The 55,491-nt window shown below is 72.6% G+C and carries 51 protein-coding genes, 1 pseudogene and 1 CRISPR repeat array (1 of these 53 only partly in view); of the genes and pseudogenes, 26 read left to right on the top strand and 26 right to left on the bottom strand.

What is annotated here, in order from left to right:
* Positions 1-859 carry the 5' portion of an EamA family transporter gene (locus ACIP82_RS06135; protein WP_400651385.1) on the bottom strand. The gene continues 11 nt to the left of window position 1, outside the view, so the window shows 859 of its 870 coding nt (coding positions 1-859); it begins with the start codon at positions 857-859; the stop codon falls past the left edge of the window.
* Positions 860-1,110: 251 nt separating this feature from the next.
* Between ACIP82_RS06135 and ACIP82_RS06130 the strand changes: the two genes are divergently transcribed.
* Together ACIP82_RS06130 and ACIP82_RS06125 are read left to right on the top strand one after the other, a co-directional pair.
* Positions 1,111-2,091 (top strand): serine/threonine dehydratase, encoded by a 981-nt coding sequence (locus tag ACIP82_RS06130; protein ID WP_400651863.1) that lies wholly within the window; start codon positions 1,111-1,113, stop codon positions 2,089-2,091.
* Between the two features lie 315 nt (positions 2,092-2,406).
* Positions 2,407-4,083, top strand: coding sequence for an APC family permease (locus ACIP82_RS06125; RefSeq protein ID WP_400651382.1), 1,677 nt, complete (start codon positions 2,407-2,409; stop codon positions 4,081-4,083).
* 79 nt (positions 4,084-4,162) lie between these two features.
* On the opposite strand, the gene ACIP82_RS06120 is transcribed toward ACIP82_RS06125, so the two are convergent.
* Positions 4,163-5,788: an FAD-dependent monooxygenase gene (locus tag ACIP82_RS06120; protein WP_363614534.1), complete on the bottom strand. Its 1,626-nt coding sequence runs from the start codon at positions 5,786-5,788 to the stop codon at positions 4,163-4,165.
* A 309-nt stretch (positions 5,789-6,097) separates the two neighbouring features.
* Here ACIP82_RS06120 and ACIP82_RS06115 point away from each other — a divergent pair, with 309 nt between their 5' ends.
* The 8 genes from ACIP82_RS06115 (at position 6,098) to ACIP82_RS06080 (ending at position 12,276) form a co-directional block, all read left to right on the top strand.
* On the top strand, positions 6,098-7,264 hold the full coding sequence (locus tag ACIP82_RS06115; RefSeq protein ID WP_400651378.1) for a SchA/CurD-like domain-containing protein: 1,167 nt from the start codon (positions 6,098-6,100) through the stop codon (positions 7,262-7,264).
* A 40-nt stretch (positions 7,265-7,304) separates the two neighbouring features.
* Positions 7,305-7,730 (top strand): cupin domain-containing protein, encoded by a 426-nt coding sequence (locus tag ACIP82_RS06110; RefSeq protein ID WP_363614530.1) that lies wholly within the window; start codon positions 7,305-7,307, stop codon positions 7,728-7,730.
* Positions 7,727-8,983: a beta-ketoacyl-[acyl-carrier-protein] synthase family protein gene (locus tag ACIP82_RS06105; protein ID WP_363614528.1), complete on the top strand. Its 1,257-nt coding sequence runs from the start codon at positions 7,727-7,729 to the stop codon at positions 8,981-8,983. The genes ACIP82_RS06110 and ACIP82_RS06105 overlap by 4 nt, the downstream gene beginning before the upstream one ends.
* 5 nt (positions 8,984-8,988) lie before the next feature.
* A complete protein-coding gene (locus tag ACIP82_RS06100; protein WP_363614526.1) occupies positions 8,989-10,230 on the top strand; it encodes a beta-ketoacyl synthase N-terminal-like domain-containing protein in 1,242 nt (413 codons plus the stop codon).
* A gap of 106 nt (positions 10,231-10,336) precedes the next feature.
* The gene (locus tag ACIP82_RS06095) at positions 10,337-10,597 is read left to right on the top strand and encodes an acyl carrier protein (RefSeq protein WP_363614524.1); all 261 of its coding nucleotides are present in this window, start codon (positions 10,337-10,339) and stop codon (positions 10,595-10,597) included.
* A gap of 1 nt (position 10,598) precedes the next feature.
* Positions 10,599-11,054, top strand: a complete 456-nt coding sequence (locus tag ACIP82_RS06090) for an SRPBCC family protein (protein ID WP_363614522.1) — start codon at positions 10,599-10,601, stop codon at positions 11,052-11,054.
* A gap of 5 nt (positions 11,055-11,059) precedes the next feature.
* Entirely contained in the window at positions 11,060-11,392 is a 333-nt protein-coding gene (locus ACIP82_RS06085; protein ID WP_400651375.1) for a TcmI family type II polyketide cyclase, read from the top strand.
* 218 nt (positions 11,393-11,610) lie between these two features.
* The gene (locus ACIP82_RS06080; RefSeq protein WP_400651373.1) at positions 11,611-12,276 is read left to right on the top strand and encodes a class F sortase; all 666 of its coding nucleotides are present in this window, start codon (positions 11,611-11,613) and stop codon (positions 12,274-12,276) included.
* Between the two features lie 265 nt (positions 12,277-12,541).
* Here the strand turns inward: ACIP82_RS06080 and ACIP82_RS06075 are convergent, their stop codons facing one another.
* The gene (locus ACIP82_RS06075; RefSeq protein WP_363613859.1) at positions 12,542-13,573 is read right to left on the bottom strand and encodes a methyltransferase; all 1,032 of its coding nucleotides are present in this window, start codon (positions 13,571-13,573) and stop codon (positions 12,542-12,544) included.
* A 128-nt stretch (positions 13,574-13,701) separates the two neighbouring features.
* The gene (locus ACIP82_RS06070) at positions 13,702-14,841 is read right to left on the bottom strand and encodes a nitrous oxide reductase family maturation protein NosD (protein WP_400651370.1); all 1,140 of its coding nucleotides are present in this window, start codon (positions 14,839-14,841) and stop codon (positions 13,702-13,704) included.
* 708 nt (positions 14,842-15,549) lie between these two features.
* Here ACIP82_RS06070 and ACIP82_RS06065 point away from each other — a divergent pair.
* Both ACIP82_RS06065 and sph read left to right on the top strand, forming a co-directional pair.
* Positions 15,550-16,491 carry a deoxyribonuclease IV gene (locus tag ACIP82_RS06065; protein WP_400651367.1) on the top strand — a complete coding sequence of 314 codons (942 nt, stop codon included), beginning with the start codon at positions 15,550-15,552 and terminating at the stop codon, positions 16,489-16,491.
* Between the two features lie 165 nt (positions 16,492-16,656).
* Complete coding sequence (gene sph / locus ACIP82_RS06060) at positions 16,657-17,670, top strand: sphingomyelin phosphodiesterase (protein ID WP_400651364.1); 1,014 nt, start codon at positions 16,657-16,659, stop codon at positions 17,668-17,670.
* 111 nt (positions 17,671-17,781) lie between these two features.
* On the opposite strand, the gene ACIP82_RS06055 is transcribed toward sph, so the two are convergent.
* From ACIP82_RS06055 to ACIP82_RS06040, 4 genes are all read right to left on the bottom strand, one after another.
* Positions 17,782-18,537, bottom strand: coding sequence for a transporter substrate-binding domain-containing protein (locus tag ACIP82_RS06055; RefSeq protein WP_400651361.1), 756 nt, complete (start codon positions 18,535-18,537; stop codon positions 17,782-17,784).
* Positions 18,538-18,638: 101 nt separating this feature from the next.
* Entirely contained in the window at positions 18,639-19,385 is a 747-nt protein-coding gene (locus ACIP82_RS06050) for a hypothetical protein (protein WP_400651358.1), read from the bottom strand.
* Complete coding sequence (locus ACIP82_RS06045; protein ID WP_400651355.1) at positions 19,385-19,786, bottom strand: hypothetical protein; 402 nt, start codon at positions 19,784-19,786, stop codon at positions 19,385-19,387. The genes ACIP82_RS06050 and ACIP82_RS06045 overlap by 1 nt, the downstream gene beginning before the upstream one ends.
* Positions 19,787-20,066: 280 nt before the next feature.
* The gene (locus ACIP82_RS06040; RefSeq protein WP_400651352.1) at positions 20,067-20,264 is read right to left on the bottom strand and encodes a hypothetical protein; all 198 of its coding nucleotides are present in this window, start codon (positions 20,262-20,264) and stop codon (positions 20,067-20,069) included.
* A 422-nt stretch (positions 20,265-20,686) separates the two neighbouring features.
* Between ACIP82_RS06040 and ACIP82_RS06035 the strand changes: the two are divergent.
* Positions 20,687-20,770: pseudogene (locus ACIP82_RS06035) on the top strand (hypothetical protein); the annotation flags it as partial.
* Between the two features lie 413 nt (positions 20,771-21,183).
* Positions 21,184-21,455: direct repeats of the CRISPR family, unit length 28 nt; unit sequence GAGCAACCCCCGCGAGCGCGGGGCCGAT.
* 18 nt (positions 21,456-21,473) lie between these two features.
* Here ACIP82_RS06035 and cas2e read toward each other — a convergent pair.
* The 8 genes from cas2e to cas3 all read right to left on the bottom strand — a co-directional run bounded on the left by cas2e (position 21,474) and on the right by cas3 (position 31,023).
* Positions 21,474-21,752, bottom strand: a complete 279-nt coding sequence (cas2e, locus tag ACIP82_RS06030; protein WP_400651350.1) for a type I-E CRISPR-associated endoribonuclease Cas2e — start codon at positions 21,750-21,752, stop codon at positions 21,474-21,476.
* Positions 21,749-22,777 (bottom strand): type I-E CRISPR-associated endonuclease Cas1e, encoded by a 1,029-nt coding sequence (cas1e, locus tag ACIP82_RS06025; protein WP_363613845.1) that lies wholly within the window; start codon positions 22,775-22,777, stop codon positions 21,749-21,751. The genes cas2e and cas1e overlap by 4 nt, the downstream gene beginning before the upstream one ends.
* A gap of 3 nt (positions 22,778-22,780) precedes the next feature.
* Positions 22,781-23,542 carry a type I-E CRISPR-associated protein Cas6/Cse3/CasE gene (cas6e, locus tag ACIP82_RS06020; protein WP_400651347.1) on the bottom strand — a complete coding sequence of 254 codons (762 nt, stop codon included), beginning with the start codon at positions 23,540-23,542 and terminating at the stop codon, positions 22,781-22,783.
* 5 nt (positions 23,543-23,547) lie between these two features.
* Positions 23,548-24,408: a type I-E CRISPR-associated protein Cas5/CasD gene (gene cas5e, locus ACIP82_RS06015; protein ID WP_400651344.1), complete on the bottom strand. Its 861-nt coding sequence runs from the start codon at positions 24,406-24,408 to the stop codon at positions 23,548-23,550.
* Entirely contained in the window at positions 24,408-25,544 is a 1,137-nt protein-coding gene (gene cas7e, locus ACIP82_RS06010) for a type I-E CRISPR-associated protein Cas7/Cse4/CasC (protein ID WP_363613839.1), read from the bottom strand. Before cas7e ends, cas5e begins: the two co-directional genes overlap by 1 nt.
* A 64-nt stretch (positions 25,545-25,608) precedes the next feature.
* Positions 25,609-26,214: a type I-E CRISPR-associated protein Cse2/CasB gene (gene casB, locus ACIP82_RS06005; protein ID WP_363613837.1), complete on the bottom strand. Its 606-nt coding sequence runs from the start codon at positions 26,212-26,214 to the stop codon at positions 25,609-25,611.
* Positions 26,204-27,844 carry a type I-E CRISPR-associated protein Cse1/CasA gene (gene casA, locus ACIP82_RS06000; protein WP_400651341.1) on the bottom strand — a complete coding sequence of 547 codons (1,641 nt, stop codon included), beginning with the start codon at positions 27,842-27,844 and terminating at the stop codon, positions 26,204-26,206. Before casA ends, casB begins: the two co-directional genes overlap by 11 nt.
* 287 nt (positions 27,845-28,131) lie before the next feature.
* Positions 28,132-31,023: a CRISPR-associated helicase Cas3' gene (gene cas3, locus ACIP82_RS05995; RefSeq protein ID WP_400651339.1), complete on the bottom strand. Its 2,892-nt coding sequence runs from the start codon at positions 31,021-31,023 to the stop codon at positions 28,132-28,134.
* An 827-nt stretch (positions 31,024-31,850) separates the two neighbouring features.
* Between cas3 and ACIP82_RS05990 the strand changes: the two genes are divergently transcribed.
* The 6 genes from ACIP82_RS05990 to ACIP82_RS05965 all read left to right on the top strand — a co-directional run bounded on the left by ACIP82_RS05990 (position 31,851) and on the right by ACIP82_RS05965 (position 37,333).
* The gene (locus ACIP82_RS05990) at positions 31,851-32,042 is read left to right on the top strand and encodes a YegP family protein (RefSeq protein ID WP_400651337.1); all 192 of its coding nucleotides are present in this window, start codon (positions 31,851-31,853) and stop codon (positions 32,040-32,042) included.
* Positions 32,043-32,164: 122 nt separating this feature from the next.
* Positions 32,165-33,409, top strand: a complete 1,245-nt coding sequence (locus tag ACIP82_RS05985) for a glycosyltransferase family 4 protein (protein ID WP_400651334.1) — start codon at positions 32,165-32,167, stop codon at positions 33,407-33,409.
* Complete coding sequence (locus tag ACIP82_RS05980) at positions 33,406-34,689, top strand: glycosyltransferase (RefSeq protein ID WP_400651332.1); 1,284 nt, start codon at positions 33,406-33,408, stop codon at positions 34,687-34,689. Before ACIP82_RS05985 ends, ACIP82_RS05980 begins: the two co-directional genes overlap by 4 nt.
* Positions 34,686-35,585 carry an SGNH/GDSL hydrolase family protein gene (locus tag ACIP82_RS05975; RefSeq protein ID WP_400651329.1) on the top strand — a complete coding sequence of 300 codons (900 nt, stop codon included), beginning with the start codon at positions 34,686-34,688 and terminating at the stop codon, positions 35,583-35,585. Before ACIP82_RS05980 ends, ACIP82_RS05975 begins: the two co-directional genes overlap by 4 nt.
* Before the next feature lie 148 nt (positions 35,586-35,733).
* A complete protein-coding gene (locus tag ACIP82_RS05970; protein WP_400651327.1) occupies positions 35,734-36,882 on the top strand; it encodes an NUDIX hydrolase in 1,149 nt (382 codons plus the stop codon).
* Positions 36,883-36,919: 37 nt separating this feature from the next.
* A complete protein-coding gene (locus tag ACIP82_RS05965) occupies positions 36,920-37,333 on the top strand; it encodes a DUF6188 family protein (protein ID WP_400651325.1) in 414 nt (137 codons plus the stop codon).
* Between the two features lie 85 nt (positions 37,334-37,418).
* Here ACIP82_RS05965 and ACIP82_RS05960 read toward each other — a convergent pair whose 3' ends face one another.
* From ACIP82_RS05960 to ACIP82_RS05940, 5 genes are all read right to left on the bottom strand, one after another.
* The gene (locus ACIP82_RS05960) at positions 37,419-37,793 is read right to left on the bottom strand and encodes a hypothetical protein (protein ID WP_363613823.1); all 375 of its coding nucleotides are present in this window, start codon (positions 37,791-37,793) and stop codon (positions 37,419-37,421) included.
* 74 nt (positions 37,794-37,867) lie between these two features.
* Positions 37,868-38,263: a roadblock/LC7 domain-containing protein gene (locus tag ACIP82_RS05955; RefSeq protein WP_400651322.1), complete on the bottom strand. Its 396-nt coding sequence runs from the start codon at positions 38,261-38,263 to the stop codon at positions 37,868-37,870.
* An 82-nt stretch (positions 38,264-38,345) separates the two neighbouring features.
* Complete coding sequence (locus ACIP82_RS05950) at positions 38,346-39,434, bottom strand: DUF4388 domain-containing protein (protein WP_400651319.1); 1,089 nt, start codon at positions 39,432-39,434, stop codon at positions 38,346-38,348.
* Positions 39,435-39,528: 94 nt separating this feature from the next.
* Entirely contained in the window at positions 39,529-39,912 is a 384-nt protein-coding gene (locus tag ACIP82_RS05945; RefSeq protein ID WP_363613817.1) for a hypothetical protein, read from the bottom strand.
* 691 nt (positions 39,913-40,603) lie between these two features.
* Positions 40,604-41,221: a TetR/AcrR family transcriptional regulator C-terminal domain-containing protein gene (locus ACIP82_RS05940; RefSeq protein ID WP_363613815.1), complete on the bottom strand. Its 618-nt coding sequence runs from the start codon at positions 41,219-41,221 to the stop codon at positions 40,604-40,606.
* A 239-nt stretch (positions 41,222-41,460) separates the two neighbouring features.
* Between ACIP82_RS05940 and ACIP82_RS05935 the strand changes: the two genes are divergently transcribed.
* From ACIP82_RS05935 to ACIP82_RS05915, 5 genes are all read left to right on the top strand, one after another.
* A complete protein-coding gene (locus tag ACIP82_RS05935; RefSeq protein WP_400651316.1) occupies positions 41,461-43,074 on the top strand; it encodes an amidohydrolase in 1,614 nt (537 codons plus the stop codon).
* Positions 43,075-43,397: 323 nt separating this feature from the next.
* A complete protein-coding gene (locus ACIP82_RS05930; RefSeq protein WP_363613811.1) occupies positions 43,398-44,918 on the top strand; it encodes an APC family permease in 1,521 nt (506 codons plus the stop codon).
* Between the two features lie 256 nt (positions 44,919-45,174).
* Positions 45,175-46,188 (top strand): alcohol dehydrogenase AdhP, encoded by a 1,014-nt coding sequence (gene adhP, locus ACIP82_RS05925; RefSeq protein ID WP_400651312.1) that lies wholly within the window; start codon positions 45,175-45,177, stop codon positions 46,186-46,188.
* 109 nt (positions 46,189-46,297) lie between these two features.
* Positions 46,298-47,716, top strand: a complete 1,419-nt coding sequence (locus tag ACIP82_RS05920; RefSeq protein ID WP_400651309.1) for a hypothetical protein — start codon at positions 46,298-46,300, stop codon at positions 47,714-47,716.
* 132 nt (positions 47,717-47,848) lie between these two features.
* The gene (locus tag ACIP82_RS05915; protein WP_363609012.1) at positions 47,849-48,859 is read left to right on the top strand and encodes a hypothetical protein; all 1,011 of its coding nucleotides are present in this window, start codon (positions 47,849-47,851) and stop codon (positions 48,857-48,859) included.
* A 154-nt stretch (positions 48,860-49,013) separates the two neighbouring features.
* Here ACIP82_RS05915 and ACIP82_RS05910 read toward each other — a convergent pair whose 3' ends face one another.
* Positions 49,014-49,535, bottom strand: a complete 522-nt coding sequence (locus ACIP82_RS05910; RefSeq protein WP_363609014.1) for a putative immunity protein — start codon at positions 49,533-49,535, stop codon at positions 49,014-49,016.
* 173 nt (positions 49,536-49,708) lie between these two features.
* Here ACIP82_RS05910 and ACIP82_RS05905 point away from each other — a divergent pair, with 173 nt between their 5' ends.
* Positions 49,709-50,371, top strand: a complete 663-nt coding sequence (locus tag ACIP82_RS05905; protein WP_400651304.1) for an alpha-ketoglutarate-dependent dioxygenase AlkB — start codon at positions 49,709-49,711, stop codon at positions 50,369-50,371.
* 50 nt (positions 50,372-50,421) lie between these two features.
* On the opposite strand, the gene ACIP82_RS05900 is transcribed toward ACIP82_RS05905, so the two are convergent.
* From ACIP82_RS05900 to ACIP82_RS05885, 4 genes are all read right to left on the bottom strand, one after another.
* A complete protein-coding gene (locus ACIP82_RS05900; RefSeq protein WP_400651301.1) occupies positions 50,422-50,607 on the bottom strand; it encodes a nucleotidyltransferase domain-containing protein in 186 nt (61 codons plus the stop codon).
* Positions 50,608-50,655: 48 nt separating this feature from the next.
* A complete protein-coding gene (locus tag ACIP82_RS05895) occupies positions 50,656-51,504 on the bottom strand; it encodes a carbohydrate ABC transporter permease (RefSeq protein WP_363609020.1) in 849 nt (282 codons plus the stop codon).
* On the bottom strand, positions 51,501-52,478 hold the full coding sequence (locus ACIP82_RS05890; protein WP_400651298.1) for a carbohydrate ABC transporter permease: 978 nt from the start codon (positions 52,476-52,478) through the stop codon (positions 51,501-51,503). The genes ACIP82_RS05895 and ACIP82_RS05890 overlap by 4 nt, the downstream gene beginning before the upstream one ends.
* Positions 52,479-52,763: 285 nt before the next feature.
* Positions 52,764-54,074, bottom strand: coding sequence for an extracellular solute-binding protein (locus ACIP82_RS05885; protein ID WP_363609024.1), 1,311 nt, complete (start codon positions 54,072-54,074; stop codon positions 52,764-52,766).
* Between the two features lie 321 nt (positions 54,075-54,395).
* Here ACIP82_RS05885 and ACIP82_RS05880 point away from each other — a divergent pair, with 321 nt between their 5' ends.
* Positions 54,396-55,310, top strand: coding sequence for an IclR family transcriptional regulator (locus tag ACIP82_RS05880; RefSeq protein ID WP_363609026.1), 915 nt, complete (start codon positions 54,396-54,398; stop codon positions 55,308-55,310).
* Positions 55,311-55,491: the final 181 nt, after the last annotated feature.

Genomic DNA, 55,491 nt, shown 5'->3' with positions numbered 1-55,491 from the left:
CGCGGGCGAGGGCGGCGACGGCGGTGAGCAGCAGGGCGGAGCCGGCCAGGAGCGCGGGGGTCACCTCCTCGTCGAAGAGGGCGGTCGCGATCAGCGCCGCCGTGGCGGGTTCGAGCAGGACGAGGACCGAGGCGGTGGCGCCGGGGACGACGGTGAGACCGGCGAAGTACCAGCGGTAGGCGAGCAGGGTCGGCACCGTGCCGAGGAAGAGCAGGGCGCCGGCCGTCAGGGCGAGGTCGCCCGCGGTGGGCAGGACACCGGCGGCCGCGGCCGCCGGCAGCAGGCAGAGCGTGCCGGTCGCGAACGCGCCCGCCGTGGCCCCCGTCGAGCCGCCGCCGCGCGCCCAGAGGGTCAGTCCGCTCTGCACCGCGCCCGCCAGCACGGCGAGCGCGACACCGAGCGCCGGGCGCGGGCCGGCCGCCGGGGCGGCGACCAGCAGCGCCAGCCCGGCCAGTGCCAGGGCGATCGCGGACACCGCCCGTACGGTGAGGCGCTCGCCGAGCAGCAGATGGGCGCCCAGGCTGGTCAGGACGGGCCCCGCGCCGATGGTGATCAGGGTGCCCAGCCCGAGGCCCGCGTACTGCACCGAGCCGAAGTAGGCGGCCTGGCTGACGGCCAGCCCGAGCCCGGTGAGGACGGCGGCCCCGCGCCGGCCGGGCGTGGCGCGGCGCCGGCCGGACGGCAGGAGGGTCAGACAGGCGGCGGCAACGGCCAGGCGCCAGAAGCAGACGGACACCGGGCCCAGTCCGCTGGTGCGCAGCAGCAGCGCCGCCGCCGCTCCGCCCACGCCCCAGGCGACCGCGGCGGCCGAGATGGACAACAGGCCGCGCCGGAACGGCACGGCGGTGTGCGAGGTCATGCGTCGGTTCTCCACGATGAGATGCCGGATGAGGTCCGCGGGTGGTGCGGGCGGCAGCTATCGACCCGGTGGCGGCAGGGCCGCCGGGCAGGGAGTCGTGGAGTGTGCCGCCCGCTATCGGACGGGCGGCGGCAGGATCACAGGACGCATACGGGTCAGGGTACGCGGCCGGGCCGTCGACGACGGCCCGGGCCCGGGCCGCCCGCGGCCTTCTCATCGTTCGCTTGCGCAACGTACGGTCGGGCCGGGACATGGTGGAGGTCGGCCTCCGCCCCCGGGCGGAGGAGAGCAGCGGCGTGGACCACCTGACATACGACGAGGTCAAGGCGGCCGGGGAGCGGATCGCGGGCCGGGTACGGCCGGTGGCGGTGGCGCCGGGGGACGACGGCGGACGGGTCTGGCTGGCGCTGGAGTTCCTGCAGCACACCGGGAGCTTCAAGGCGCGCGGGGCGCAGAACTTCCTGCTGGCGCACGCCGAGGCGGGCGGCCTGCCGGCGGCCGGGGTGACCATCGCGTCGGGCGGGAACGCGGGGCTGGCCTGCGCCTGGGCGGCGCGTGAACTCGGCGTGCGGGCCACGGTGTTCCTGCCGGAGACGGCACCGGCGGTGAAGCTGGCCCGGCTGCGCTCGTACGGTGCCGAGGTGCGGCTCGCGGGCTCCGAGTACGCGGAGGCGCTGGCCGCCTGCGCGGAGTTCGCGGCGGAGAGCGGCGCGCTGACCTCGCACGCGTACGACCACCCGCTGATCGCGGCCGGGGCGGGCACCGTCCTGGAGGAGATCCGGGCCCAACTGCCGGGCCTGGACACGGTGGTGGTGTCGGTGGGTGGCGGCGGGCTGTTCGCGGGCGTGGCGGCCGCCGCCCGGGAGCACGGCGTCCGGGTGGTGGCGGTGGAGCCGGAGCGCAGCCGGGCGCTGAACGCGGCGCTGGCGGCGGGTCACCCGGTGGACGTCACGGTGGATTCGGTCGCCGCCGACGCGCTGGGGGCCCGCCGGGCCACCGCGCTCGCCGTGCACGCCGCCCAGCACGACGGTGTGCGTTCGGTGCTGGTCCCGGACACCGCCATCGTCCGGGCCCGGCAGGAGCTGTGGGACGAGCGCCGGATCGCGGTGGAGTACGCGGCCGCCACCGCCCTCGCCGCCGTGGAGGCGGGGGAGGCCGCGGAGGGCGAGCGGGTCGCCGTGCTGCTCTGCGGCGCCAACACCGACCCGTCGGACCTGGCGGCAACCCGCTAGCGGGCGGAGGAAGTTCGTACCCGCCCGCCCCTGGAAGGCGCCGCATCACCATGCGGCGCCTTCCATTTCCATAAGCGCGTCGGCCGTTCACAATGCCACCCTCGGGGGCATTCTCAATTCCCGCTCAAATCCCCGGACCTACTGATCGGTCACGTAACGAGTCCGCGACCGCACCACCCCCTACCAGCGCGTATATCCAGAAAAGTACGTAAACATTCAGTAACGGAATCTGTGCAGGCGCCTCTGCATGCGCCTACTGTGTGGCAACTCTCCTTGCTCCGACCACCGGGGCCCCCACACACAGAGAGACGACGAATGGTTTCCCTCAACCAGCTGTCCTCGCCGGGCACGGGCACCGGCTCCGATTCCCCCACCGGAGCCCCCAGTCCCTCCCACCGCTCGTTGCGCCGCGAGGTCGGCCTGATCGGCCTGCTATGGGCTTCGGTCGGCTCCATCATCGGCTCCGGCTGGCTGTTCGGCGCCAAGAACGCCGTCGTGGTGGCGGGCCCGGCGGCTGTCGTCTCCTGGGGCATCGGCGCGGTCGCGATCGTCCTGCTCGCGCTGGTGCACGCCGAGCTCGGCGGGCTCTTCCCGGTCTCCGGCGGCACCGCGCGCTACCCGCACTACGCCTTCGGCGGCCTGGCCGGCATGTCGTTCGGCTGGTTCACCTGGCTGCAGGCCGCGACGGTGGCGCCGATCGAGGTCGAGGCGATGATCGGCTACGCCGGGCACTGGGAGATCGCGCGGAGCCTGCTCAACGACAACGGTACGCTCACCGCGAGCGGTTTCGTGGTGGCGACCTTCCTGATGGCGATCTTCGTCGCCGTCAACTTCCTCGGCGTGCGGGTGCTGGCCCACACCAACAGCGTCGCGACCTGGCTGAAGATCTTCGTCCCGCTGTTCGCCATCTTCGTGCTCGCCGTGACCAACTTCCACGGCTCCAACTTCACCTCGCACGGCTTCGCGCCGTTCGGCGTCAAGGGCGTGCTGGCCGCGATCAGCTCCAGCGGTGTGATCTTCGCCCTGCTCGGCTTCGAGCAGGCGATCCAGATCTCCGGTGAGAGCCGCAACCCCAAGCGCGACATCCCCCGCGCGGTGCTCGGCTCGGTGGCCGTCGGCACCCTGATCTACACCCTGCTCCAGGTCGTCTTCATCGGCGCGCTGCCCGCCACCTCCTTCGCGGGCGGCTGGGGCAACCTCGACTTCCCCGGCATCGAGGGCCCGTTCGCCGGCCTCGCCACCCTGATCGGCCTCGGCTGGCTCGCCTGGGTGCTCTACTTCGACGCCATCGTCTCCCCCGGCGGCACCGGCCTGATCTACACCACCTCGACCTCCCGGATCTCGCTCGGCCTGAGCAAGAACGGCTACGCGCCGCAGCTCTTCGAGCGGCTGGACAAGCGCGGGGTGCCGTGGTTCGGGCTGATCACCTCCTTCGTCACCGGGGTGATCTGCTTCCTGCCCTTCCCCAGCTGGCAGGAGCTGGTCGGCTTCATCACCTCCGCCAGCGTGCTGATGTACGCCGGTGCCCCGCTGGCCTTCGGCGCGCTGCGGCGCCGGCTGCCCGAGCGTGAGCGCTCCTACCGGCTGCCGCTGGGCGGGCTGATCTCCCCGGCCGCGTTCGTGGTCTCCAGCCTGATCATCTACTGGTCCGGCTGGCACACCCTGTCCCGCCTGGGCGTCGCGATCCTGATCGGCTACGCCCTGCTCGGCGGCTACGCCGCGTACGCGATCCGCAAGGGCCTGCCGAACGCGCCCCGGCTGGAGTGGCGCGCCGCCCAGTGGCTGCCGGTCTACCTGGTCGGCCTCGGGATCATCTCCTGGCAGGGCGGCTTCGGCGACGGCCTGGGCAACCTGCCGATGTGGTGGGACATCGCCGTGGTCGCCGTCTTCTCGCTCGTGGTCTACTTCTGGGCGATCCGGGTCGCCCTGCCCACCGACGCGATCGAGCGCAACATCGAGGACGTCGAGGTGGTCGACGAGGGCGGCCACTGACCCTCCGCGCCACCCGCGTGTGGGCCCGCCGATCCGGCGGGCCCACACGTCGTCCGGGGCACGTCCGACGGCTCCCGCCCTACAGCTTCAGCACCGCCCGCAGCGCCGCCGCCACGGCCGCCTCCGGATCGTCCACGGCCCCCTCCGAGCGCCAGGCGACGAAGCCGTCCGGGCGGACCAGCACCGCGCCGTCCCGCCGGACACCGTGCAGCTCGGCGAAGTCCGCGCCCGGCTCGGGCGCCAGGTCGTCCTCCGCGCCGGTGCCGATCCGGTAGCCGTCCAGCGGCACGGCCAGCCGGTCGGCGGCCCGCCGGGCGCCCTCCTGCCAGGCCGTCCCCTCGGGGCCGGTGAGCAGCACCATCGTCTGCTCGTACAGGTCCAGGGTGGAGAGCCGGACCCCGGCCCGCAGCAGCCACTGGTGCGGCGCCCGGCTGCCGGGCTCGCCCGCCGACTCGAACCGCTCCGGCACCACCGCACCGGCCGGGTCCGCCCCCGCCACCGCGCCCACCGGGTAGCGGTAGCCGAGCGCCACCGCCAGCACCCCGGCCTGCCGGCCGGCCCCCGGGACCACCGAGTACCCGGGGTGGCTGTGCTCGGCGGACCGGGCCGAGGCCCGCGCGCTGGTGACCTCGGCGACCGGGCGGCGCTCCTGACCGTACGTCTCCAGCAGCTCCGGGCCGGCCCAGCCGCAGAGCACCGCGGCCAGCTTCCAGGCCAGGTTGTGCGCGTCCTGGATGCCGGTGTTGGAGCCGAACGCGCCGGTCGGCGACATCTCGTGCGCCGAGTCCCCGGCCAGGAAGACCCGCCCGCCGGAGTAGCGCTCCGCCACCCGCTCCGCCGCGTGCCAGGGCGCCCGGCCGGTCACCTCCACGTCCAGGTCCGGCATACCGATGGCGGCCCGGATGTGCCGCACGCACCGCTCGTCGGTGAACGCCTCCAGCGGCTCGCCGTCCTCGGGGTGCCAGGGCGCGTGGAAGACCCACTCCTCCTGGTTGTCCACCGGCAGCAGCGCGCCGTCGGCCGTCGGGTTGGTCAGGTAGCAGGCGATGAAGTGGCGGTCGCCCACCACCTCGGCCAGCCGCTTGGCCCGGAAGGTGATGCTGACGTTGTGGAACAGCTCGCCCTTGCCGGTCTGGCCGATGCCCAGCCGCTCCCGGACCGGGCTGCGCGGACCGTCCGCCGCCAGCAGGTACCGCGCCAGCACCCGCCGCTCCTCGCCGGTCTCCCGGCTGCGCAGCAGCGCCGTCACCCCGTCGGCGTCCTGTTCGAAGGAGACCAGCTCGGTGCTGAAGCGGACGTCCCCGCCCAGCTCGCGGGCCGACCGCAGCAGCACCGGCTCCAGGTCGTTCTGGCTGCACAGGCACCACGAGCTGGGGCTGAACCGGGCCAGCCGGCCGCCGGGGTCGATCTCCCGGAACAGCCACTCCTGCTCCTCACCGGTCAGCGAGGGGGCCTGCAGGATGCCGTGGTTCGCGGCGAGCACCGAGGCCGCCTCACGGATCGCCGGCTCGATGCCGGCCACCCGGTAGAGCTCCATCGTGCGGACGTTGTTGCCTCGGCCACGCGGGTGATGCGAGGTGTCCGCGTGCTTCTCGACCAACAGGTGTCTGACACCCAGTCGGCCCAGGAAGAGGGAGGCCGACAGCCCGACCAGCGAGCCGCCGACGATCAGGACCGGCACCCGGTCGTCAACTTTCGGATTCATCAGTTGCTCCAGCCTGTAAGGGGATCCGCGGCACCGCCGCGGTGGCCCATGCCGCCCTCCGCGGGGCCGGCGTGGACGGCCCCCGTCCTTCCATCCCCCGCGCCGACGGCCTTCTGCCGCCCCTTCGCCCGGATGGCCCGCATATCTCGCGCCGTCCGTGGGCTCCGCGCACGATCGACCTCAGGCCTGGCGCCGACCGCCCGGGCCGAACGCCTCCGCCCGCCGCACCGCCCGCCGTCCCACCCGAGATCCCCGCCGGACGCCGCCCACCGCGGCCCGCGGCGAGCGGCCCAGAGCAGAAAGTGGATCATGACGACTCTGTCAGAACCTCAGGCGCGGCAGCACGCCGACTCCGACACCCGGCTCCGGGTGGTGCTGATGCTGGAGATCCAGGACGGCGCCCAGCAACGCTTCCTCGACGTCTACGAGAACCTCCGCCACCAGGTGGCCTCGGTTCCCGGCCACGTCAGCGACCAGCTCTGCCAGTCGATCAACGACCCGCGGCAGTGGCTCATCACCAGCGAGTGGCGGGACCAGGAGACCTTCCTGAAGTGGGTGGAAAGCCCGGCGCACCGCGAGATGGTCAAGCCGATGCACGGCTGCGTCAGCGACACCTTCCGCTCGATGCGCTACACCATCCTCCGGGAGACCTCCGTGGCCGGGGCCACCGGCACCGCCCGCCCCGTCGAGGTGCCGCCCGGCCTGCCGCGCACCACGCCCGCCGGACACGTCGGCCCGCCGAAGGCCGACCCCGGCCCGGACGGCGTCGTCCGGCACGCCCTCACCTTCACCGTCAAGCCCGGCAGCGAACACGAGGTGGCCCGGATCCTGTCCGGCTACACCTCGCCCAAGGCCGAGGTGGACGAGACCACCCGGCTGCGCCGCACCTCGCTGTTCATGCACGGCAACCGGGTGGTCCGGGCCGTCGAGGTGATCGGCAACCTCGGCGACGCGCTGCGCCATGTCGCGATGCAGCCCGAGGTGCGGAGCGTCGAGGCGGAGCTCAACCCCCATCTGGAGGAGGCCCGCCAGCTCGGTGACCCGCAGTCCGCGCGCGCCTTCTTCGCCCGCGCCGCGCTGCCCGCCGGACACCAGGCGGTCGCCGGCTCCCCCACCGCCGGCCGGCTGCACCGGCACGCCGTGCTCTACCCGGTGAAGCCCGGCAGCGGGCAGGAGGTCGCCGACCTGCTCTCGGCGTACGACGACGAGGCCACCGCCGACCCGACCGGGCCGGTCGTGACCGGCACCGTCTTCCACCGGGACGACACCGTGGTCCGCCTGGTGGACCTCCGGGTGCCCGCCGAGGCCGACCCGGCGGCGGCGCTCGGCGTGGCGGGCGAGCGCGAGGCCGCCGCCCTCGGCCGGCTGCTCGACCTAGGCCCCGGGGGCGACCTGCGCACCGTCGCCGGGCTCAGCCGCTTCCTCGCCGCCCGGGCCATGAGCCCGGTCACCGACCGCAGCTCGCAGGACAGCTGACCAACCACCCGATCCCAGCCCAGCCCCGGAGGAAGAAACCATGTCCACGCAGTACCCACGGATCGTGCACGTCGACGAGGCGCCGGAGAACCGTCGGCGCGGAGGCGATCTGCGCGCCATGCTCACCCCGACCACCTGCGGCGCCACCAGCGGGTTCATGGGCCTGGCCATCGTGCAGCCCGGCGAGCGGATCGGCGAGCACTACCACCCGTACTCCGAGGAGTTCGTGTTCGTGGTCTCCGGCGACCTGGAGGTGGACCTGGACGGCGTCACCCGCACGCTCAAGCCCGACCACGGCCTGATGATCCCGCTCAACATGCGCCACCGCTTCCGCAACGTCGGCGACACCGAGGCCCGGATGGTCTTCCACCTCGGCCCGCTGGCACCGCGCCCGGAACTCGGCCACGTCGACACCGAGGAGACCGCGACGTCCGGCCCGCCGGAACACGCCAAGGCGGCTTCGTGACCAGGCGTGTCGCCGTCACCGGAATCGGCGTGGTCGCACCCGGAGGCGTGGGCGTGCCGGCCTTCTGGCGGCTGCTCACCTCCGGCCGGACGGCGACCCGGGGCATCACGCTCTTCGACCCCGCCGGATTCCGTTCCCGGATCGCCGCCGAGTGCGACTTCGACCCGGCGGCCCACGGGCTGAGCCAACATGACGTCCAACGAGCCGACCGCTACGTGCAGTTCGCGATGGTGGCGGCGGACGAGGCGATCGCCGACGCGGGCCTGGACCTGGCCGCCGAGGACCCGTGGCGGATCGGCGTCTCGCTCGGCACCGCCGTCGGCGGCACCACCCGGCTGGAGCACGACTACGCCCTGGTCAGCGCCGGCGGCGCGCGCTGGGACGTCGACCACCTGCGGGCCGAGCCCCAGCTGCACCGGGCCTTCGCGCCCAGCACCCTCGCCTCGACCGTCGCCGAACGGGTCGGCGCCCACGGCCCGGTGCAGACGGTCTCCACCGGCTGTACCTCGGGGCTGGACGCGATCGGCTACGCCTTCCAGGCGGTCGAGGAGGGGCGCACCGACATCTGCGTCGCCGGTGCCTCCGACTCACCGATCTCCCCGATCACCGTCGCCTGTTTCGACGCCATCAAGGCCACCAGCGAGCGCAACGACGACCCGGAGCACGCCTCCCGCCCCTTCGACGCCCACCGGGACGGCTTCGTGCTCGGCGAGGGCGGCGCCGTCCTGGTGCTGGAGGAGCTGGAGCACGCCCGCCGTCGCGGCGCCCGGATCTACGGCGAGATCGGCGGCTTCGCCACCTTCGGCAACGCCTACCACATGACCGGCCTCACCCAGGAGGGGCTGGAGATGTCCCGGGCGATCGACGACGCCCTCGACCACGCCCGGGTGGACCGCACCGGCGTCGACTACGTCAACGCGCACGGCTCGGGCACCAAGCAGAACGACCGGCACGAGACGGCGGCCGTCAAACGTTCCCTCGGCGGGCACGCGTACAAGACGCCGATGAGCTCGATCAAGTCGATGGTCGGGCACTCGCTCGGCGCGATCGGCGCGATCGAGCTGGTCGCCTGCACCCTCGCGCTGGCCCACGGCGTGGTACCGCCGACCGCCAACTACGAGACTCCGGACCCGGAGTGCGACCTCGACTACGTACCGCGCACGGCGCGGGAGCTGCCACTCCGTCACATCCTGTCGGTCGGCAGCGGATTCGGCGGATTCCAGTCCGCCGTTGTGCTCAACAGAACGGGGTGAGATCCATGACGTCACGTCAACAGGGCCGCCGGTCAGCGGTCACCGGCCTGGGCGTGGTGGCGCCGAACGGCGTGGGGGCCGACGCCTTCTGGAAGGCCACCAGGCAGGGCGTGAGCGTCCTCGACCGGATTTCCCGCGAGGGCTGCGCGGATCTTCCGCTGCGCGTCGCGGGCCAGGTGCGGGACTTCGACCCGCAGGCCGTGATCGACGGCCGCTACCTCGTACAGACCGACCGCTTCACGCACTACGCGATGGCGGCCGCCGACCTCGCGGTGGCGGACGCCGGGTTCAGCCCCGACCCCAAGGATCCGTTCACGGTCGGCGTGGTGACCGCGGCCGGCTCGGGCGGCGGCGAGTTCGGCCAGCGCGAACTCCAGCAACTCTGGGGTCAGGGGCCGAAGTTCGTCGGCCCCTACCAGTCCATCGCCTGGTTCTACGCGGCCAGCACCGGCCAGATCTCGATCCGCGGCGGCTACAAGGGCCCCTGCGGGGTGGTCGCCAGCGACGAGGCCGGCGGCCTGGACGCGCTCGCGCACGCCGCCCGCGCGATCGAGCGCGGCACCGACGCGGTGGTGGTCGGCGCCGCCGAGGCCCCGCTGGCGCCGTACTCGATGGTCTGCCAGCTCGGCTACCCCGAACTCAGCCTCGCCGAGCACCCGGACCGGGCCTATCTGCCGTTCTCCCCCGCCGCCAACGGCTTCGCCCCCGCCGAGGGCGGCGCGATGCTGCTGCTGGAGGACGAGGAGGCCGCCCGCCGGCGCGGCGCCACCGTCCGTGCCCTGCTGGTGGGACACGGCGCCACGTTCACCGGCGCCTCCCGCTGGGAGGATTCCCGCGAGGGTCTGGCCAACGCCATCCGGATAGCGATGAACGACGCGCGGATCGCCGCGGAGGAGATCGACGTGGTCTTCGCCGACGCCCTCGGTGTCCCGGCCGCCGACCGAGCCGAGGCCCTCGCCCTGGCCGACGCCCTCGGCCCGTACGCCGAACGCGTCCCGGTGACAGCACCCAAGACCGGCACCGGACGCGCCTACTGCGGCGCGCCGATGCTGGACACGGCCGCCGCCGTCCTCGCGATGGAGGACGGCGTCCTGCCGCCCACCCCCAACGTCACCGAGGTCTGCCATGAGCTCGCCCTGGTGACCGGCCATGCCCGACCGGCCGAACTGCGCACCGCGCTGGTGCTCAGCCGCGGGCTGATGGGCTCCAACGCCGCGCTGGTGCTCCGGCGCGGCCGGCTGGACTGACCGGGCCCGACCGTTCCCCCGGTCCGGCTCGGCTCGGCTCCCGATCGCCTGTCGGCCCGCCTGTTGATCCGTCTGTTGATCCGCTCTTGTTTTGAAGGGACATCCCGTGAACAACACCCTCAGCTATCCCGAACTGGCCGCCCTGATCCAGGCCCGGGCCGGCGTCGTGGTCAACCCGCTCGACCTGGAGCGCCCGGGCGCGAGCTTCGACCAGTTCGGCGTGGACTCCCTCGGTCTGCTCGGCGTGGTCGGCGAGCTGGAGAACCGGCACGGACTCAAGGTCGCGTCCGGCGCGGAGTCGTCCAAGACCCCGGCCGAGTTCGTGGAACTGGTCAACGCCTCGCTCTCCACCACGGCAGGTGCCTGAGATGCCCGGACACACGGACAACGAGATCGTCATCGCCGCGCCGCTCGACCTGGTCTGGGAGATCACCAACGACCTGGAGAACTGGCCGCAGCTGTTCAGCGAGTACGCCTCGGTCGAGGTGCTGGAGCGGGAGGGCGACAGCGTGCGCTTCCGGCTCACCATGCACCCCGACGAGAACGGCCAGGTCTGGAGCTGGGTCTCCGAGCGCACCACCGACCGGGCCTCGCTCGCGGTGCGCGCCCGCCGGGTCGAGCCCGGGCCGTTCGAGTTCATGGACATCCGCTGGGAGTACGCGGAGGTCCCGGCCGGCACCCGGATGCGCTGGATCCAGGACTTCGCGATGAAGCCCACCGCGCCGGTCGACGACAAGGGCATGGTCAACCACATCAACCGCAACTCGCGGGTCCAGATGCAGCTGATCCGCGAGAAGGTCGAGAAGCAGGCCGGGGAGGTGTGAACGGGATGCACCGCGCACTGATCGTCGCCCGGATGAAGCCGGACGCGGCCCAGGGCATCGCCGACGTGTTCGCCGAGTCGGACCAGGGCGAACTGCCGCACCTGATCGGCGTCACCGGCCGCAGCCTGTTCCAGTTCGGCGACGTCTACCTGCACCTGATCGAGGCCGACCGCCCGCCCGGCCCGGCCGTCGCCAAGGTGATCGGCCACCCGGAGTTCCGGCAGGTCAGCGACCGTCTCACGGCCTACGTGCAGGCGTACGACCCGGCCACCTGGCGGGAGCCCAAGGACGCCATGGCGCGTGAGTTCTACCGCTGGGAGCGCGGCGGGCCCAACTGACCTGCCCCGCCCTCCGTGGAACCGCCCCCGGCCCGCGCCGGGGGCGGTCCACAAGACCGAGGAGAAGACGCCGCACAGCGGCGCGCACACCGGCGGTGGCGGCCTGGCGCTGCCCGGCGGCGGGCTCGCCTCCCCGCCACGGCCACCGCCTCCCGCACCGGCCCCGGCGACGGCACCCGGAGCGGCGCACCCGACATTGATGCCGAAGGAGTGGAGTGATGGCCGGTCCCGTCCCTGGTACGTCCCGGCTGCTGCGCACGGGTATGGGCGCGATGGCGACCGGTCTGCTGCTGATCTACAACTCGGTCGGCGCGAAGCCCTCGTCCGGACCGGTGCTGGGCCTGGCCGCTCCCCCGGCCGCCATCGGGGCCGCCGGGGCCGGTCCGGGTTCGGCCGCCGCACCGGGGGCGCCGGCGCTGAAGCCGGCCATTCCGACCCGGCTGCGGATCCCGCAGATCGCCGTGGACGCGCCGTTCACCGAGCTCACCCTGGACGCGGCCGGCCAGCTCAACGCGCCGCCCCTGGACGACAAGAACCTGGTCGGCTGGTACCGGGACGGCGCCACCCCCGGCGAGCGCGGCAGCGCGGTGGTGGCCGGGCACGTGGACACCGCCAAGGGTCCGTCGGTGTTCCTGCTGCTCAGCCTGCTGCTGCCGGGCAACAGGGTCGAGGTGACGCGCGCGGACGGCACGGTCGCCGTCTTCTCGGTGGACTCCGTGGAGACCTTCGCCAAGAACGCCTTCCCCGACCAGAAGGTGTACGGGAACACGCCGGACGCGCAGCTGCGGCTGATCACCTGCGGCGGTACGTACGACCGCACGCGCCACGACTACCTGGACAACGTGGTGGTCTTCGCGCACCTGGAGTCCTCGCACAGGGCCTGACGGGCGCGCTGACACGGGGCTCGGCTCCTGGTCCGGTGTACGGCTGGACGCGCGGCCCGGGCTGCGGGACCCGGCCATGGCGGCGGGGGGGGGGGGGGGGGGGGGGGGCCGGGGGCGGGCCCCCCCCCGGGGGGGGGGGGGGGGGGCCGCCGCCGGCCCCGCCGGGGGGGGGGGGGCGGGGGGGGGGGGGGGGGGGCCCGGGGGGGGGGGGGGGGGGCCCCCCCCCCCCGGGGGCCCGGCCCCCGCCCGCGTGTGCCGGAGCCGGTCAGCCGCGCACGGTGGCCTCGAAGGCGTGCAGGTACGGGTTGACCGGGTGGACGTCCGCGACGTCGAGGCCGGCCTGCTCCATCAGCCGCACCATGCTCGCCCTGGAGTGCTTGGCGCCGCCGACGTTGAGCAGCAGCATCAGGTCCATCGCGGTGGTGAAGCGCATCGAGGGGCTGTCGTCGACCAGGTTCTCGACCACCACGACGCGGGCACCGGGCCGGGCCACCGCGACCACGTTGGCGAGGGTGCGGCGGGTGCTCTCGTCGTCCCACTCCAGGATGTTCTTGATGATGTAGAGGTCGGCGCGGACCGGGATGTCCACCCGGCAGTCGCCGGGCACCAGCCGGGCCCGGGCGGAGAAGGCGCCGCCGTCCCGGAGTCGGGCATCGGCCCCGCTGACGACCTTGGGCAGGTCGAGCAGGGTGCCGTGCAGTGCCGGGTACCTCTCCAGCAGGCTGGCCAGCACATGGCCCTGGCCGCCGCCGATGTCGACCACGGAGTCGATCCCGGTGAGGTCCAGGTAGTCGGCCAGGTCCGCGGCGGACTGCCGGCTGGAGGTGGTCATCGCCTTGTCGAAGACCTTCGCCGAGTCGACTCCATCGCTGTGCAGGTAGTCGAAGAACTCCTTGCCGAACAGCTCGGGGAAGACGTTGCGGCCTGAGCGGACGGCCTCGTCCAGCCTCGGCCAGGCCTCCCAGGTCCACGGCTCGGTGCACCAGAGGGAGATGTAGCGCAGGCTGTTGGGGGTGTCCTCGCGCAGCAGGCGGGACATCTCGGTGTGCTCGAAGCAGTCGTCGCCGCTCTCGACGAAGATGCCGTAGCAGCTCAGGGCGCGCAGCAGGCGGCGCAACGGCTCGGGTTCGGTGTCGAGTCTGACGGCGAGGTCGGTGACGGTGGTGGGGGTGTCGCCGAGCGCGTCGGCGACACCGAGCCGGGCGGCCGCGCGGACGGCGGCGGCGCAGGCGGCGCCGAAGACGATTTCCCGCAGGCGCATCGCGGCCTGCGGGGTGGTGACGGGTGCGATGGTCATGGACCGTCTTTCTGCTGGTGGCTGGGGGTGTGCGAGCGCGGGGGCCGGAGGCCGGGGGTTTGGAGGCCTGGCGGGTCCGTGGGGCGGGACGTCGTGTGGCGGCGTGCCACGGAGCGGGCGGGCGCGGTTCAGCAGTGGCCGGCCGGCTCGGAGGTCTGGCACTGGTTGCGGGCGAAGGAGTTGCTGGTGCCGGTGTCGCGATCGGCGAGGTCGGCCGGGCCGTTGCCAGTCACGAAGTTGCCGGTGACGGTGTTACGGGCGTTGGGCACGCCGACCATGCTGGGGAAGAGGACGATGCCGCCGGACATCGGGGAGGCGCCCACGTTGTCGCGGACCTGGTTGTCCGTCACCGCGGTTTCCTCGGCGCCGGTGAGCAGGATGCCGGTGCCCTGGATGTAGTCCAGGCGCGGGTTGGGCGGGCAGTACTTGTTGTTGGCGACGACCTGGTTGCGGCTGACCGTCAGCGCGCCGGCCCGGGGCACGCCCTCGTCGCCGACGATGAAGACACCGCCGCAGTTGCCGTGGATGTCGTTCTGGTCGACGCTCAGGTCGCGCAGGCGGCGGACGGTGACACCGATCCGGTTGTCGGCGAGCACGTTGCCGCTGACCACGGTGCCCTCGGTGTCGATGGCACCGCCCTCGCTGTCCACGGAGTTGGCGAGGAAGACCCCGGACTGGCCGTTGCGGGTGGACTCGTTGCCGGAGATCACGGCCCGGGTGGACCGTTCCTGGCTGATGCCCTGCTGCCCGTTGTCGTGGACGTGGACCGAGCGCACGGTCATGCCGGTGGTCTCGGTGGCGTCGATGCCGTTCTTGCGGAAGCCGGTGACGGTGAGGTTCGCGATCTGGACGTCGGCGAGGCGGTGCCCCTCGGTGCCGACCACGCAGAGGCCGTGCCCGGCGGTGGCACAGGCGTTGGCGGCGGCATTGGCCGTGGTGGTGGCGTTGGCCGTGGTGGTAGTGGCGGTGGCGGGGGCGACGGCGCCGGGAATGGCGGTGTCAGGGGTGATCACGCTCTCCGGGCCGGCGCCGCGCAGGGTGAGCCCGGGGGTGGTGATCCGGACGCTGCCCCGGTAGGTGCCGGGGAACAGCTGGATGGTGTCGCCGGGGAGGGCCGCGTCCACGGCCTGCTGAATCGATTCTCCTGGCTGGACGATGTACAGAGCGCCGACCGCGTGGGCCGGGGGCACGGCGGCCAGGGCCGTGGTCAGAACGGTGGTGGTGGCGGCGGTGGCCGCAGCGAGGTGGTGGACCCGTCGCGTGGGCATGAGTGACGACCTGCTTTCTTACGCGCTCGCGGGGATGCCGACACGGTGACGCGGTGTGCGCGCGGGACGACTGCCGGTAGGTGTCGGCCGAGTCGACGCTATGGGCCCGCGAGTGGCCCCGCCACCAGGGTTGGGCTACGGGGCTGACAGGGCGTCGGCCATGCGCCGTACCCGTCGGCGTGGCGCACGGCGCGGCGCGCGGGGCAGGGCGTAACGGAGGCGGGCGCGGGAGGAGGCGCGACGGCCCTCCGGCCGCGCGGGCGGACGGGCGGACGGGCGGACGGACGGGCGGGCGGACGGACGGACGGGCGGACGGGCGGACGGGCGGACGGACGGGCGGACGGACGGGCGGACGGACGGACGGACGGGCGGACGGACGGACGGACGGGCGGACGGACGGACGGGCGGACGGACGGAAGCGCTGGGGACAGCCATGACGGGGAGTGCCGTGACGGAGGATGCCGTGACGGGGGGTCGGGCGCTGGGGGCAGAGGTCGGTCTGCGGCCGGGGCGGCACCGTCCGAGCCGAAGACACCGGCGCGCAGGTCGACCGTCTCGATGGGCTCGGCACTGGTCGTGGATGCCTCCGCCGGGTTGCCGATCTGTCACAGATGGTGACCGGGCCGGCGCCATCCGGTCTAGCGTTCGAGCCTGGCCTCACTCGATGGAGTGGAGCGGGCGCCCGACGCGCGTGGCATGCTCGGGGCCATGAGCACCGCAGCCGCACCGCCCGTCAGCACCGTCCGCAACCCGATCGGGGCCCATGTGCCGGTGGCCGCGCGCGGGCTGGCGGGGACGGGTCTGGCGTACGCGCGGCGGGTGGGCGCCGAGACGGTGCAGGTGTTCGTGGCGAACCCGCGCGGCTGGGCCACTCCCCCGGGCAACCCGGTGCAGGACGAGAAGTTCCGCACCGCCTGCGCCGAGCAGGGCGTTCCGGCATACGTCCACGCGCCGTACCTGATCAACTTCGGCTCGGACAACGCGGCGACCCGCGAACGCTCGGCCGACTCACTGCGGCACTCGCTGCTGCGCGGGCACGCGATCGGCGCGCTGGGTGTGGTCCTGCACACCGGTTCGGCGGTCGGCTCGGCGCCCGGCGGCGGTTCGCGGCGGGCGGAGGCGATGGCGCAGGTCCGCGCGGACGTCCGGCCGCTGCTGGACGAGCTGGACGCGCTCGGCGAGTCCGCGCCCCGGCTGCTGCTGGAGCCGACCGCCGGCCAGGGCAGTTCGCTCTGCTCGCGGATGGAGGACCTGGCCGAGTACCTGGACGCGCTGGACGGCCACCCCAGGGTCGGGGTCTGCCTGGACACCTGTCACGCCTTCGCGGCCGGCCACGACCTCGCCGCCCCCGGCGGCACCCGGGAGGCGCTGGACGCGCTGGTCGCGGCCGCCGGGCCGGGGCGGCTGCGGCTGATCCACGCCAACGACTCGGAGGACGTGGTCGGTGCCCGCAAGGACCGGCATGCCAACATCGGCGCCGGGTTGATCGGCGCGGAGCCGTTCCGGGAGCTGTTCGAGCACCCGGCGACGGTCGGTGTCCCCCTGGTCGTCGAGACCCCGGACCGCAAGCACGGCGGGGACGGCACCGGTCACGCGATGGACATCGCGACGCTGAAGGAGCTGCGCGCACGGGCCGCCGTGCCGGCGTAGCGCGCCGCCGGGGGGCCGGAAAGCAGAGGGTGGGGCGGGAAGCCGTCCAGGCAAGTCGGCCCGATCGAGGGAGAGTTGGCCAGACAGCTTTACATTACCGATGAGTTCATATGGTTATCGTCCGACGTCTTGCCGGGCGTGGCCGAGCGCGCGTTGACTGCGCGCATGCCAACTCCTGCCGCCCCCCGCCGGGCCCCGCGCCTCGCCCTCGTCTGCGCGGCCGCCGCCGCGCTGCTCGCTCCCTCCGCCGCCGCCACCGCCTCCGCCGCTGCGCCCGCACCCGTGCCCGCAGCGGCGCCGGCGCCCGTGCCGGCGCTCAACGTGCTGACGTACAACGTCTTCCTGATGAGCAAGAACCTCTACCCCAACTGGGGCCAGGACTACCGGGCGAAGGCGATCGCGGCCGCCGACGTCTTCCGGGGCCACGACGTGGTCGTGCTCCAGGAGGCCTTCGACAACGCCGCGTCCGACCTGCTCACCGCGCAGGCCTCCGCCGCGTACCCGTACCACACCCCCGTGGTCGGCCGCTCGACCAGCGGCTGGGACGCCACCAACGGCAGCTTCAGCGCCGCGACCCCGGAGGACGGCGGGGTGACCCTGCTCAGCAAGTGGCCGATCCTGCGCAAGGAGCAGTATGTCTTCAAAGACGCCTGCGGCAGCGACTGGTGGTCGAACAAGGGCTTCGTCTACGCGGTGCTGAACGTCAACGGCGTGCGCACCCACGTCATCGGCACCCACCTGCAGTCCACCGACAGCGGCTGCTCCGCCGGGCAGCCGGCGGCGGTCCGGGCGGCACAGCTGAAGGCGATGCGGGCGTTCGTCGACGGCAAGAACATCCCGGCCGCCGAACCGGTGCTGATCGCGGGCGACCTCAACATCGACTCGCACGGCTCCGAGTACCCCGCGCTGCTCGCCAACGCGGGCGTCGCCCCGGCCGACGCGCGGACCGGCTGGGCCAACTCCTTCGACACCGTCGACAACTCGATCGCCGCCTACCGCTACCCCGGCGAACCGAAGGAGGACCTGGACTACGTCCTCTACCGCGCCGACCACGCCCGGCCGGCGACCTACACCAACACGGTGGTCCGCCTCCACAGCACGCCGTGGACGGTGAGCAGTTGGGGCACCAGCTACACCTACCAGGACCTCTCCGACCACTACCCGCTGACGGCCGGATAGGGCCCGCCCACGGCCGGGGCCCCGGCAGCCCCGGAGGCCCCGGCCAGGTGGAGGCCGGGGCAGCCGTCAGCGTTCGTGCCCGCTCTGCGCGGGTGGACGGCCGACCACCCACTACCCGACTCTGTCACGGCACGAGAACGTGTCGATGTCGGTTTCCGAGGGCCTGTAGTGGCTCTGCCAGTTCGGATCGGCAGCGACGATGCTGGACAATTCGATGCTGAAGTCCTGGCTCCAGGCAGCCGTTTTCACATAGTTCTTCAGCTTCTCCTTGATCTTCTGACACTCCGAGCGATTTCCCTTGGGGATCCCGATGCCGTAGTACTGCGCCTCCCCGATGTGCAGATTCGGGACGACGGTGAGCTCCGGATAGAGCTGGGTGAAGCCGTACAGGATCATCTGGTCGGTGGAGACGGCGGCCGCCTGCCCTGACTTGAGATCCTCGACGCACTGGGAGGCGGTGGGCGCCTGGTAGGACACCATTCCCGTGGTCCTCTTGTCGACCACCCGCGTCGAGGTGGTACCCGACCAGGTGCAGACCTTCTTCCCCGCCAGGTCGTCCAGGGTGCGAACCTGCGGCCCCTTCGCGAGCACGAGGAAGCCCTGGTACGTGACGGCGTAGGGGCCCGCGAAGTCGTGGGCGGGCAACCCGTTGGTACCCTGCAGACGCTCGTTGTTGATCGAGTACGTGGCGACCACGAGATCGATGCCGTGCTTTCCGTCAAGTACCACCTGGCGGTCCTGGGACGGCACGTCCTCATACTGGGGCAGCTTGCCGAGCGCCCCGGCGACGGCCTCGGCGACCCGCCAATCGAACCCTGACCGCTTGTAGTCGTGTGAATAACCTGTACCCGGCTGGTCGTTCTTCATGGCGACTCGAATCGTTCCCCCCGCATCCGGGCCGCATCCGGATGCGACCCCTGCGACCAGCCCCAGGCACACCAGCGTGATCCGCCAAGTCCTCTGCTTCATCAAGGCAACCACCACTCGTTGTCATGAAGAACGACGGATTCAAGATGAAGATCCATCACGCAGCCCTCCCCCGCCCTGACCACCGCTTCCAGCTCTACGTGCTGTCGTGCTCCATGCAGATCGATGTCACCGGTCTGGTGATCCCCGCTCAGCGTGATCGACTTCGCGCCGTCGCCCAGGAGGCGGATCTCCGCCCTGGTGCCGTTCATCGCGGCACAGACCCCGTCCGGGTAGTGATCGTCCAGGCTGATGCGCACCCGCAGGAAGCTGCGGGGGCTGGGCCCATCAACCACCATCGTCGCCCTGCCGTTGTCGGCCAGCGACTGAACGTCGTGCGGGGTCACCTGGCTGGTGACGTTCACGGCCACATCACCGTGGCCGGCCAACGCCCTTTGCCAGGCAGCGGCGAGCACTCCGCTCACGATGACACCACTGATGAGCCCGAGGTACCCGACGGCCTTCCGCCTGGTCCGTCCGAGAAGCCACCAGAGGCAGAACCCGGCGACGATCGCGCAGATGACCACCAGCAGGACGTACGACACGACCTGGCTGCCGGAGGCGGCGGGCGACAGGAGGATCCCGGCCACCGCCCCGACCAGCACCACGAGCAGTGCGATCAGTTGCGGCCCATGCCCCCCGAACCTGTTGTACTGGTCACCCGAACCGCTGTGCATGGCGGTCTGTCCGCCGCCGACCTCGACCTCCGTTCGATACGTGGGCGGCCCGTCCGGCCCCGTATCCACCATCAGTTGAAGGTGACGTTCTGGTCGCCAGAGCCACTGTTGACGGCGGCCTTTCCACCGTTGACGGTGACACTTGTCTCGTGCCGTGCGGGTTCGCGGCCCAGGGCGGTCAGCTCGCCGACGAGTGCGTTCAGGTCCGCTGTACGCATCTGTGCCAGCGCTGCTCGGATCGCCTGCAGCCGCCGAGCGCGATCGCTCTCGTCCTCGCCCTCCGCACCGGTCAGCAGGTCCTGCCAGTTCGGAAGCCCGGCCTCCGGCTCCTGCGGTGACGGTGCGCCACCTCGGTGACGGACCAGAATCTCCCGCGCCCGCCCGACCAGTTGCCCCCAGTCAAGTCGAGCCATCAGAGCAGCAATTGCGTTCACGCCAGCTGTGACGGCAACCGCCCCGAGCTCCTCGCCCATCCTGAACTCCGATCATTCATGGCACTGTTGCGGCCCATCGTAAAGTGGAGAGGGCCTCTCGTCTGCCTCTTCGCAGCACCAAACATCGTCCGGTGGGGACGAGTTCGACACCGGTCAGGCATGGAGATCATTCCCTGCTGTCGCAGCACGTCACGAGCCCGAGAGGCCCCGGATTCACGCCGCCCCCGGCCGCGTCGAGATCGGGACTCAAGGGGCGAAACAGGTCTCGGAAGGCATCACCGAGGCGGAGCCGGCGGAACGGAAGTCGCCTCACAACCCATCACCCCAGCCGGACCTGGCCCGGTTCCACCCTTGCTGTCGGCGAACCACTTCGAGCAGGGGTGCCGACCCGGCGATGCGCCTTCGGCTCCACCACCGTCGACCGGGGCGCCGTCCGGGTTTCAAGCGTGGCGGTGGGGGTGTGCGAGCCGTCGACGCCGTGGTCCTCCAGCCGTTGCAGCGTGGTGGCGACCACCACCAGCGCCTGGTGACAGTTACCGGCGGTCCCCCTCCCGCGGGTACGGGCGGACGAACCAGTACACCTCAAAGCTCCACCTGGTCGAGGCGGCGCAGCAGCCGCTCCTGGCCGGGCTTCGCCTTCGTGGCGTGCTCGGCCGCAGTGAGCGGCGGTCGGCCGGGCCAGGCCCGCAACGACGGGCGGGTAGACCGTGCTCCAGTGTCGGCCGGCGCGGACGGCGCCGTTATGCTGGGCCGCCCTGGCCCAACGACCTGGTGCGTGATTGCGGTGGCGATGTGACTGCCTGATCGTGCGCTCTCAGTCAGGCGGTCCTACGTTGTTGATGGGTTGGACGGGCCAGTCGTACGGTCCTGAGGCCCAGAGACGCCGGGTATGGCTTTCAGGCGGTTGCCATCGATGGTTCGGTCGCCGACCAGGCCCGCATGCGCCGCGACCTCACGGTGCTGCGGCCGGACGACGAGCACGCCGTCGAGCTGCGGATCCTCACCGGCCGACGAGCGGACCTGAGCACCGACCGAACCCGCCGGATCAACCGCCTGCGCGGCCAACTCAACGGGATCTTCCCAGCGTTGGAGCGAGGCCTCAACCTGGACAACCAGGGACCGCTGATCCTGCTGACCGGCTACCAGACCCCCGCCGCACTGCGGCGCACCGGCCGCACCCGGCTGACGACCTGGCTCCGCCACCGCAGGGTCCGCGGCGCCGAAGCGCTGGCCCAGGCCGCCACGGAAGCGGCCGAACGCCAGCACACCGCCATCCCCGGGAAGGAAACCGCCGCCCAGGTGATCCACACCCTGGCCAAGGAGGTGACGGGCCTCAACGAGCAGATCACCGAGATCAACAAGCTCATTGCGGCCCGGTTTCGCGAACACGACCTCGCCGACGTGATCGCCAGCATGCCCGGCATCGGCCCACTGCTGGGACAACCCCGCGAGCGCGGGGCCGATCAGCTCGCACGCACGCCAAGGTGATCAGCAAGAGAGCAACCCCCGCGAGCGCGGGGCCGATACCCGAGGTGAGAACGCGTTCCGCCTGCCGGCCGAGCAACCCCCGCGAGCGCGGGGCCGATTCCGCGCTACCCGTTACCCTGGGCATCAATGGGGAGCAACCCCCGCGAGCGCGGGGCCGATTTCGTCCCGGCGCCGGTTCAGCAGCTCTTCGAGGAGCAACCCCCGCGAGCGCGGGGCCGATACTTCGTGACCTGCGGCGTTACCGACGAGGCCGGGCCGAGAGAATCAGTCCGTCAAAGTCGACGGGCTTCCAGCGGTCCTTTCCCGCTGTCCGCACAGTCCAGCCCTGCTCGTTGCCGGCAGGCTCGACGAGGACAGCCTGGCCGTCGCCAATGCGGGTGGCGAGGAGTTCCCAGAGGCGGTCGCGGATGCGACGGCTGGGGTTGCCGACGAAGACGCCCGCGTTGACCTCGACCATCCATCGGGTGAGGTGCCCACGTAGGCCTTCAGGGGCTGCGACGAGGATGATGACGGTCATCGGCTGTCCTCTGATGTGTCCTGGTCGAATTCAGGCCCGATGATGGCCACGTGCTCGTCGCCCATGCCGGAATCAACGACCGTGTCGGCCGGCAGGCTCACAGCGGCTGACCAGTTGACGCCGCCCTGAACCGTCCCGACCCGCTCGTCCCAGAGTTCGTTGACCTCGGCGTCGGGCATGTCGATGCCGTCCGGGCTGAGAAGTGCCTTCACATCGTGGACGATCCGGCCCAGGAGTCTGTCTTCGGCAATGCGGTCACGAAGACCGAGGCGGGCGTCTCGCTCTTCGGTATGTCCGAGTTTCGCGAGGTCGAAGGCCAGCGGGATGGTGTATTCGGCCTTGTACAGGTCGGCGATGTCGAGGACGAAGGAGGTGGCCAGGCCGGTGTGGACGAAGCCGAGGCCGGGGCTTGCTCCGAGTCCGGTGATGACGGCGTGGCAGATGCCGTACAGGGCCGCGTTGGCTGCCGAGAGGAGACGGTTGAGGTCGTCGCCGGCGGCGTGGGCGTCGCCGGCCTTGTAGACGCGACCGTTCCACTCGACGCCGGTGCGGCGGGACTCGGCCTGGTACAGCTTGCGGATGCGGGCGCCTTCACGGCCGCGCAGTTGCTGCATGGTGGCGGCGCTGACGTCTTCGCCGGGGAACCGCATGCGGTACATGTTGCGTGCGACGGCGAGGCGTTCCTTGGTGCGGCTGACGAGCCAGGCCTGCCGGTTGAGGAGGGCGGCTCCTCTGCTGGGGCCGAGTCCGGCCGCGTACATGCGGACGCCCTGTTCGCCGACCCAGCAGATGGTGGTGCCGGAGTCGGCGAGGAGGTTGACGGCGCCGTGGGTGATACGGGTGCCGGGGCCGAGGAGCATGACAGCAACCATGGCGGCGGGGACGCGTACTGTCTCGCGTTTGTTGACGACCACCACGGCGTTCTCGTCCCGGTCGATGTGGCTGCGTTCGACGTAGACGCTGGAGACGCGGTCGGCGAGGCGGTGCAGGTCGTGGGGGTGGGCTTTCCACCAGATGTCGGCCATCGGTCAGCGCTGTCCGCTCGGCAGTGGGGCGAGGGTGAGCAGGCCGCAGCCGTAGGCCTTGGACGGGCCGATGCCGCCGAGGAGGGCGGTCTGGAGGAGGTCGGGGTCTGTGATGCGCAGGCGTCCTTCGAAGGTGGCGGTGGTGAGGGTGACGGGGGTGCGGGTGCCGGGTTTGGTGAAGGTGCGGCGGCTGCGGTCGGTGATCCTCACCTCCTGGGCGGGCGGGCCGTCGGTGGTGGAGGGTTCCAGACCGGGTGCCGGAACGTCGGTGCGGGCGGCGGGGACGGTGAAGCCCCAGCGGGGGGTGCGTTCCAGGAACCAGGTGAGTTGCTGGGCCGCGGTGCGGTGCGCGATGCGGTAGGAGCGGTGGTGGAGTTCGGCGGCGGTCTTGGTGCGGTGGGGGCTGGACTTGTCCGGCGTGGAGGTGTTCTGGACAGGGCTCGCGGTGAGCCGGAAGCCGAACTCGCGGCCCGTGGCGAGTTGGGCGATCAGCGGGCTGTAGTCGCGGATCGCGTAGTGCTCGCCATCGGCGTCCGGCCATCCGGCCTGTTCGACGATGTGGGTCCAGTCCGGTTTGGCCGGGGTGAGGACCAGGAGCACGGGGCGGCGCGGATGGTCGGCGTCAAGGCGCCAGAGGATCCGGTCGCCCGGGGCCTGGTCGGGGATGCCTGCCATGACGGCGCCGTGCAGGGCACGCGGGTTGGCGAGCAGGGTGCGGCTGGCCGCGCGCAGGGGGTTGATGCGGACGCGGGAGAGATAGGTCATCGGGGTCACCAGCCCAGCAGGGCGAACGGGTCGTGGCCGCCGTCGGTGGCGGGCGGTTGGGCGGCCCGGGCCGCCGCGGAGGGGGTCAGGCCGGTGGGGACGTTGAGCCAGGTATGGCGGATACGCCGGGCAGTGAAGCCACGCCGGTGCGGGGCGAAGGACAGCGGCACGTCCTGCAGGACGTCGTCGCCGGCCGGATCGTCAAGGGTTGCTGCCAGGTCGATGCGGTCCACGGGGAACGGTACGAGGCCTCGCTCGGCACGTCGACGATAGACGTCCATGGCCGATCCGCCGGCCTGCCACGGTTCCTTGGCGAGGACGGCTTCCAACGTGTCGGCGCGAGGCATGCCGAGGACGACCGGTTGGGTGGGGACGCAGGAGCGCCGGCCGAGCGCGAGGGGGAAGGCCGGGTGGCGGATCGCGTCGCAGAGCGCCGTGACGAGGTCGGCCGGACCTTGAACCGCGGCGAGGAACACCGCGTCCTGGAGGTAGTAGCGGTGCGTGACGTGGGTCTCTTTGGCCGGCGAGGTGAGTTTCTGGACGCCTTTGGCGTTGACGCCGGTCTGGGGCAGCGGGCGGCCCCGGTAGTCGCTGACGGTGTGGTAGTCGCGCAGGAGGGTACCGGGCTGGTCGATGCGCACGCCCAGGCGCAAGCCGACGAGGTCGGTGATGTCTGCCTCGCGGGGGCGTCCGGCGGCTGCGGCGAGCAGCCCGACGACACCGGACTTGGTGGGCTGTGGTGGGGTGTCGCGGCGGTTGAAGGCGCTGCGGTCTCCCCAGGACTGGAGGGGGCCGGCCAGGCGCAGGACGAGCACGGCCTGTGCCTGGCCGGTCAGTTCCTCGGCGGCTGTGGGGTCGGCGGGCATCAGTTGTCCTTCACCCGCTCGGTGAGGGCGGCGCGCAGACCGTCGCGGAGCTTGGCGAAGGTCTGGTTGGGGCCGAACGCCTGCTTCAGCTGGGCCGCCTCGGCGCTCTCGTCGCCCAGGGTGTGACAGATTCCCACGTACTTCGGGGTGTCGCCCCACTGGCTGGTGGCGACGGTGAATTCCTCGGCGAGGCGGCTCGCCGATGCGGCGACGATGCCCTCGCCGGTGGGGACGGCCTTCTCGTAGGCGGAGACGAGGTTCACGGGCTGGTCGGTGCGGACGACGACCGCGACCAGGCTGGGTCGGGTCCGGTGGGCGAAGGAGTTCCCGTAGCCGGTGGGCATGGATCGGGCGAACGAGTCGACGAACAGGTCGATGGCGTCGACGGCGGCCTTGTCCTCGCCGAGGTTGTCGACCAGTTGGTGCAGGCCGACGGTGGCATAGCGGTAGAGGGTGGCGGAGTTGAAACCGATGGTGCCGATCATTCCGGCGCCGGTCTCATCGGCGGTGTTCTCGTCGTCGACGGCGGTGTAGTAGTCGAATTCGAGCTCGGTGGCGTGGGTGGAGATGGCGTGGGCGACCTGGGTGGCGGCGTCGACGTTCAGGCCGGGGATGTCGGCGACCATGCGGCCGAACAGGGCGACGTCGGCGGGGTGCCCGGTCTGCAGCTGTTCGCGGACCGGGAGGTCCTTGACCGCTTCGTCGAGCTGTTTGTCGTCGAGTGCGGCGAGGTCGGTGGCGGTTCCGGCGACGAGGTCGACGATGTTCTCCAGCTGGCGGCGGCCGAAGAAGAGCAGGTACGCGGTGTCGCCGGCCTTCTTGCCGGCGGCGATGCCCATCGGCTTGAGGAGCGCGCCGACGATGCGCTGGGCGTCGTCGGCCGTGATCTGGGTGCGCTGGGCGAGACGCTTCGCGAGCTGGGCGGCGATCCGCTTGGTCCGGGTGCCGAGGTCCTCCTCGTCGCGGCTCTCGGCGAAGTGCATCCGGGTGGCGCGCTTCCAGGCCTGGGAGGAGACGCGGGAGCGGCGCTTGCCGCCGAAGTACGCCTCCTTGGGGTTGCCGTTGTCGTCCCGATTGAGGTTGGCCGGCGGGACGGTCTGCAGGATGTGTACGTCGATGTACAGGCGGTCGGTCATGCGCTTCTCCTCGGGAGTGACGGGACAGGGTCGTGCCGGTGCGGGTGGTGCGCAGGGGTGTGGTTCAACTTGTGGACGGAGCTGGGGCCTTGCTCTTCCACGCCTGGTAGCCGAGGGCCCACTTGAGGCGGACCTGCGGCCGTCGGTCGGTGCTGTGCCAGTCCTGGATGTCGGCCATCAGGTGGTTGTAGTCCAGGGGTTGGCCGATGGTCCGCAGTTGGGTGATGAGGCCGCGCAGATGGACCAGCAGGGCGGAGACGCTGGTCGCGGCGGCCAGTTGTGCCACGCGGGTGTCGAGCGCGTCCTCGCTGTACTTGCCGCTCTGGCGCAGGTGGCGCAGCGCGCCGCCGAGTTTGACGCCTTGGCGGTGCATCGGCTGGGCCTGGCTCTGCTGGTGGAGACCGAAGAGGGCGAGGGCCGCGTGTTCGGCCTTCTGTTCGTCGGAGACCTCGTCGCGCAGCGCGAGTACGTCGTTGACCTGGCTGCGGTAGTGCGGCCACATCTTCGGGCTGTCCATCACCGGGCGTCCGAGGCCGGAGCGCAGAGCCGCCAGTTCCTCGCCGGGCGGGCGTCGTGGTTGTCCGGAGAGCGGGTCGATCCGCCAGGTGTGGTCGGGGGCCGTGTACCGGTCCCAGTAGCGACGTTCTGTGGTGGCCTTTTCAGTAGTCAAGGTCGGCTCCGGGGAATGGTTCTGTGAAGTCCTGCGAGTAGGCAGGTCGGGCGGCGGCTGCTGCCCGCACGGCGTCGGTGTAGCGGGGAAGGATGTCGCGAACCTGACGCCGGAAGTTGTCGGCTGCCGTGCCGAGGGAGAAGGTGTGCTTCTTTCCCGCCTTGCCGGGCTGGTCGGCGGTCCGGCCACCGAACGCGTTCGCCGGTACGGCGAACAGGAGGGCGTTCGCCCGGTCCCATGCCTGGCGGGCAGCCAGTTGCTCCCACGCCAGCCGGCCGCGTTCCAGGAGCTCGTCGTCGCGTTCGGCCCGACGGACGCCGACCAACAGCCGGCGGACCACGGGGTCGAGGTTGTGCAGGAGGAGTTCGCCGGGCCGCTGGCCCTTGTCCCAGGGGATCGGTTCGGCTCCGGAGGCCCGGCGCAGGTCGGCGGAGAGGTTGTTCACCGCCCGGGAGAGCAGCTCCGCCTGTTCGGCGACGTCCAGCAGGAGCTGGTGGGCCTCGCCGTCCTGGTGCAGGGCGAGCAGGGGCAGGGGGATGGCATCGTGGATGACGTCTTCCACGACGGAGGACTGGTTGCCGTAGACCATGCCGAAGGTCTCGACCTGCAGTGGGTAGTCGGCGGGGAGTTGGCCGGCTTCCTGCAGGGCGCTGATCTGGTCGAGCAGGACGCTGGTCTCGAAGACGCCGCCGTTGCTCTGGCGGATCGGTGCGAGCAGTGCCTCGAGGCCACGCCACGCGGCCTTGCCCTGGACGTGGCGGCGCGGGCGGCGTTCGGGCAGGGCCGAGGCCGTCTTCTTGGCGGGCGGGGTGAACGTCCAGGCGGTGTGCGGCTCCAGTTCGGGCACTGCGGTGAGCCGGTCGCCCGCGCTGATGACCACCCGGGTGACCTTCAGTTCGCCGGTCTCGTCCTGGTGCGGGATCAGCCGGATGCGCCGGGCCTGCCACGTCCACAGGTCAAGGAGTCCTTCGGCGGCACGCGGCGTCCACGCCGGGCCGCGCGGGTCCTGTTTCCACTGCGGTAGGCCGAGTTCGGTCGGCGGGGTGATGGGGATGTTCAGCATGAGGGTGTCGTACAGGGTGGGACCGGCGGGGACGATGACGCCGAGCTGTCCGAGGGGGCCGGTGGGGTTCCCGGTCGTTTTTCCGGCCTTGACCTGTGGGTCTCCCACCACTCCGGTCTTGATGGCCGCGGTGTCCCAGCAGTGGGTGTGCAGCAGCCAGTGGGCGGCCTGGGCGGGCGTCAGGTCGAGCGGGTCCGCGTCGGTGCGGCTGGCGAACAGCGGCACGTTGTTGCCGCTGGCTGCGGTAGCCACCAGGGTGGCGGTGCCCTTCGTCTCGTCCTTGGCCGTTCGCAGACCGGCCACCTGTCCGAACGGGGCGACGGGATCGAACAGGTCGAAACGCGTGCGGTGCTCGTCGAGGTAGGCCAGGATCTTTCTCTTCTCGTCCCCGGTGAAGCCGCTGCGCGCGAATCGGGCGGCCTGCTCGGGCAGGTTCCGCGGTGCGCCAATGGCGTCGGCGACGACGGGCAGCAGGATCTGGCGCAGAAGGGCCGGGAGTTGCGTGGCGAACTCGACGGCCAGGCCCTCGAACTCGTCCGCCCGCGTCAGGGTCTCGGCGAGTCCCATCGGGACGGGGGGTCCGCCGCCCAGCGGACGCGATGTCAGCCACGGTTCGTCGACAAGGTTGTACCCAGGCACGCGCTTTGCTCCCAACTGGCCCTGTTTTAAGCCTGCGTGAGTTCATGGTGGCACCAACCGTCACTCGCTGCGGGGTGAATGCTTGAATTGCCCCTCAGCCCTGCGGCCTGTACCGGCAGGGATGGCCCGTGGCCGTGTTTACGAGCCCTTGTGGGCCGCAAGTCGGCCCCGCGTTCGCGGGGTTGGGGGTGGGCCGGGCGTGTACCGGCCCACCCTCATCCGAACCGGCGTCCGCCGCTCACCACGAGTCCGAGCAGATCGTCGTAGCGCAGGCGGTAGTCGCCCAGGACGGCCTCGCCGCGCTCGTCGAGTTCGAGCGCCAGGCTGTAACGGAGCCATGGGTGGTCGCGCCAGCCCGGCAGCGGTCCGAGCTCCTGCTCTGCCAGGGACGTCAGGGAGACGGGCAGCCGCACGGTCCCCGCGAGGACGTCGTCCACCACCTCGGCGGCCACCTCGCCGCCGGGCCCCAGCTTCCGGCCGGTCATCGCGTACACACCCTTGTCGTCCCGGCGGACCAGGACCACCTCGGCGCTGCGGTCGCCGTCCCGCACCAGGGCCTCGAACTGCCCTTCGGCCAGGGTGCCGTGGCCCCCGTAGTGCAGCCCGGCCAGCGTCGGCTCCCCGTGTTCGCCGGCCCGGGTGAGCAGGTACTTCGCAGCTTCCGCCCGACGCTGTTCCTGCCGTTCCTCCCAGTCCTGCCGGGCCTGTGCCTCGGCATCCGCCCACTCGGCGGGGACGACCGGGCCGGTGCCGTAGACCCGTGCCACCAGCTCCGGCACCTGTCCGGGGACGCTCCACACTCCTCCGTCGGCCTTCGTCACCTCGGCTGCCGTGCGCAGCAGGAGGTACCGTCCGTAGATCTTCTCGGTGGCCGGCAGGATCCACGGTGGGCCGTCCCCCGAGAGACGGGTGCCGGTAATGAGGACGGTGGGCTGCGCCAGCAGGGCCGGTCGCTTCACCCCGTCGTGGCGGTGGAGGCGTCCGATGCGTTGCAGGAGCAGGTCGATCGGTGCGAGATCGGTGATCAGCAGGTCCGCGTCGACGTCGAAGGACTGCTCAGCGAGTTGGGTGGCGACGAGGATCAGCCTGCCCGTACGCTCCGTCCCCGCGCCGGGCGGCCCGAGCACGCGCAGGGCGCCCTGCGTTCGGTCCGCCCGGTGCCCGGCGTGCAGTCGACCGTGCAACAACCGCAGCTCCTTGGTGCCGAACTCCTTCCGGAGGGCCTCGAAGGTGGCCTGGGCGCGGGCGACAGTGTTGCGGATGACCAGAACGCGCCCGCCCCCGGCAAGCCGCTCCTTCAGGTGGTCGACCACGGCGGCATCAGCCGCACTCGTGCCCGCCTGCTCGACCGGGGAGCCCGAGTCGGCGGCCGGCTCGTCGATTACCTCGACACGCACCGGCAGGTCCTCGCGCCAGGACTTCGTACTGTCCACCAGCAACTTCGGCCCGTCCTGGTCCAGCCAGGCCGCCGTGACGCTCGGGTAGCCCACCAGTTCAGGCAGTTCGACCGCCGCCGGGGCCTCGGCCGACTGCGCGCCTGCCAGGTAAGCGGTGACCAGAGTGCGCCGCTGGTCCGGCGGCAACGTGGCCGAGAGCAGCAGCACGGGGACACCTGCCTGCCCGAGCCACCACAGGCCTTCCAGGAGGAACTGAGACATGTAGACGTCGGCGGCGTGCACCTCGTCGAGGATGACCACCTTGCCGACCAGGCCGGCCATGCGCAGCATCACATGCTTCGTGCGGGTCGCGGCGTACAGGAGCTGGTCGATGGTGCCGACGGCGAAGGGGCTCAGCAGCCCGCGGCGGCGCCCGAGGAACCACTCGGCGGGGGCTCGGCGCTCCGGGCCCCGTGCGGTCTCGCCGAACGAGGAGGGCAGGCCGTACTCGTCCTCACCCACCGAGGAGTAGCAGGCGTCGGCGTCCTGCCCCCACTCCCCCGCGTCGTCGAGGAGCCGGCGCCACTCCTTGTTGAACATCCTCTTGCCGTGCAGCAGGGCAACCTGGTCCTCCAGCCCCTCTTCGATCTCCCTCAGCCACGACCGGACCTGGGTGAACATGGGATCTGCGGTCGCCTGGGTCGGCATGCCCAGAAAGACGCCGTCCGCGCCGTGGCGCGCCGCCATCAACTCGGCCGCCGCCAGAGCGGCCTTCGTCTTCCCCTCCCCCATCGGCGCCTCGACGATCACCAGGCCCGGGCCCTCCATGCGGCGCACCACGTCCAGTACCAGTTCCTGTGACTGCCTGGGTCCGTGGCCGAAGCGGTCCTGGAAGGTCTCGGGTCCGGGCACCGCCAGCGAACCCCAGCCACCGCGCAGCCCCAGCTTCGACCAGGCAGCGGCCGCCCGCTTGCGCGCGCCGGCCATCGTGACGCGGGACAGGTCGGAGATGCCCTTGAAGTGCCGCTCGTCGCTGGCGATCCAGTCCGCCATCACCACGAACCCGGACAGCTGCAACTGCACGGCGCGAGACGGCACATCGATCGGTTGCACCCCGCCGAGCACCGGCTCACCGGCGAAACCCAGCTCCCGGGAGAACACCTCGACCAGCGCCGACTGCGCCCGCCGCCACGCCGGGGTTTTCCCCTGCAACTCCTCGTTACGCTTGGGCGGAGTCAGCTGCCCCAGACCAGGGAACGAGCCGTGGTGGCCCGCCACCAGCGGCCAGACCCAGTCGACGTGCTCCTGGGGCCACTTCGCCTCCGCGAGCAGGCCCCGCAGGATGCGGCCGCCCGCCTTGTCGTGCCGCCAGGACTTCCCGGCCACCGCGTACTTGTTCCACGACAGCCCCGCCTTCCGTACCGTGGCAGCGCCGGCGGCGTCGACGTGCTGGAACGCGGGAGTCGCTTTCCCGCAGTCGTGGATTCCACAGAGCCAGACGAAGAACCGCCGCCCCTTGTCCCGACCACCCGCCAGGGCTTCCAGGCGCCAACGGGTCACTGGTGGAAGGTAGTTGTCCCAGATGATCTCCGCCACGGCCGTGGTGTCCAGCATGTGGGAGAGCAGAAGGTTGGTCTCCCCGCCCGCCCTCCCGGCGGACTTGCCCCACAACGCCCCCAGCCAGCCCACGACTTCAGGCGGGATCCCACGCCAGCGGCTATCACCGGTCATGCCCTGCCTCCCATCCCGTAGGCTTCGGCAGCGTAGGGCACTGCACTGACAACCCACCAAGCGGGCGGGGAGACCTGGTAATGAGCCATCCTGTTCCAGCGCGACCGAAGCGCGAACCAACTAACTCAATCGCGGCCCTGTAGTCCACAACGCCCCAGGTCAGCAAGTGTCGGCCCCGCGCTCGCGGGGGTTGCTCCCGCGTTCGTGGTACCCGGCTGGTGGACCTTGGGTCGGCCCCGCGCTCGCGGGGGTTGCTCCTAGCCACCTCTGCCATGGAGTTCTTCGTCCGGCCAAGGTCATGATGTGGACACCGCAACTCGTCGGCCGGTTCGTCGACGCCCACGCCGACCACGCGCTATCCGATCTGGGGCACTTCATGGCTTTCGAGGACCACGCCGAGCGAAGCTGTGCCCGGCCCTGGAGCGAAGTCGGTCTGGTCGAGCGCCAGTGCACGACCAACCAGCAGGCCGCAACCCGGCCGACGCCTGCGGCGACGGATCCGCCCACCAGCCCGGAGCTCGCGGCGATATGCAGCGTCCGTGCGAAGAAGACCGGCGGGAATCGGGGGCAGCCGATTCCCGCCCGGGCCGCGGAGGCTGCCGAAGGTGGTGACCGGCGCCGTGTCGGTCGCCACCTTTCTCCACCCTGGGGCGCTCGGGTGGGCAGGGCTGCGGCCGCAGCCCCGGGGAGGGGCCTCCGGCGGCTTCGGGTCCGGCGCGGCCGATCGGTGTTCGGTGACCCGGATGGCTCATCTGGCGTGCGGTGAAAGGGATTTGGACCTACGGTGCCGTTCGAGGGGGCCACCCGCACGAGAGGTATCAACTGCCATGGCAGGAAAGTTCGAACTTTACACCGATGAGAGCGGCATGCACCGGTTCCGGCTCAAGGCGAGCAACGGGTCCGTCGTGGTGACGGGCGACCCGTACGAGAACCGGGACGACTGCATCAGGAGCATCGAGTCGATCAGGAAGCTCGCGCCCTACGCGGAGCTCAAGGAGACGGCGGCCGGTCCGGCCTGAGGCTCCGAGCGGCCCTGTCGCAGGCAGGACGGCGGGTCGGTGGTGCAAATCGCCGACCCGCGTTCGTTTGCGCGACAGATCCCTTTGGCCGCGTGCACGCCGGGCCCGGACAGAACACTGGCATGCGCGTCGTCATCGTCACCGAATCCTTCCCGCCCGAGGTCAACGGAGTCGCCCACAGCGTGCTGCGGACGGCCGAGCATCTGGTCCGCCGGGGTCACCAGCCGCTCGTCATCACCCCGGCTCCCGCGCACGGCGCCGACTGCCCGCCGCACACCTTCGGGGCCGGTCCCGGGGCGGCCGAGCTGCCGGTGGTCCGGATCCCGTCCGTCCCGCTGCCCGGTTATCCGCAGGTCAGGATCGCCCTGCCCAGCCGCCGGCTGGGTGCCGCCATCGCCGGGCACCGGCCCGATCTGGTGCACCTGGCCAGCCCGTTCGTGCTCGGCGCGCGCGGTGTGCAGGCCGCCGCCCGGCTCGGTGTCCCGGCCGTCGCCGTGTACCAGACCGATCTCGCCGGGTACGCGCACGCCTACCGGGCCGGGCGCGGTCTCGGTGAGGCCGCCGCCTGGCACCGGATCCGGGCCGTCCACCGCGCCGCCGCGCGTACTCTCGCGCCGTCCACCCCGGCCGCGCAGGACCTCACCGCGCACGGGGTGCCGAGGGTCCAGCTGTGGCCGCGCGGGGTGGACTCGGTCCGCTTCCACCCGCGTCACCGTGACGAGGCACTGCACCGGGCGCTGGCCCCCGGCGGGGAGGTGCTGGTCGGGTACGTCGGGCGGCTCGCGCCGGAGAAGCGGGTCGACCTGCTGGCGGCCGCCTCGGCGCTGCCCGGGGTGCGGGTCGTGGTGATCGGCGACGGGCCGTCGGCGCCCGGGCTGAAGGCCGCGCTACCCGGCGCGGTCTTCCTCGGCCGCCGTACCGGGGACGAACTCGCCCGCTGCTTCGCCACCTTGGACGTGTTCGTGCACACCGGCCCGCTGGAGACCTTCTGTCAGACCATCCAGGAGGCGATGGCCAGCGGCGTCCCGGTGGTCGGTCCGGCCGCCGGCGGTCCGCTGGACCTGGTCGCGCACCGGCGGACCGGCCTGCTGGTGCCACCCCGGGACGGCGAGGCCGTCGCTCGGGCGGTCGCGACGCTGGCCGGGGACAACGCGCTGCGGGCCGCCTACGGGCGCGCCGGACGGGCGGAGGTGACGGCCCGCACCTGGGAGGCGGTCGGCGATCTGCTGCTGCGGCACTACGCGGAGGTGCTGGCGGAGCACGGGGGCGGACCGGCGGAGGGGCCGTCGCTCGCCGCGGACCCGCCCGCGCCGGTGGCTGCACCCGCGGTGGCTTCGGCGGTGGTGACGGAGGGGCTGTCGGCATGACCGGGGACGCACTGCGGATCGTCAGGATCGCCAACTTCGTCACCCCGGTCTCGGGCGGGCTGCGGACGGCGCTGCGGCACCTCGGCGCCGGGTACCGGGCCGCCGGGCACCGGCCGGTACTGGTCGTGCCCGGCGCGACGCGGTCGGAGGAGGAGACCGGGCAGGGCCTGGTGGTCACCCTGCCCGGGCCGGTGCTGCCCGGCAGCGGCGGCTACCGGGTGCTCACCGACCGGCGGGCGGTGACCCACGAACTGACCCGGCTGGCGCCCGACCGGCTGGAGGTCTCGGACCGCACCACGCTGCGCTGGACGGGCGCCTGGGCACGGCGGCACGGCGTCCGCTCGGTGATGGTGTCGCACGAGAGCGCCGCCGGGCTGCTCCGCAGCTGGGGCCTGCCCGGCCCGGTCGCCGACGCCGCCGCGGACCGGCTCAACGGCCGCACCGCGCGGGCGTACGACACCGTGGTCTGCACCACGGACTGGGCGGCCGCCGAGTTCCACCGCCTCGGCGTCCGAAACCTGGCACGCGCACCGCTCGGAGTGGACCTGACCGCCCTGCGCCCCCTCGCGGCCGACGAGCGGGCGTACGAGCGGGCGCGGTACGCGGAGCCGGCGCAGGTGCTGCTGGTGCTCTGCTCCCGGCTCTCGACGGAGAAGCGTCCCGAGCGTGCCGTCGAGGCCCTCTCCGCGCTGCGCTCGCGCGGCCTGCCGGCCGTCCTGGTGGTGGCCGGGACAGGACCGCTCCGGACGGGGCTGGCCGCCCGTGCCGCCCGGCTGGGACTGCCCGTGCGCTTCCTCGGGCACGTGGCGGGGCGTGCCGCGCTGGCCCGGTTGCTGGGCTGCGCCGATGTGGTGCTCGCCCCCGGGCCGGTGGAGACCTTCGGGCTGGCCGCGATGGAGGCCCTGGCCTGCGGCACACCGGTGGCCGTCAGCCGCTCGTCGGCGCTCCCCGGGCTGGTCGGGCCGGCCGGGGCGGTGGCGGACGACAGCGGCGAGGGTTTCGCCGAGGCGGTCCGGGAGCTGTTGTCCCGCCCGCCGGACGCCCGGCGGGCCGCCGCCCGGGCCCGGGCCGAGCGGTTCGGCTGGCCGGCCGCGGTGGCGGCGTTCCTCGCCGCGCACGGGGCGCGGACAGGGGACCCGAGCGCCGGCGCGGACAGAAACGCGGACACGAACATGAACGGGAACCCCGACGGGGGCGGGGCGCCGGTGGGGCTGCCGAGCGAGGACGCGGGCCGGGAGGCGGACCAGCCGGTCCGCCGCTCCGCCGGGGACGCCCGGTGAACGCGGGCGGACCGGCGGCGCTGGGGGCCGGCCGGCGCGGGGCCCCGGCCGGCGCCCGGCGGGTCGGCGGCCCCGTACGGTTCGTGGCGCTCGGGGACTCGCTCACGGAGGGGGTCGGCGACCCGGTCGCCGACGGGTGGCGTGGCTGGGCGGCGGTCCTGGCCCGGTCGTTGGCCCCGGCGGAGGTGGGCGTCGAGTTCACCAACCTCGCGCGCAGCGGCGCCCTGGCCGTCGACCTGGCGGCCGAGCAGCTGCCGGCCGCGCTCGCGCTGCGCCCGCAGCTGGCCGCCGTGGTGGTCGGGGGCAACGACACGCTGCGGGCCGGGTTCGACATCCGGCGCACGGCCCGGGAGTTGGACGCGGTGCTCGGCGAACTGTCCGGCAGCGGAGCACGGTTGCTCACCGCCTGTCTGCCCGACCCGGGCACCCTGCTACGGCTTCCGCAGCCGCTGGCCCGCCCGCTGGCACGACGGATGCACGCCGTGAACACGGTGGTGCACGCCCTCTCCGCGCGCCATCGGACCGTACACCTGCACCTCGCCGAACTGCCCTGGTCGGCGCAGCGGCACCTGCTGAGCGTGGACCGGCTGCACCCCAGCGCCGAGGGGCACCGGCTGATCGCCCGGCACTTCCACGAGCTGCTCGGCTCGGCCGGGCGTCCGCTCGGCCCCGCACCCGCCCCCGGCCCTGCCGGACCCCCGCCCGGCCGGGCCGCCGACCTGTGGTGGATGACCACCCGGGGCACCCGCTGGGTCGCCGCCCGCAGCACCGACCTCCTCCCCGGGCTGCTCGCCCTCGCCACGGTGGAGAGCGTCGCCCGGCTGCGGGGCACCACCGGCCGGTACGACGAGCAGATGGCCCGGGCGGCGGCCGCGGCGCTCGCCTCGCTGGGGTGACGCGCCCCGCCGGGCGACGGTGCGCCGCCGGGGTGACTCCGCGCCCGGCGGCGGGTCGGGTGACGGCGGGGAACCGCCGGGGTAGAAGTCAGTGTCGTTGCGGGGAACGGTCGGGCGTGCGCCCGGTCCGGCGGAGGGAGTTGCGTTGGTGGTCTCACCGCCTGCGGGCGATCAGGGTGCACCGGGTCAGGACGGGCGCGCCGGGCGCGAGTTGCTGGCCGCGGCCGGGGTGCTGTTCCCGGACGAACAGGGTCGGGTGCTGGTGGTGCGGCTGCCGTACGACCGGGAGCATCCGGTGGCCGTCCCCGGCGGGGGCTGGGAACCGCAGGACCTGTCGCCGCGCCGGACGGCCGTCCGGGAGATCGAGGAGGAGCTGGGGTTCACGCCCGGGCTGGGGCCGCTGGCCTGCGTGGACTGGACGCTGGACCACTTCCGCCCGCCGATCGCGGCGTACCTGTACTGGGCCGATCCGCTCACCCCGGCGCAGCTCGCCGCGATCACTCCGGACCCGGCCGAGGTCGGCGGCTGGGTCTGGCTGACGCCGGAGCAGGCCGGCCACGCGCTGCCGCCCCGGCTCTCCCGGCGGGTCACGGCCTGTCTGCGGGCCCCTCGCTCGGCCGGTCCGCTGGAGCTGGAGGACAGCCTGCCGGCCGGGCACACCCTCGACCACCTGACGGTCGAACCGCCGCCCGAGTACACCCGGCTGGCGGGGCTGCCCCTCACCGGGGCGGCCGCCCTGGCCGCGGTCCGTCCGGCGGCCGAACCCGTGCCCCCGCTGGACCGGGACACCTACATCGCCACCCGGCCCCGGATCCGGGCGAAGGCGCGGACGGTGTTCACCGACCGGTCCGGGCGCGTCCTGCTGGTGCGGCTCAGGCCCTGGCCGGGGACCGGGGGCGAGGTGCCGTACTGGGTGCTGCCGGGCGGCGGTATCGAGGCGGACCGCGAACTGCCCCGGGCGGCGGCCCGGCGCGAGGTCCGCGAGGAGCTGGGCTGGGACCGCGAGCCGGGCCGGCTGCTGGCCGTGGACTGGCTGCCCGGGCACGCGGCGGCCCCGGCGAGCGGGCGGGACACGGCCGTGCTGGTGTACCTCTTCGACGGGGGCACGGTGGCGGAGGACCGGCTCGCCTCGATCGCCCTGGCCGAGGACGAGTTGGCGGAGTGGCGGCTCTGCGCTCCGGCGGAGGCCCGGGCGCTGCTCTCCGACTCCTCCTGGGCCCGGACGGAGGCCGCCCTCGCCGCCCGCGCCAGGACCGGCGGGCCGGCCGAGCTGGTCCGGGGGCGGCCGGCGGACTGACCGGGCCCCGCGGTCCCCGGTGGGCCACACTGGGGGCATGACGAACGGGATCGGGAGTGTGCTGGCCGGTCGCCGGGTGGAGTCCGTCACTGGCGGCGCCCGGCTCGACATCACGCTCGCCGGGGCGGTGACGGTCCGGGTGACGCACGAGTTCAGGTTCGCCGTGCCGTCCGGGGTGGAGCGCTTCTACCCGGCGCTGACCGTCCGGCCGTCCGGCCCGCTGCTCGGGCTGGTGGGCCGGTCCGTCGGCGCCGCCCGGGTGACGATGGCGGGCGGGCTGGAGCTGGCCTTCGACGGGGGTGGCGAGCTGTCCGTTCCGCCGCACGCGCTGGTGGCACCGTGGAGCGTGTTCACCCCCGGTGGCACGGTCTGCTCCGGTCTGCCGGGTGGCGAGGTGGCGTGGGCGGAGCCCGAACTGCAGCGACCCGGGCGGTGGTTCACCACCGGGTGATCCGGGTGCGGGCCGGCACGGCGGCAGCCCCGGCGGGACCCCGCGCCGGGCGGTGCGGGGTCCGTACGCCGCCGGGCGAGCGCCGTCAGACCTCCAGGTCCGCCTCGATCCTGGTCAGTTGGTGACGGGCCATGGCCAGGTTGGCGCGGCTCTTGTCCAGCGCGAGGTAGAGGAAGAGGCCCTTGCCGCCCCGGCCGGTGAGCGGTCGGATCAGGTGGTACTGGCTGCTCAGTGTGATGAGGATGTCGTCGATGCCGTCCTGCAGGCCCAGCATGTCCATGGTGCGCATCTTGGCCCGGACCACGTCGGTGTTCCCGGCCGCGGCCACGTTGAGGTCGATGCCGCCGGGGCCGTCGAGCGTGGCGAGCGCCATACCGCTGTTGTAGTCCACGAGCGCGGCGCCGATGGCGCCCTCGATCACGGTCATGGCCTGCTTGAGCGCGCCTGCTGCGTCCGTCATGTCGGTCACTCCAGTTCGTTCGGTGGGTGCTGGTACTGGTGCTGGTGCTGGTGTTTCGGATGGGGCGGGCGCGGTCAGCCCACCTCCTTGGGGTCCTTGGGCGCGAGGGTGTCGCTGAGGAGCGCGGCGACGCGCTGGGCGGAGCGACGGGCCTCCAGGTGCAGTCGGCCGACGTTCACGTCCGGGTGCGCCAGCAGGGTGAGCACGCAGCTGCCGCCCGCCGTGTAGGTGGCGACGTAGCCGTTCTCACCGCGGACCAGCGACTCCCGGAACTCCCCCTGTCCGGTGGTGTCGGCTAGCCGCTGCGCCAGTCCGAGGGAGGCGGCCGTCATGGCCGCCAGGCCCGAGGGCTCGGTGCCGTGGGTGTCGTGCGCGACCAGCAGGCCGTCCACGCTGGCCACCAGGCCGCCCGCGAGGTGCGGGACCCGATGCCTGAGGGCGCGGAGCTCGGCCAGCAACTCGGTCTCCAAGGCGATCAGTTGTCTCCTTCCGACACGCTGCTTGAGCGCCCGCCTCATGACCGCGAGGGCGGGGTCGCGGGCGGAGAGTGGTTCAAAGTCGGGCCTCCAGAAGGGTCAGGACCCGGGTCAGCAGCGCGATGTCCGGGTCGGGGGCGGTCAGCGGGTGGGCCGCTGCCGTGGTCGGTGGGTGGGCCGCCCGGACGGGCCCGGCCTGGGCCGGCCCGGTCAGTGTGGCCCCGGGGACGCGGCGGTGGAGCCCGCCGGCGGTGCGGCCGGGGGCGGCACGGTCGGCAGGGCTCCGGTCGGAGGAACTCCGGTCGGCAGGGCTCCGGTCGGGGGTGGTGCCGCCGGACGGGGCGGCGTGGCGGGGACCGCCGCGCCCCGGGGTGCCGCAGCCGGGCGTGGCGAGCAGTCCGGCGGCGGCGAGGCGGCGGACGTCGGCCGTGGTGGCGAAGGCCGAGTGACCGAGCAGCCGGGCCAGCTCCCCCGGGGTCCTTCGGCCGTCCGCGTGGTCGAGCAGTTCGCGCTGGCGGCGGCTGGGCGAGCGGCGGTACCGGCCTCGGGCACCTGGTCCGGCACACGCCTCGCGGCTCTCGGGGATCCCCGCCTCGGACGGGCGGACCGGCTCGGTGTCGAGCTGCGGCCAGGGCCAGATGCGCTCCAGCAGCTGACGTCTGCGCTCGACCTCGCGGCGCAGCCGGTGGGCGCCGACCGCCGTCACCGGGCCGAGCCAGTGCCGCACGCCCGGTTCGAAGCGCCAGGGCCCGGCGGTGGCATCGAGGACGAAGAAGGCCGCGTCGTAGAGCGCCCCGAGGTGACAGAGCTCGAGCTCGCCGCGGGTGAGCCGGCCCTGCTCGACCAGGGCGTCGCCGACCCGGCAGCGCGGGCCGTGGACGCGGAGGATCTCCTGCCAGGCCTCGGGGGTGATCCGGCCGCAGCCGGTCAGCAGGGCGGCCAGGTCGGGCGCACGGTCGGATTCGGCGTGCACCACCTGGCCGGCGGCGAGGTAGACCGTGCCGGCGGGGCCGCGCAGGGCGCCGGTGGCCCTCTCCCCGGCCAGTCGCTCGACGGCGTCGGCCGGAGTGGCCGGGGCCTCCTGGACAGCCGGGGCGCCCTGGGGCTCCCGGGCCGCCGGGTGGCGCGCCGGCGCGGCGCCGAGTGGCGACGATGTAGCGTTCATGCCAACCACCTCCGGTCGTCGGACAGTTGACGCGATGGCCGAATCCTGACGGCGAATGCCGGACACCCGGCCGACCGGGCCGCGAGCAGGCGCATCACCCCAGCACCAGCTCCTCGGCGAGCGCCTGGAGGCGATACCGGGCCGCGGCGAGGTTGCCCTCCGAGCGGTCCAGCCAGAGGTGCAGGACGAGCCGGCTGTCGAAGACGGTATCGATGAAGCAAAGGAGGTGGTAGCTACGGCCCGCGGTGACGATGATGTCCTGCAACGGCGCACGCTTGTCCTCCGCCCCGGTGAAGGTCTGGCTCTCAACAGCCGCCCGCACCAAGTCGGTTGCCTCCGCCGCCGCGGTCTCGTGCTCTCCGGTGGGGCTGATTCCGAGGCTGCCGAGGGCAAGTCCGCTGCTCCAGTCGACCAGGCTCGCGGAGCGGGCACCGGCGATCGCCATCGCCCCGGACAGGCATTCGTCGATACCCGGCACACCGGCTCCTTCGGAGGGTTCTGGGGTAGCCGGAGACGCTGGGCAGACACCGGCCGAACTGCCACGACCGGTGGCTGGTTCGACACGGAAGGCTACTGCCGGATTCCATATGACGAACATTCCAATGGCATATTCACATCACAACCGACCACTTCCAGCCAACCTATGACGGTACGTCAGGCGTGACGACCCGACGAACCCGCTGGCCGAACCGGAGGATGGAGAGCGGCCCACCGGCCCACCTGGATCGGGACCTTGGCCGATTGTCGGCCGCTCCACAGGGTTTCGAACGCCCGATGCGCTAAGGCCGGCCACCCCCGTACCCGGGCACGGGAACCGGATTCCGCCGCCGGGCGTCCGAACGCCCGGGAAACGACAAAGCGGCCGTTCCGGGAAGGAACGGCCGCCTTGGGGTGGAGCGCCAGGCCCGGGTCGAACGGACTCTTCCTACTGAAAGTAGGACGTGCTCCGGTAGCACCTCTGACGCCTGTCCGAGAGATCATTTCCTCTCGACGATTAGAACATTAGCAGGTCATCACACCTGATCAGAAATCGAACGAGAGGAGGCCGCGGATGGAACCGGCAGAGCTTCAGCCGCGCGCGACGCGCATCCACGACCGGTACGACGAGCCGAACCGGCGGGAGCGCGGGCAGGTCCGGACCAGGAAGGAGTTCATGGGCGACAGGACGGTCAGCACCTCGCGGACAGCAGCGCGCGGTAGCCGGCGATCAGGGCGGTGAGCCCCAGCTCGAAGGCCTGGTCGGCGCGGTGACGGCCGGTGGGAACGGCCTCCAGGGCGGCGGCCAGGCGCGGGGTGGTGCCGCGTTCGACGGCGTCGACCATGACGGCGGGGGCGACCAGGTCGAGCGCGGAGCCGAGGATGAAACTCTCCAGCGCGGTGATCACGCTCATCACGTCCTGCGGCGCGAAGCCCGCGCCCTCCAGGGTGGTGACGGCGCGCTCGTACAGCTCGTGCATGAACGATTCGGCGAGCGGGGCCGTGGCGAGCAGCCGGATGATGCCGGGGTGCTCGGCGAAGGCGTCGCGGTAGGCGTGCGCCCAGGTGCGCAGCGCGTCGTCCCAGGGCTGGTCCCACATGGACTGCTCGCCGATGGTGCGGACGAGTTCGGCGCGCATCAGGGCGACGATCTCGGCCCGGCCGGCCACGTGGTGGTAGAGCGCCGAGGGGCTCACCTTGAGCGTCCCGGCGAGGGCCGGGATGGTGAGATCGCCCGCCTCGTCCACCAGCCGCAGCGCGGCGTCCACGATGCGCTGCCGGTCCAACAGTGGTGTGCGCGGCCTGGCCATGCGCGTCCCCGCCCTTCGCTTCCGCTTCCCGTCCGGACCGTCCGTCCGTCCGTCCGCACGACTCGTCCGCGCGGCCCGTCCGCGCGGCCCGGCAGGACGATCATCACTCAAGATCATCGTTACCGAAATGTAACCGAATGACTTTCAATAAAACTCTTCCGCAGCTCGCGGCAACGCGCCTACGGTAACCGAACCCCATTCGGTTAGACAGGTCACACTGGGAGAGGACGCACCCCCGCATGCGTGCCGACACGATCTTCACCGGAGGCCGGATCCACACCGGCGACCCCGCGAACCCGCACACCACCGCCCTGGCCGTCACCGCCGGCCGGATCACCGCCCTCGGCGCGGAGGCCCTGGCCCTGCGCGGCGAACGGACCGAGACCGTCGACCTGGCCGGCGGCGCGCTGCTGCCGTCCTGGGGCGACGGCCACGTCCACCCGCTGCTCGGCGGTATCGGTCTGCGCGGCGTACCCGTCCGCGACTGCACCAGCCTCGAGGAGGTCGTCGAGGCCGTCCGGCTCTGGGCCGAGCAGCACCCCGAGGCCGAGTGGATCACCGGCGACGCCTTCGACCCGTGGCTCGCCGAGGGGGGCCTGTTCGACGCCGCGCTGCTCGACGCCGTCGTCCCCGACCGCCCGGTGCTGCTGCGCACCATGGACCACCACACCGGCTGGGCCAACAGCGAGGCCCTGCGCCGGGCCGGCTACACCGCCCGCACGCCCCAGCCCGTCAACGGCGAGATCGTCCGCCGCCCCGACGGCAGCCCGCTCGGCACCCTGCGCGAGTTCGGCGCGCTCAACCCCGTACGCGCCCTCGTCCCGCTGCCCGAGCTCGACGAACAGGTCGCCGCCCTGCGCGACACCACCACGGCGCTCGCCTCCGCCGGCATCACCTGGATCCAGGACGCCTGGGTCGAACCCGCCCAGGTCGACACCTGGCTCGCCGCCGTCCGGGACGGCCACCCGCTGGCCGTCCGGGCCGGGCTCGGCCTGCTGCTGGAGCCGGACGGCTGGCGCGAGCGGCTGCCCGGCCTGGCCGCCGACCGGGCCCGGATCGAGGCCGAGGGCGGCGGGCAGCTCACCGCCCGGGCGATCAAGTTCTTCGCCGACGGCGTCATCGAGTCCGGCACCGCCGCGCTGCTGGAGCCGTACAGCGACTGCCCGCACTCGCACGGCGTCGCCAACTGGACCGGCGACGAACTGGCCGAGGCCGTCACCGCCGTGGACGCGCTCGGCTTCCAGCCGCACATCCACGCCATCGGCGACCACGGCGTCCGGATCGCCCTGGACGCCGTCGAGGCCACCGCCCGCCGCAACGGCCCCCGCGCCCGCCGCCCCGTGATCGCCCACGTCCAGCTGGTCGACCCGGCAGACCTGCCGCGCTTCGCCGAACTCGGCGTGATCGCCAACTTCGAACCGCTCTGGGCCCAGACCGACCCGCTGATGACCCAGCTCACCCTCCCCCGGCTCGGCCCCGAGCGCGGCGCCCGTCAGTACCAGATCGCCGCCCTGCTGCGCAGCGGCGCCCGGGTCTCCTTCGGCAGCGACTGGCCGGTCACCCGGTACGAGCCGCTGGCGGGCCTCGCGACCGCCGTCACCCGGCAGACCCCGGACGGCCTGCCGGACGGCGGCTGGGTCCCCGAGGAGCGGATCGGCCTCACCGAGGCGCTCGCCGCGTACTCGGCCGGGGTGGCGCACCAGGCGTTCGAGGAGGACGACTGGGGCGTGCTGCGGCCCGGTATGCGCGCCGACCTGGTGCAGCTGGCCGCCGACCCGTACGAGGTGGCGCCCGGCGAACTGGCCGAGGTCGCGGTGCTGGGCACCTGGCTCGGCGGGCGGCGTACGCACTGACCTGACCGACCCCACCTGCACCACTTGTCCCAGCTGCACCACCTGCCGTAGCCGGCCCGGCCCGGAGCGGCGCTGCCGGGGGCGGGCGGGCCCCGGGCCCCACCCCGGGCGCTCCCTCGCGCTCCCGGCGCTCGCGCCTCGCTCCGAGCGCCCCCTCCCACCCCCGCGCCCACGTCCCACCCCGGGCGCCCCGCGGGCGCCCCCATCCGCGGCGCCGTCGTACCGCGTCTCCCCGCTCGCACCACTCACGGCCGTGCCCGTCCTCGGCACCGTCCGGCCGGATCGTCCTACCCTCGTTCGTACGACCCCAGGAGAGCTCCCCCATGAACCTGCCCTCCGACGCGGCCACCCCGGCCGCCACCCCCACTCCGACCAGGCCGCCCACCACCGCCACGTCGGGGACGGCCCCGGCCACCGGGTCCCGGCTCGGGCGCGGCGTCCTCGGCACCGGCGACATCGTCTTCTTCGTCGTGGCCGCGGCCGCGCCGCTGACCGTGATGGCCGGGGTGGCACCCTTCGCGATCGCCTTCGGCGGCATCGGCGCACCCGTGGCCTACCTGGCCACCGGCGTCATCCTGGCCCTGTTCGCGGTCGGCTTCACCACGATGACCGCTCATGTGAAGAACGCCGGCGCGTTCTACGCGTACGTCACCCGCGGCCTCGGGCGACCGGCCGGTCTCGGGGCCGCGCTGCTCGCCGTGTTCTCGTACAACGCCATCCAGATCGGCATGTTCGGCGCCTTCGGCTACTTCGCCCACACCACCGCCGCCGACCTGCTCGGTCTCGACCTGCCCTGGCCGGTCTGGGCACTGATCGGGGTCGCGGTGGTCTGGTTCCTCGGCTACCGCTCGATAGACCTCGGTGCCAAGGTGCTCGGCGCGCTGCTGATCGCCGAGACCGGCATCCTGCTGGTCCTCGCCGTCGCCGTCCTGCTCAAGGGCGGGGCGCACGGCCTGAGCCTCTCCTCGCTCGCCCCTGGCAACGTCTTCTCCGGCGGGATGGGCGGCGTGCTCGGCCTCTCCTTCGCGGCCTTCGTCGGCTTCGAGGCCACCGCGATCTACCGCGAGGAGGCCCGCGAGCCGCACCGCACCGTGCCCCGGGCCACGTACGCGGCGATCGCCTTCCTCGGCCTCTTCTACACCTTCATCACCTGGATGATCGTGCAGGCCTTCGGCGACGCGGAAGCCGTCGCGACCGCCACCGCCGACCCGGCCGGGATGTTCTTCACGGCGATGACCGACTACGTCGGTGCCTGGGCCACGGACGTGCAGCGGGTGCTGATCGTCACCAGCCTGCTGGCCGCCCTGCTGGCCTTCCACAACACGATCACCCGCTACGGCTACGCGCTCGCCGGTGAACAGGCCGCGCCCGCCGCCCTCGGGCGGGTCCACCCGAAGCACGGTTCGCCGTGGATCGGCGGCATCGTGCAGTCGGTGCTGGCCGCGGTCGCGGTCGTCGTGGCGGCGCTGATCGGGGCCGACCCGTACAACCAGTTCTTCCTCTGGGTGAACTCCCCCGGTGTGGTCGGCATCCTGCTGCTCCAGGCGCTGGCCGGGCTCGCCGTGTACGTCTTCTTCCGCCGCAACCGGGCCGCCGCCGCCAGCGCCGGTGTGTTCCGCACGGTGGTCGCCCCGCTCGGCGCGACCGTGCTGCTGTGCGGCGCGACCGCGCTGGTGGTCTGGCGGCTGGATCTGTTCACGGGCGCCGGGCCGGAGGTCAACTGGCCGCTGGTCGCGATCGTGCCGGTGGTCTTCCTGACCGGCGTCGGCATCGCGCTGCGGCTGCGCGCACGGCGGCCCGAGGTGTACGCCCGGCTGGGCACCACCGAGGTGGACGCGGCCTGAACCGCCGGGCGCTGTACGTTCCGCCGTATGGCGTCCCCCACCCGTTCGGCTCAGTCCGAGCTGCGGGCGATCCCTCTTTCGGGTGAAGCTGCTGGCGGCTGCGTCCTGTGCGCGGCCGCCAGAGCGCTCATCGTCTTTCGCGCTTTCACGTCTTTCGCATCGTGACGGCCGGCGCGCCGCCGCGGCTGTCGCGACATTCGTGTCCTCGCGTTCTCCACGGTGGGCGCACGCGCGCCGATCGTCCGAGGGAGAGACCATGAAGGCCGCCGTCGTCCGGGACTTCACCGCACCGCTGGTCATCGAAGACCGCCCGGTGCCCGCACCCGGCCCGCACCAGGTCCGGATCCGGCTCGAAGCCTCCGGGATCTGCCACACCGACATCCACGCCGCCCATGGTGACTGGCCCGTCAAGCCCAGTCCGCCGTTCGTGCCCGGCCACGAGGGTGTCGGCATCGTCGAGGCGGTGGGTGAGCAAGTCCGCCACACCAAGGCGGGGGAGCGGGTGGCGATCGCCTGGCTGGCCGACGCCTGCGGGCGCTGCGACCACTGTGTCTCGGGCTGGGAGACGCTCTGCCTCGGCCAGCACAACAGCGGCTACTCGGTGGACGGCGCCTACGCCGAGTACGCGCTCGCCCACGGTGACTACGTGGTGCCCGTCCCCGACGGCATCGACCCGCTGGACGCCGCACCGCTCACCTGCGCGGGCGTCACCACCTACAAGGCGCTGAAGGTCTCCGGCGCCCGCCCCGGCACGCGCGTCCTGGTCTCGGGCATCGGCGGCCTCGGCCACCTCGCCCTGCAGTACGCCCGCGTCTTCGGCGCCGAGACCATCGCCGTCGACATCACCGACGACAAACTCGCCCTCGCCCGGGAACTCGGCGCCGACCACGTCCTCGACGCCCGCACCCAGGACATCGCGGCCGAAGTCCAGAAACTCGGCGGCGCCGACGCGGCCATCGCGCTCGCGGTGAGCAACGCCTCCTTCCAGGCCGCCTACGCCTCGCTGCGCCGGGGCGGCACACTGGTGCTGGTCGCCCTGCCCGCCGGAGGGAAGCTCGAACTGCCCGTCTTCGAGACCGTGCTGAACGGCACCAAGGTGACCGGCTCGATCGTCGGCACCCGCCAGGACCTCGCCGAGGTCTTCCGCCTGCACGCCCTCGGCCGCACCCGCGTCATCCGCGAAACCCGCAAACTCGACGACGTCAACACCTGCATCGACGACATCCTCGCGGGCAGGATCAGCGCCCGTCTGGTCTTCGACCTGCGCTGACCGCCCTCCGGCCCCCGTCGGCCTTCGTCCGGGGGCCCGGGGCCGGGGGCTGGGGGCCGGGGCCGAAAAGAAGGTGCCCGGGTCGGCGGGAGTCCGTCAGGATGCCACCGTGGATCACGTCCTGTACGGGCTCGCCGCCAACCCGGCTCTGCCGTCCGCCGTCGTCGACCGTCTCATCGCGGAGGCGGGCACAGCTGCGGACGTCCCGACGTTCGCTGAAGCCGACGGCACTGAGCTCGCCGAACATCTCGCCGCCCGGCCGGACCTCAGCCCTTCGCAGGCACGCGCCCTGGCCGCGCATTCGGAGGCCGTCGCCGTGCGACTCGCCTACGACGGCAGGATCGGAGCCGCCGACATCGACCCCGGCAGGCGGCCGGGCGCCGCACTCGCCCTGCTGGACGTGGGCCGCGGGCGGCCGGAGTGGGCGCGCCGGTTCGCAACGGACCCGGTCGTGGAGCGCCGGGTGAAGCTGGCCGGCTGCCCGGGCCTGCCGTCCGAGGTGGCCGAGGCACTGGCGGCCGACCGGGAGACGACCGTCGTCGAGGAGCTGGCGCTCTGGACCGAACGCGCGGACCTGGCCGCCCGGTTCGCCGCCCACGCCGATCCCGGCGTCCGCCGCGCGGCGGCGGCGAACGAGGCGACTCCGGCGGACGCGCTGGCCGTCCTGCTCACCGACTCCCCCGAGATCCAGCAGCCGGCGCTGCGCAACCCGAGCACGCCCGCGCAGGCCGCCGCCCGCTTCGCCGACCACCCCGCACTGCTGCTGCGCCAGGAACTCGCCGCCCGCCCCGATCTGCCCGCGGAGGCCGGCCGACGGCTCGCCGACGACCCCGTTCCCTGGGTGCGGGCGAACCTCGCCGAGAACCCCGCCATCGACGAGCCCCTGATCCGCCGGCTCGCCGCCGACCGCGGCCACGACGTCCAGCGCAGCCTCGCGCACAACCCGCACGTGCCCCTCGACGTCCTGGCCCTCCTCGCCGGCGCCACCCGGATCGGGCCGACGCTGCTCCCCCGGATCGCCGCAGCGTCCCCGGCCGAGGTCGAACAGCTGGCGGTCTCCACCGTCCCGGCGCTGCGGATGCTCCTGGCCCGCCGCCGTGACCTGCCCGCCGCGGTCCGCGACACGCTGGCCTCCGACCCGGACGCCAAGGTGGTGAAGTCCATCGCCTCGCACCCCGATCTCTCCGAAGCCCAACTGCGCTCCGCAGTCGACCGGTTCGGAGCACAGACCGCCGCAGCGGCCGCCGCCAGCCCCAACGCGTCGCCGGCCCTGCTGGAGTATCTGGCCACCGGCCGACTCGCCACCCACCGGGCCCTCCACGCGATCGCCCACCACCCCGACGCCACGCCCCTCGCCCTCCTCGCCTGTCTGGCCCACCCCAAGTCCCGCCGCCCGGCCGCCGCCCATCCGGCTCTGCCCCTGGACACCCTGATCACGCTCCTCGCCGCACCCGACCGGGAGACGGCGCAGGCGGCAGCGGCCAACCCCTCGCTCCCCCTCGGCACCCTGCTGGCCCTGCTCCCCTGACCGGCCCCCGCATCGGCCGCCCCGGCCGACCGAGCGCCGCCGGGACCGCCCCCGCACCCGGCAGGCCGTGATTGGGTCGGGGTGCGCACGGGGATCGTGCAGACAACTACTCATGCCACAGGGGGAGTTGTCATGGTAGACGGGCAGGATCTGGTCAGGGCCGTGGTCGGTGCTCTCGTTCGGACGGCCGCGAACAGCGCGACCTCGACGGGAGGCGCGGCAGTCGACGTCGTGCGGGCTCGGCTGCGCGGCACCCCGGACGGGGCTCAGGCGGTGGACGCGGTGGAGGCGGCCCCGTCGGACCGGCACGCACAGGCCCGGCTGGCCGCCGCCGTCGGCCAACTGCTGGCCACGGACCAGGCGTTCGCCCGCTACCTGGTCACCACCGAACTGGGTCACCCGGCGCACCAGCCCACCCCTCCGAAGCCCGGGGCAGCGACGACGCTGACGCTCCGGGCGGTCGGCGGCATCCCGGGCGGCGGCCTCGCCACGGCCGGCCGCCGCGCCGGCGGCAGTGTCCTGGTGGCGCTGGTGCTGATCGTCGTTGCCGCGCTGGTCGCCCTCGGGATCCACCTGGGGTCGCGCCCCGTCCTCCGGCCCGGTGTGCCCGGCCTCGCGCACGGCGCGGTCGCGCTGCGCGATCCCGGACAGATGCGGGGCGTCCTGCCAGACCTCCAGGCCATGCCCGCCGGGTGGACGCTGGAGAGCGGCCCGAGTGCGGGCACCGGGTCCGGCGGAGAAGTCCGCTGCCTGCTGCCGGACGCCTGCGACCAGCAACTGGGCTACGCGTCAGTGACCTTCCGCGGCGCCTCCCCGTACACCGTGAACTTCACCGTCGTGAGTTTCGCGTCCACCGAGACCGCGCGCCGGGCCTTCGACCTCACCTCCCAACGGGCCGACGGCGCCGCCACAGCCGTCCCCCTGCCCCGGATCGGCGACCAGAGCACGGCCCGGACGACCGGCGGCCACGAGGTGGAGGCCCTGGTCAGGGTCGGCACCACCCTGCTGTACACCCGCGCCACCGCCCCGGACGAGCCCACGTCCCACGACGCGACGGTCCTGACGGCGTTCGCCCACCTGCTGGCCGAGCGGGCCCAGCAGGCCCAGGACGGCCTCACCCCCGACGCCGTCGACCAGGGCTGACGGCGGGCCGTGCCCGGACGCGCATTCGATCACGACGCGCACCGGCTGCTCACAGGCGGGCTCGTCGGGACCGGCGTGGCGGCGGCCGAAGGCCCGTCCGAACCGGCGAGATGCTTGTCGCCCCGGTCGCCCGGGGCGACGCCCCCTTCACCGGTCAGCGGCGAAGGGCCGCGTCGAGCTGGTGGCGAAGCGCCTCCAGTCGACTGCGGCCGGGGCTGAAAACCGGCATCTGCCGCACAATCCCACGAACCGCCGACGGTGCGTGCTCGATCGCCCACCGGATCTCCTCGTCACCGGCGCCGACGTCGTCGCCCGCCGCGAGCTCACGAGCGCGCGCCACGTACATCGCCGGCCCAAGAGCGTGTTTCGCCTGGTGAGGGGTGGCCAATGGGTGGATGTAAGGGGTCGCCGCCGCGTAGCCCGCGGCACGAGCGGCGGCGGTGGCAGCCGGATCGCCGACCTCGCGTGCGGCCACGAGAGCCGCAAAGGCAAGGGAGCGCAGTCGTGCCGTCCGCTTCCCGTCGCGCGCGAAGAACCGGATGCCCTCGATCGCCTCACACGGGCGGATGTCGGACGGAGCCTTCGCCTCGAACAGTGGCAGCACCCGCTCGGCGCAATCGGCAGCCCAGAGCCCGAGAAGCCGACGGTCTTCGTCGCTTATGGTCACGCTGTTCACCCGGACATCCTGCCGGTTCCGGTGCCCCCTGTCGCCGCAATTACGTCCCGCTGCGCAAATGACGCTCCGCTGCGTCGCGCAGAGCCGACCAGTCCGCGCGGGCCCGCCCGGCCCGGTGTCGCCCGTCGCTCGACTAATCGATCAGGTGTTCGAAATGGGCGTACGCTGGAACCATGCACAGCACCGTTCACCGCCAGCCCTCGTTGTTCGACGACGCCGACGGGGGCGGGGCCGGGCTGGGCCCGCTGGCAGGCGTACGGCGGGTGGTGCTCGGGGCGGGGGCCTGGCTGGACGTGCTGCCGGGGTGGCTCGGCGGGGCGGACGAGGTGTTCGAACGGCTGGCGGTGGAGGTCCCGTGGCGGGCCGAGCGGCGGGAGATGTACGAACGGGTGGTGGACGTGCCACGGCTGCTCGCGCACTACGGGGAAGCCGACGAGCCGCCGCACCCGGTGCTGGGCGAGGCCCGGGCAGCGCTGAGCGCGTACTACGCGACGGAACTGGGCGAGCCGTTCCGGACGCTGGGGCTCTGCTACTACCGGGACGGCCGGGACAGTGTCGCCTGGCACGGGGACCGGATCGGGCGTGGCAAGCGGGAGGACACCATGGTGGCGATCCTCTCGGTGGGCGAGCCGCGCGCACTGCTGCTGCGCCCCCGGCCGGGCGGCGCCCGGGGAGGCAACGAAGGCACGCACGTGGTGCGGCAGGTGGTCGGCCACGGGGACCTGGTGGTGATGGGCGGCTCGTGTCAGCGGACCTGGGAGCACGCGATCCCGAAGACGGCCCGGCCGGTGGGACCGCGGATCAGCGTCCAGTTCCGGCCGCGCGGGGTCTCCTGAGCCCCCCCCTTCCTGGCAGGCCCGAACACCCGGAACAAGCTGACTGACCATCAATGATTCAGCACTGCACGTAACTTGGCCATGCCCCCGTGATCACGGGTGAGTTCACCGAGGAAGAAGTCCATCGCCCAGCCGCCGCGCAGCCAGACGCGGACGCCGAGACGGCGGGCGAGTCCCACCGTCTCGGCGATCTGGGCGAGTTGCCGGTCGGCACGCCCCTGGTCCGAAGACCGCACAGACCCCACATCCATGGCCGGGACGCTAGCAGGAACCGGCCGGGCGGCTCAGTCCTTCACCGCGCCCGCGAGCCCGGAGACCAGCTTGCGCTGCACCGCGATGAAGAAGATCAGCACCGGCACGGTCATCAGGGTGGAAGCCGCCATGATGCCGCCCCAGTCGTTCTCGTCCGGCTTGAAGAACACCAGCAGGGCCGAGGGGAGGGTCTGGTTGTCGGTGGCGCTGATGATGAAGGTCTTGGCGAAGACGAAGTCGTTCCAGGCCGCGATGAAGGAGAACACACTGGTCGCGGCGAGGCCCGGCGCGACCAGCGGCAGCAGGATCCGCCAGAGGATGCGGGACCGGCTGGCGCCGTCGATCTGGGCGGCCTCCTCGATGGAGACCGGTACGGCGGCGACGAAGCCGCGCATCATCCAGATGCCGAACGGCAGCGAGAACGCCAGCTGCACCAGGATCAGCGAGGCCAGGGTGTTGAGGCCGATCCCGGGGGCGAACCGGCCCGCGTCGCGGAACATGAAGAACAGCGGGATGGTCAGCGCCTCGACCGGGATCATCTGGGCGATCAGGAACATCACCATGATGGTGGTGCGGAACTTGAACCGGAAGCGGGTCACCGCCACCGCCGCCAGGAAGACGACCAGCGCCGACAGCACCACCACCGACAGGGCGATGACCAGGCTGTTGAGGAAGTACCGGCCGAACCCGTCGACGCTCAGCACCTGGCGGAAGCTGTCCAGCGTGGGGTGGGTGGTCCACGGCTTGGGGTCGAGGGACTGCACCTCGCCCTTGGGCTTGAAGGCCGAGAGCACCATCCAGAAGATCGGGAAGGCGGTGATGACGGCCACCACGATGGCGGTGGTGTTGGCGGCGAACCGCCAGCGGCTACGGGCGCTCACAGTTCATTTCCCGTCCGTCGCAGGGTGCGGATGTAGAAGACCGTCGGGATCACCAGGATCAGCAGCATGATCACACCGATGGCCGCGCCCAGTCCGTACTGGGAGGAGGCGAAGGCCTTCTGGTACGCGTACACGTTGAGGACGAGGTTCTGGCCGGCGATGCCGCCGCCCTCGGTCATCACGTAGATCTGGGTGAAGACCTTGAAGTCCCAGATGACCGACTGGATCACCACGATGGTGAGGATCGGCCGCAGCATCGGGGCGGTGATCCGGCGGAAGGTGTTCCAGGTGTTGGCGCCGTCCAGGGCGGCGGCCTCCAGGATCTCCTCGGGGATCGCCCTGATGCCCGCGTAGAGCGTCACCATCACGAAGGGGAAGGAGTGCCAGACCACCACGGCCCCGACGATCAGGAACGCCGTCCACTTGTCGTAGAACCAGTTGAACTCGTGGAAGCCGCTGAGCCCGAGGTTGACCAGGGTCTTGTTGACCAGGCCGAGGTTGGTGTCGAAGAGGAAGCTCCACACCGTCGACCCGGTCATCGCCGGCGCCGCCCACGCCGCCATCGCGGCGGTGGTCAGGACCAGCCGGGCCACCCGGCCGACCTTGGTCAGCAGCACCGCCAGGGTGGCGCCGACGGCCAGGGTGGCGACCACGCAGAAGGCGGCGAAGCCGATCGTCTGCAACAGCACCGACCAGAACTGGCCGTCGTTCAGGATCTTCTGGTAGTTGCCGAAGCCGACGAAGCTGGTCGGCGCTCCCCCGGACGCCTGGGCCTGCCCGAAGTCCAGCACGGACAGCAGACCGAGCTGGTAGATCGGGTACGCCACCAGCGGGATCATGATGATCGCGGCCGGCAGGAGCAGCAGCAGCGGGGTGCGGCGCCTGCCGCGCGGGGGCGCGGCCGGGCCGGCGCCCCGGCGACGCCCGCTCGGGGAAGTCGGCGCCGCCGGGACGGTCGTGGTGGATGCGGACACGTACGGGACCTGCTCTCTACGGGGCCGGCCTCGGGGACCGGCCGCCAGGGAACCTGCTCTCAGTGAGTGCCGAGTCGGCGCCCGGTCGGGCGCCGGGTGGGCGGCCGAGTCGCCCGGCGGCGGCTGAGTGGCCCGGCCGTCGGGCCACTCAGCGGGGTGTTCTGCGGGGTTCGGCGGGTGCTCGGCCGTTGGCCGGGTCGCTGAACGAGCAGCTCGGCGACCCGTGCGGTGAGCCACTCGGTGAGTCGCCCGGTGAGCTACTCGGTGAGTCGCTCACCGAGTAGCTCAGTGGCCCGCGAAGGCCGAGGTGATCTGGGTTGCCGCGTCGCCCGAGGCCTTCGCCACATCCGCCTTGCCGGTGACGATCTGCTGGAGCATGGTCGGGATGACGGCCTGCGCGTCGATCTGCGCCCACGCCTGGTCCATCGGAACGAACCTGGTCCCGGCCGCGATGGTGTCGGTGAACGGCTTGAGGAAGGCGTCCTTGGCGGCGACCTTGTCGTTGACCGACTTGAGGGTCGGCAGGTTGCCCATCGCGTCGTACATCTGCTCCTGGTAACCGGGGCTCGCCAGCAGCTCGGCGAACTCGACGGCGAGGGTGCGGTGCTTGGCCGCCTTCATCACGCCGAGGTTGTTGCCGCCGCCGAACGCCGGGGCGATCGAACCGGCCTTCTCGCCGGGCAGCGGGACGACACCGTACTTGCCCTTGACCGCGCCCGCGTCGACCTTGCTACGGCTGGAGTTGGGCAGGATCGCCATGGCGGACTTGCCGGCCGCGAACAGGTCGACCGTCTTACCGCCGGTGAGGTCCGCGCACTGCTGGGCGGGGCAGCCGTCGGCGCCGAACAGGTCGGTGTAGCGCTTGATACCGGCCTGTGAGGCGGCCGAGTTGATGTCGGCCTTGTACTTGTCGCCGTCCTTGGCCGCGATGTCGCCGCCCGCGTCCCAGACGAAGGGCAGCGCACCGAAGGTGTACTTGCCGCCGACCGCGATGCCGAAGGTGTCCGGGTGCGCGGCGTGGATCTTCTGGTTGGCGGCGACCAGTTCGTCGTACGACTTCGGCGGGGTCAGCCCGGCCTCGGTGAAGAGGTCGGTGCGGAAGTAGAGGGCGCGCACGCCGACCCACCAGGGCAGGCCGTAGGTCTTGCCGTCCAGCACCGCGGTCTTGGCGATCGCCGGGTCGAGGTCGCCCTTGTCCTTCCACTTGTCGAGGTCGGCGCCGATCTCGGCGAGGCCGCCGGCCGCGACGTAGCCCGGGAGATCGGTGTTGCCGAACTCGACCAGGTCCGGGGCACTGTTCGGGTCGTTGAACGCGCCCTTCATCTTGGCGGCGCGGGCCGAGGCGTCGGTGTCGATGTAGCTGACGTTGACGGTGACGCCCTGGTGGGAGGACTGGAACTCGGCGACCGCCTTGCTGATCACCGCTTCCTTCGCCGCGTTGCCGGCCTCGTTGTACAGCCAGACCTGCAGCGTGCCGGTCTTGTCGTCGCCGGCCTTGTCGCCGGCCGGCAGCGCGGTGCCCGGCGAACAGGCGGCCGCCGCGATACAGGTGGCGGTGAGAACGGCGGCCGCAGCGGTCCGTCTGATGAGTCGCATGGGTGGAGACCTCCCCTCCCGACAGTTGCCGCCGAGACGTGCGCCGCTGGGGACGGGCGCGTCGAAGCAGGCCCTGACCGGGGCCGATGGTGGGTGCGTGAACGCGTTGATGTGGGGGTACGGCAGAGCGACCGCTCGGGTGGGCTGCGTCGCCTGCTCGATGCCAGGGACGTTAGGCGGGGGCCCTCGCGGGCAACAAGAGGCACTTCGGGAAGTTTTGCACTGCACAACGCCGTGTCGAAGAATCGGCGAACGCGACGCGAACGGGTACGGTCTGACAACCGCCGCAGTCCAGCGGTGATACGAGAGGGGATCGGGCCGATGACGGAGACGGGGACCGGGGCGGAGGCCGGCGCCGAGGAGCCGCCGGCCGCCGGTACGGCCGACGCTGCAGCCGGTGGTTCGGCTGGTGGTTCGGCTGAGGCTTCGGCCGGTACGAAGCCGAAGAAGGCCACGACCGGCGACCGCAACCAGTCGTCCTCACTGCGCCGCGCGCTGGCCGTCCTCGGCTACGTCCGCGACCACGGCGATGGCCGCGGCGTACCGCTCGGCCAGCTCGCCGACGCGCTCGCCCTCAACAAGAGCACCGTGCTGCGGCTGACCGGCCCTCTGCTCGACGAGCACCTGCTCGACCGCGACCGGGAGACCGGCTGGTTCCGGCTCGGCCACGGCTCGCTCCGCCTCGGCCAGGCCTACCTCTCCACCCTCGACCTGCGCGCCGTCGCCGCCGAGCACCTGCGCCGGCTCCAGCGCGAGGCCGGCGAGACCGTCCACCTCACCGTCTGGCAGGCCCCGGGGATCGTCTACCTGGACAAGGTCGAGGACGAGACCAACGTCCGGATGGCCTCCCGGGTCGGCAGCCGGGCACCGGCCTACTGCACCGCCACCGGAAAGGCGATCCTGGCCTGGCTGCCCGAGGAGGCCGTCACCGAGGTGGTCGCCGCCGGACTGCGCCCGGTCACCGCCTGGACCATCGCCGACGAGACCCATCTACGCGCCGACCTGGCCAGGATCCGGGCCCGCGGCTACTCGATCGACGACCGGGAGAACGAACCGGAGGTCCGCTGCGTCGCCGCCCCGATCTTCGACCACACCGGCGAGGTGACCGCCGCCCTCTCCGTCTCCGGCCTCACCTCCCGGATGACCGCCGCCCGCGTCCGCACCCTCGGCCCCGTGGTCGCCCAGGTCGGCCTGCGGATCTCCCGCGAACTCGGCTCCGACCGCCAGCCCGGCTGACACCCGCCGGCAGGCCCGCCGAGACAGCCGGAAAACGGAAGAGGCCCGGTGCCTGAAACGGCACCGGGCCTCACCCGAATGCAGAGCGCCAGGCCCGGGTCGAACGGACTCTCCCTACTGAAAGTAGGACGTGCTCCTGTAGCACCACTGACGCCTGACGAGGAATCATCTCCCTCGCGAC

Origin of the sequence: Kitasatospora sp. NPDC088548 (assembly GCF_044753005.1) — a bacterium.
In the GTDB taxonomy this organism is placed as follows: domain Bacteria; phylum Actinomycetota; class Actinomycetes; order Streptomycetales; family Streptomycetaceae; genus Kitasatospora.
Note: the sequence above shows the minus strand (reverse complement) of the source record. Positions and strands in the feature narration are given on the sequence as shown.

Bases quoted from the DNA above. Each gene is read 5' to 3' on its own strand.
- ACIP82_RS06130 (WP_400651863.1), top strand. From the start codon at position 1,111: ATGGTGGAGGTCGGCCTCCGCCCCCGGGCGGAGGAGAGCAGCGGCGTG.
- ACIP82_RS05960 (WP_363613823.1), bottom strand. From the start codon at position 37,793: ATGACGGACGCAGCAGGCGCGCTCAAGCAGGCCATGACCGTGATCGAG.
- ACIP82_RS06070 (WP_400651370.1), bottom strand. From the start codon at position 14,841: ATGCCCACGCGACGGGTCCACCACCTCGCTGCGGCCACCGCCGCCACC.
- ACIP82_RS06090 (WP_363614522.1), top strand. From the start codon at position 10,599: ATGCCCGGACACACGGACAACGAGATCGTCATCGCCGCGCCGCTCGAC.
- ACIP82_RS06085 (WP_400651375.1), top strand. From the start codon at position 11,060: ATGCACCGCGCACTGATCGTCGCCCGGATGAAGCCGGACGCGGCCCAG.
- ACIP82_RS06120 (WP_363614534.1), bottom strand. From the start codon at position 5,788: ATGAATCCGAAAGTTGACGACCGGGTGCCGGTCCTGATCGTCGGCGGC.
- ACIP82_RS05980 (WP_400651332.1), top strand. From the start codon at position 33,406: ATGACCGGGGACGCACTGCGGATCGTCAGGATCGCCAACTTCGTCACC.
- ACIP82_RS05990 (WP_400651337.1), top strand. From the start codon at position 31,851: ATGGCAGGAAAGTTCGAACTTTACACCGATGAGAGCGGCATGCACCGG.
- cas7e (WP_363613839.1), bottom strand. From the start codon at position 25,544: ATGACCGACCGCCTGTACATCGACGTACACATCCTGCAGACCGTCCCG.
- ACIP82_RS05985 (WP_400651334.1), top strand. From the start codon at position 32,165: ATGCGCGTCGTCATCGTCACCGAATCCTTCCCGCCCGAGGTCAACGGA.
- ACIP82_RS05915 (WP_363609012.1), top strand. From the start codon at position 47,849: ATGGTAGACGGGCAGGATCTGGTCAGGGCCGTGGTCGGTGCTCTCGTT.
- ACIP82_RS05950 (WP_400651319.1), bottom strand. From the start codon at position 39,434: ATGAACGCTACATCGTCGCCACTCGGCGCCGCGCCGGCGCGCCACCCG.
- casA (WP_400651341.1), bottom strand. From the start codon at position 27,844: ATGGGACTCGCCGAGACCCTGACGCGGGCGGACGAGTTCGAGGGCCTG.
- ACIP82_RS05905 (WP_400651304.1), top strand. From the start codon at position 49,709: ATGCACAGCACCGTTCACCGCCAGCCCTCGTTGTTCGACGACGCCGAC.
- cas1e (WP_363613845.1), bottom strand. From the start codon at position 22,777: ATGGCCGACATCTGGTGGAAAGCCCACCCCCACGACCTGCACCGCCTC.
- adhP (WP_400651312.1), top strand. From the start codon at position 45,175: ATGAAGGCCGCCGTCGTCCGGGACTTCACCGCACCGCTGGTCATCGAA.
- sph (WP_400651364.1), top strand. From the start codon at position 16,657: ATGCCAACTCCTGCCGCCCCCCGCCGGGCCCCGCGCCTCGCCCTCGTC.
- ACIP82_RS06075 (WP_363613859.1), bottom strand. From the start codon at position 13,573: ATGACCATCGCACCCGTCACCACCCCGCAGGCCGCGATGCGCCTGCGG.
- cas3 (WP_400651339.1), bottom strand. From the start codon at position 31,023: ATGACCGGTGATAGCCGCTGGCGTGGGATCCCGCCTGAAGTCGTGGGC.
- ACIP82_RS05880 (WP_363609026.1), top strand. From the start codon at position 54,396: ATGACGGAGACGGGGACCGGGGCGGAGGCCGGCGCCGAGGAGCCGCCG.
- ACIP82_RS06100 (WP_363614526.1), top strand. From the start codon at position 8,989: ATGACGTCACGTCAACAGGGCCGCCGGTCAGCGGTCACCGGCCTGGGC.
- ACIP82_RS05930 (WP_363613811.1), top strand. From the start codon at position 43,398: ATGAACCTGCCCTCCGACGCGGCCACCCCGGCCGCCACCCCCACTCCG.
- ACIP82_RS06045 (WP_400651355.1), bottom strand. From the start codon at position 19,786: ATGGGCGAGGAGCTCGGGGCGGTTGCCGTCACAGCTGGCGTGAACGCA.
- cas5e (WP_400651344.1), bottom strand. From the start codon at position 24,408: ATGCCCGCCGACCCCACAGCCGCCGAGGAACTGACCGGCCAGGCACAG.
- ACIP82_RS05965 (WP_400651325.1), top strand. From the start codon at position 36,920: ATGACGAACGGGATCGGGAGTGTGCTGGCCGGTCGCCGGGTGGAGTCC.
- ACIP82_RS06080 (WP_400651373.1), top strand. From the start codon at position 11,611: ATGGCCGGTCCCGTCCCTGGTACGTCCCGGCTGCTGCGCACGGGTATG.
- ACIP82_RS05885 (WP_363609024.1), bottom strand. From the start codon at position 54,074: ATGCGACTCATCAGACGGACCGCTGCGGCCGCCGTTCTCACCGCCACC.
- ACIP82_RS05940 (WP_363613815.1), bottom strand. From the start codon at position 41,221: ATGGCCAGGCCGCGCACACCACTGTTGGACCGGCAGCGCATCGTGGAC.
- ACIP82_RS06110 (WP_363614530.1), top strand. From the start codon at position 7,305: ATGTCCACGCAGTACCCACGGATCGTGCACGTCGACGAGGCGCCGGAG.
- ACIP82_RS05935 (WP_400651316.1), top strand. From the start codon at position 41,461: ATGCGTGCCGACACGATCTTCACCGGAGGCCGGATCCACACCGGCGAC.
- ACIP82_RS06125 (WP_400651382.1), top strand. From the start codon at position 2,407: ATGGTTTCCCTCAACCAGCTGTCCTCGCCGGGCACGGGCACCGGCTCC.
- cas6e (WP_400651347.1), bottom strand. From the start codon at position 23,542: ATGACCTATCTCTCCCGCGTCCGCATCAACCCCCTGCGCGCGGCCAGC.
- ACIP82_RS06115 (WP_400651378.1), top strand. From the start codon at position 6,098: ATGACGACTCTGTCAGAACCTCAGGCGCGGCAGCACGCCGACTCCGAC.
- ACIP82_RS06065 (WP_400651367.1), top strand. From the start codon at position 15,550: ATGAGCACCGCAGCCGCACCGCCCGTCAGCACCGTCCGCAACCCGATC.
- ACIP82_RS06055 (WP_400651361.1), bottom strand. From the start codon at position 18,537: ATGAAGAACGACCAGCCGGGTACAGGTTATTCACACGACTACAAGCGG.
- cas2e (WP_400651350.1), bottom strand. From the start codon at position 21,752: ATGACCGTCATCATCCTCGTCGCAGCCCCTGAAGGCCTACGTGGGCAC.
- ACIP82_RS06050 (WP_400651358.1), bottom strand. From the start codon at position 19,385: ATGGTGGATACGGGGCCGGACGGGCCGCCCACGTATCGAACGGAGGTC.